Raw genomic sequence first — 56,875 nt, 5'->3', positions numbered from 1 at the left:
ACCCCACCCTTCTGATTGCATACGACGATACGGCGCGTGATCTCGGGGCGGGAGATGTCGGGCGCGGGGTTGCTGTCGAGCCACAACTGGACGGACTGGGCGAGTCCCTGGATGAGGGAGACCCGTCGATCGGTGGCGATCTGCCGGAAGTCCTCCCACTGCCCCGGGGGCAGAAAGGTGGAGAAGGAGTCGGCGCCGGAGGTGTCAACGGCCGTGGTGGCAGAGGCCAGGTTGCACCAGTCCCTGATGCCCTGTTCGACCGCGGCCTGGATCTCGACGCCATGCTGGGCGGCTCGGATCTTCAGATTCTGCCGGAGCCATCCGGGCAGCTTGCTGACGACCTTTTCTCGGTCGTTGGTTACTGGTGAGCTCATACTGGACACCATACTAACGTCGATGATCCTTAGAAGGATCGACACGTTAGTTATGGATAGAGCATGACCAACCAGTCGCTCCTCCACGGTATCGGGGGAGTGATTACGGCGTAATCACCCCGCCCGTTACCCCCACGTGCGTGTCACGCCAGCTGTCGCCGCGGCCGCGGCCACGAGGGATTGACGGGCCATCACATCTGCTCCGCCAGAAAGGCCACCGCGGCGGCGAGCGCGAGGCGGGCCTCATCCGTGGTCGTGACCGGCAGGGCGGTGCGCTGCTCCCGTTTGCTCAACGCGCGAACCACGGCACTCAGATAGCGGCTGAGGCTCATCATCTGAGTCGCAGTGGTGCAGTTGGGCAGCACCTCGGCCACCTCGTCCAGCCAGTACTCGACATCCTCATCCAGGACCAGTCCGTCACGGTGGTCCAGAAGCCGCTGCGCCACCGGAACCAGAACATGGTGGCGCCGCCTGACCGCGTCCTGGGCTCGTTGCTCGGCTTGCTTCTGACGGGCGATCCGGTTCTCGGCCGCGATGACGGCCTCGGGGGTGCGGCGTAGCGGCTCGGCGTCGCATGGCGCCTCATCGGCAAGGGCCGCCGCCCGCAGTCGCTTGGCCTTGTTGTACGCGGCACTTGGCGCCTTCACGGCGAGCAGGGGAGCCAGCTCCGCCCACTCGGCACCCGTGCCGCGCGCATCCGCCACGGCTCGGGCCTGGTGAACCTCGGCGCGCTCACCCAGATACTCCCAGAGGGCGGCCGCCTTCTGCCGCTCGGGCGGCAGTCTGCGCAGCGCCCCGGCATGCTTCTCGGCAAACAGCAGGGCGCTGTAGATCTCGTCGTCTGCCGGCATACGTTCAACGCTGGGGTCTTCCGCATCCTCATGGAGCTGGCGCAGCTCGCCGATGACGGCTGCCGCGTCCATCGCGCCGATCCGCAGAGACTGCTTGACCAGCGGCGTTGTAGGCAAGGTGGACTTACGGGTGCGACGGGCCATGCGGAACAGTGTGCCTGGAGAGGCGTGATTCACATTCTGTGAATCGCCGCAATGCACTCCCGGCAGGGCAGCGCACCCGGGAAACCACCTGCTCGCGGGCTGCCGACGCCGGGTGATTACGACGTAATCACCCGTCCGCTCCGGCTCGTGTGGTCGGCGCTGACGCCGCCCGCGATCAGGGCATGCACATCGATGGTGTGGCCGCCCTCACGAACCTTGAGACGGCCCCGGCGATCTAGTGATTTAGTTTGCTAGCATGCTTGCCGTGGGAGACGAGGTTGTGAAGCAGTTCAACGTGTACCTGCCGATCGGACTGATCAAGCAGGTCAAGCACCGTGCCATCGAGAAGGAGCTGTCGCTGTCGGCACTGGTTGCCGAAGCGCTGCGTGCCTACCTCGACGACACGCAGGAAGCACAAGAGCGATCGGATGAGGAAGAGGTCTGAGATGACGACCGAAGGTATCGAGGCCGTGTTCATGGAGACCCACAACTGGGGCAAGGCAGCGCGGTTCTTCCAGGCGCTGGGCTATGAGCTGGAATTCGAGACGGACCACAGCTCCGGCCAGCTCCGCAATGGCGACGGTCCCTCGCTGTTCATCGCCGAGGTGCCCGCAGATCGGCAGCCACAGATCCAGTTGGTACTGAAGGTGGCCGACGCGGACGCGTTTCGCCCTGACCCTGCCGTCGAGGTGGTCGCTCCGTTCGAGGACACGCACTTCGGGACCCGGTTGATGACGGTGCGCGACCCGGACGGCCGACTGTGGAGCCTTCAGGCCCCCAAGAACCAGCAGGGGGAGGAGGAAGCGCATGAGTGACGGGCCGACCTCACCGAAGCGCTCGGGGGCAGCGATGGTGAGTAATGCGTCGGTGCCGGGCCACGTCTCGGAGGCGTCCATGCCGCCACGGCGCGGGCTCGGCATGCTCGTAGTGATGATCGGCGTGCTCATCTCGGCGGTAGACAGCACGATCGTGGTCCTTGCACTGCCCGCCATCCAGGAGGACCTGAACATCTCGCTGGCCTCGGTCACTTGGGTGGTCGTGAGCTACCTCCTGGTCGTCACCGTGCTGGCCACTCAGCTGGGCCGGCTCGGCGACATGTTCGGCCGGGTGCGCATGTACGAGGCGGGATTCATCATCTTCGTGCTCGGTTCGGTGCTGTGCGCGCTGGCCTGGAACGCGCCGGCCATCATCGGATTCCGCGTTGTCCAGGGGCTCGGCGCCGCGCTGATCGCCGCCAACAGCGGCGCGATCATCTCCGAGCTCTATCCGCCCGAGGAACGCGGCCGCGCCTACGGCTTCAACGCCCTCGGCTTCTCGCTGGGCTCCGTGCTCGGAGTGCTGCTCGGCGGCGTCATCGTGACCTACGTCTCCTGGCGCTGGATCTTCTGGATCAACCTGCCGATCGGCCTGGCCGCGCTGGTCCTGGCCGCCCGAGTACTGCAAGACCGCAGCGAGCGGATTCGCCGACGATTCGACCCGCTGGGCATGATCACCCTGGGGCTGGGACTGTTCGGCGTGCTGTGGGCCATGACCGGCCTGGCCGCCGTGCCACTGAACGCAACTCACCTGGCTTATCTGGTGGGGGGCCTGGTGCTGCTGGTGGCGTTCGTGTTCATCGAGCTGCGGCACAAGGAACCGACCCTGGACCTGTCGCTGTTCCGCATTCCGAGGGTGTCGCCCTCACTGCTGGCCTCACTCTTGCAGGGCCTGGGAAGCTTCGCGGTGCTCTTCCTGGTGATCATGTATTTGCAGGGTCCACGAGGGCTGAGCCCGATCACCGCGTCCATGCTGATGGTCCCGGGCTATGTGCTCGGCGCGGCCGTGGGCCCGTACGCGGGGCGCGTAGCGGACCGGCTGGGGCCAGTGCTTCCGGCGACCGCCGGGCTGGGCATCTCGGTCATTGCGCTCGTCATCTTCGCCCAGATGACCACGACCAGTTCGCTCTGGCTGCCCGCGATCGGCAACGCGGTCATCATGATCGGTGGCGGCTTCTTCTATGCGGCCAACAGCTCGGTGGTGATGAAGGCGGCCCCACCTGAACGCCTGGGGATCGCTTCTGGCGTGCTCAGGACGTCTGCCAGCATCGGGATGGTGTTCTCCTTCACCACAGCGATCCTGATCGCGGCACACTCCATCCCTCGCAGCACGGCCTTCGCCATCTTCGTCGGCACCACCAGCCTGCACGGGCGGGACGCCGCCGCCTTCACCGACGGTTTGAGTGCGGCCTTCTACGCCATGACAGGCATCATGGCTCTCGCCGGGCTACTGTCCTCCATCCGCGGCCGTGCCGCCACACGCCCGGCAGGCAACACACGCCCGGCAGGCGCCACCCCGACCACGACAGCCCGGCGCTGACTCATCCGGTGGTGGGTGGCAAGGGTGACCGTATGCGGAATCCGCCGGGGCTGCGACCTCCTCCGCCCTGCGCGAGCGTGGCACAGAATCCGCCGTCCCGGCGTGCTCCTGTCCAGGCCCAGGAGGGCGCCCTCTTGCCCTAGCACAGCACAGCACAGCACAGTGTTCGCCAAGTTCCAGTTCTCCTCGGCCTGGAGGCCGCCGTGGCCATATGTGGGGCACGGTGGTGCTGGAGGAGCAGTGGCCGGTGCTGGGCAGGCACGAGCAGGCGGCCGGGTGGTTGCAGGTGTGGAGCGACCTAAGCCGGGCGCCCCGGACCATCGCCGCCTACGCCTGGGCCTGGGCCTGGCCGAGTACCTGGTGATGTGCGAGATACCTGTACTTGACCGACCTGGCCCGGATGGGCTGGGAACTTCACGCCATCGCCACCTTCGCCGGCCACCGCCACACCGACTCCACCCTCACCTACATCCGCCTCTCAAGCCGGGACCTGGCCGACAAGCCCAGCCGTGCATGGAGCAGATCCACCGCTGGCTCGCTGACCTGGCGGTTCTTCGGTCAGGAAGCGGTCGAAGAGACGATCGCACAGGTGGCGGCCACCCTCCAGGGCTGGGGCTACCACCCATCGAACGGTGCCTTGCCTTCGGCCAGTTCCGCACCGTGCTAGTCCAGATCATGCTCATCAATCGCAGCCCGCTCCTGGAGGACATGACCACCGACGCCTCGCAGCGAGCCCGTGAGAGCCCAGAGCTCCTCTCCGGGGCGCGGCGCGGCAATCGTCACGGTGTCCACCGGGCGACAGCCGCGCTCGGCAACGCCGACCCGCCACCCAAACCCGTCCACGCCGTGATGCCCGCCGCACCTACACGTTCTTCGAGCAGTGTCAGCACCCGATGGCATGCGCCCGCGACTTCTACACGCCGAAGGCGTCGTCAAGGGTCAGCTGCGCATCCCGGCGACTGCGACACTTCTATCGATCACCAACATCGTTACTGGCTACTCAAGAGGGGAGCCCGATGGAACATGCTGAAGCCATGGACACCTGTCCGACCTGCGGGGAAGGGTTGGTCGCTGTGACGAAGTCCTGTTCACCGTCGAGGACGACCCTGCACGTTTCGTCCAGGTGCATCTGACATGGCGCCAGGGCCCTGAGACTCCGCCATGGCCCGCGGCGGAAGAACTGTCGCTCCCGCTGGCAGACAGCCTCACCGAGCACCACTGATCGGATGACAGCAACGTGACCCACCCACGCATCACTTGACAGTACAGGCGGCTGCTGCCGATGTTCTTCAACCCGGGCAGCAGCCGGAAGTTGCGCAGCTCGGGGAAGACGACCCGACCACGCCAGCACCGTGACATATCAACGTAGTTCTACTCGATCTCGGGGTCCGCGCACTGACACAAGAGTCCCCGCCACTTCGGTCTCACCGCACTCGCCGGTTGCCACGCCGGCCCGGATGCCTATTGTTCGTACCGATGGCGAACGGCGTGAATGGGTAGACGGCGATCCTGGCGGACGGCGAGATCCGGGCAACCGGGGGAGGGGGGAACATGCTGGCTCGCTTCCCTGGGCAGAATGGTTTCTTCAATCAAGCCAAGCAGGAGACGCCTGCCAGCGGGCGGGGATACGCCAGCCGGGCGGGGGAGTTCGGACAGGCGGGTCGAATCGAGGCGGGGTCTTGTCCGGTGGTCGGTCGCTTGGGTCGCTTCAGTCGCTTGGGTCGCTGGCTTTCGGCGGCTCTGGAGGCACAGCGACTGAAGCTCAGCGACTCAGCGACTGTTCAGTCGCTGCCAAGCGGGAGGGCAAAAGCCCAGGTCAGAGCGGTGTCGTTACGGAGACAGCGACTGAAGCGACTCAAGGTCCCCATATATGAAGAAGTTAGTGTGTGCGCGTGTGCGTGATATATAGAAGCCTTCAGTCGCTTCAGTCGCTGTTTCGGTTGTTGTACCTCGTGTGACCTGCGGTTTTCTCTTAGCGACTGAAGAGCGACTGAAGAGCGTTGAGTCGCTGCCCCCTTCCTTCAGTCGCTGGATCCATCTGCGGGGGCATGTGCTCCGCGCCCTTGGCAGCCTCATTCGCTAGTCTGTGTCCGTCGTTGAGTCGCTTCGGTCGCTGATAGGTCGCTGATAGGGAGGGCAGATGCCAGCTGATCTGCGGTTTTCTCATAGCGACTCAACGCGCGCCGCCACCGGTCCTTCAGTCGCTGAGCTGTCACTGGCCACTGCCCGTTGGTGCGCCCGCCGAGGCTGGCCCGTTCATCCCCTGGCCAAGGGTCGCAAGACCCCGGCCGCGAACTGCCCTGACTGCCGCAGAAATCCCCACCCGCCGACAGGCTGCCCCTGCCTACAGGCAGGCCGCTGGTGCCACGGCTTCCACGCGGCCACCCTCGATCAGGACCGCATCCAGCAGTGGTGGGGAGCCAACCCGGAGTTCGGCATCGGCGTGGCCTGCGGCCTGGCGGGTCTGGTCGTCATCGACGTCGACGCCCACCCCGCCGAACCGCCCACGCGGGACCGGATCCTGCCCGGCATTCCCATCGCCGACCATGTCGACCTCACGGGCCTAGCCAACGGCTTCCACACCCTCGCCGTCCTGGCCGCGCTACGAGGCCGGCCCAGCCCTGCCGACGACGAGACCACGCTGCGCGTCCACACCCCCTCGGGCGGCATGCACATCTGGTACCGGGCGGACGGACCCCGTTGGCAGTCCTCCGTAGGTTCCAGCCCCGGCCGGGCCCTGGCCTGGCAGGTGGACATCCGCGCGCACGGCAGCTACATCATCGCTCCCGGCACCACCACACAGCACGGGACGTACACGCCTGTCGGCGAGGCCCGAGAACCGGCGGCGCTGCCGCTCTGGCTCGCCCAGGAGTTGGAGCGCACCGGCCATCTGCCCGCACCGAACATCCCCGCGCCCAGGCCGGTACCGCCCCGGGCCCGGCAGGCCGTTCTGGCGGCGGGCGGCGGACGTGAGCGAGGGCAGCACACGCTCGACGCGGTGCTCGCTCCGGTGCTGGCCTGCGGGCAGGTCACCGAGGGCGCCGGGTTCTCCGACGCCCTCAACCGCGCCGCCTACACGCTCGGCGGGCTCGTTGCGGCCGGCCGCCTGCCCCAGGACGAGGCTCTGCAGGCTCTCAAGGACGCGGCGATCGCGGCTCGCCCGGGTCAGGAACGGCGTATCGAGCAGATTGTGCACAGCGGTTTGACGGCGGGTCTGAAGCGGCCTCTGTACGGCAGTGGGAGTCGCCCATGACGTCACCCAGGCCGGAAACGCTCTTCGAGTTCGACCCCGAAGCCGTCGCTGCCCAGATCAGGGCCCAGGGAGCCACCGCTGTGCCGCGGCCCGCACAGGCCGACGCCGGCCGTGTCGCCGCTGAGGGCGTGACCGCGAACGGGCTGCTGCCGGATACGCTGTCCGACCGCGGCAACGCCAAGCTGTTTGTACGGCTGTACACCAATGACTACCGGCATGTTCCCGGTATCGGCTGGTACCGATGGGACACCACCCGCTGGCAGATCGACGAGGACGACACCGTGCTGTGGGCGGCCGGGGACCTTGCGGAGAGCATCTCCGGCCATGATCCGCGCGGTGTCTTCACGACCACAGCGCTGCAACAGCACCGCCGCCGGGCATTGTCGACCACCGGTATCAACGCCATGCTCGCCCAGGCCAAGTCTGCCCCCGGCATGGTGCTGAACGCGGTCCTGCTGGACGCCGATCCGTACGCCCTGTGCACGCCCGACGGCATCGTCGATCTGCGCACGGGACTGGTCAAGACCCCCGACCCGAACAAGGATTTCCACTCCCGGTCCACCACCGTCGGGCCGCGGCATGTATCCACCCCACGGTGGGAGAGGTTCCTGACCGACACCTTCGGCGACGACGCCGAAGGCCGGGAGATGATCGACTATCTGCAGTTGCTGCTCGGGTACTCCGTCACCGGTGACGTCGGCGGCCAGATCCTCCCCTTCCTCTTCGGGTCCGGTAAGAACGGCAAGTCGGTTCTGCTGGATGTCCTGATGAAGCTGCTGGGGGACTATGCGGATGCGGCCCCGCCCGGCTTTCTGATGGCGCGGCCTTATGAGGGTCATCCGACGGACCTGGCTGAGTTGCACGGTCGGCGGGTGATCGTGTGCTCGGAGGTTAAACCGGGTGACAAGTTTGACGAGGCCCGGGTCAAGCTGCTGACCGGTGGTGACCGGATCAAGGCCCGTCGGATGCGGCAGGACTTCTTCAGCTTTGAACCCACGCATAAACTGTGGCTGTTGGGCAACCACCGGCCGGAGGTCGGTACGGGCGGCTTCGCGTTCTGGCGCCGCATGCGGCTGATCCCCTTCGAACGAGTCGTCCCCGACCACCGGAAGATCGACAACCTGGCCGACATCCTCGTCACGGAGGAGGGGCCCGGCATCCTCGGCTGGCTCATCGACGGTTCTCGCCGTTACCTCGCCAGCGACCGCGACCTCACCGGTCCCGAACGCGTCCGTATCGCCACCAATGCCTACGCCGAGACCGAGGACCACACCGGCCGGTTCTACGAGGAGTGCTGCGTGCTGGTTTCCGATCTCCGAGCAGAGCAGACGGCCCTCTACGCGGCCTACAAGACGTGGTGTCAGAATGAGGGCGCACCGATCATGTCCTCAAGGGCGTTCGCCGCCCGCACTCGAGAACTCGTGGGACTGGCTTCGCCCAAGGAGATGATCCTGTCCAACCAGCGCAAGCATTACCCGGGTATCGGACTGCTCACCGACCAGGAAAGGGACGCCGAGGCATGAGCTCCCTGATCGCCGAGGACGAGATCAGCCACGAGACGGAGCTGGTGTGGCTGGAGGCCATCGACAGCCTCGACTACGTTCGCCAGAGCCTGGACCGGCTGCCCACCCGCAAGGGCAAGCCGCCCTACCACCGCGACGGCCGCATGGTCGGCTACGCCCTTCTCGGCCCGACCGCGAAGCCGTCGCGCCAGTCGGGAACCTTCCGCCGTCGAGTCTTCTGGCTTCTGCCGCACGACCGCGACAGCCAACCGGACGGGCTCTACGCGAAGAGTGCCCCCGCCGAGGCGGTCGACCCCCACACCCTGGCACCGCGGACCAAGGGCTACAAGACGGAGCGCTCCGAAGGCGGCCCGCCCTCCAGCGCCATGCAGCAGCTCGGTATAACGCTCCCGTTGTGACCGCCGTACGCCCTTGGGGGTCGGCTCCCCGGCCAGGCCCGCCCGCGGACAGGGCAGAGCACGATGCCCGTGACCTGGTCGCGGTTCAGGCGACCGAAGCCGGGGCGCCGTGCGTCGAGTGCACCTGGAACAGCCGTGGCTGCACGTTGGTGGCGATCTTCGCCGCCTGGTCCATGTGGACGCGGGCGTCGGGGTTGGCGAGCATCGTGCGGTAGTGCTCCTCGGACTCCCACTGGGCGTAGTTGATGACACGCTCGCCGTCCTGGGAGGCGTGGAAGTTGGCGCAGATGAAGCCGGGCTGGTGCTTCATCGTCTGCTCGGTGGCGTGGGCGAGCAGCGTGAGCAGCTCGGTCTGGCGGTCGGGCGAGACGGTGAAGACATTGATCAGAGTTGCCACCGGGCGGCTGCTGTCGATGCGTGCGGTAACGGTCATGAACCTCTTTTTCCCCTTACCCAGGGTGCGGGGGACAGGTAAGGGCCGTATTCCCCCCGATCGGACGCGACCTGTACGCGGGCTCAGGAACCGGCGATCGGACGCGGCATGAGGGTGGGTGTCCCCGCACTGCCGCCGGAGTCGGCACCGAATCCGGCGCGCGCCCGGGTGGCCTGCCCGCGCAGGCGCTGGTTCTTGCGCCCGCATCGCCGAACTCCGGGCCGGGGCGGTCGCCGGGGAAGGTCCGGTACCACCGCGTTGTGGACGGGTGCGCCCGGGGCGTGCGACGCCGCCCTCACCACCCTGCGCACCGCACCCCCAACGACCCCTGGACCGAAGAACAGCCTGACCCGAAGACCGCGAGGTTTCCCTCATCGACGCCCTCGGCGTGGTCGACCAGTGCCCCCGGGCCTGTGGCCGTAGCCGTCGGCCCGGCGTGCTGATCAGGCTTCGATGACACAACTCGCGTCCGTCAAGGTTCGAGGGCCCGCGGTCAAACCTCGGTGACAACCGGACAGCGATGTGACCTCTCGCAGCCAAGGTTGAGTATTCTCACCGAACACTGAGCCCGGGCGACGCCGCAGGTCAGAAGCCTGGTCAGCCCTCGACGGGCGTCTCATAAACGACCAGTGCCGTCTCGGAGTTGAGGCCGAGCTGGCACGCGGCGGGACGCCCTCCTCTCCTGCTGCTCGGCGCAACGCTCTGACCTGCGCGCTTAACCATCGGTGAGAAGGAACGCCGGTCACCAGCCTTCGCTGAGAACCGCTCAGCCTTCGTTGCGAGGGGTCACGACGACCGTAAACACGTCGTCGGCGGCGACCCGGCTTCAGCTGCTACCGTACGCGATCCGTACGGTATGAGTACGTGAAACGTACGTTCCGTGGGATGATCGCGGGGTAGGAGGTGGGCCATGTCCGAGCTGTTCGACCGGGTCGACGCGCTGGTCGCGTCCCGGTCCCCGCTGCCGCCCCCGGCGGAGCGCAGACGGCTGCGTCAGGCGCACGGTCTGACGCTGGACGAAGTGGCGGCCGCGCTGAAGGTGCGCCGGGCCACGGTGTCCGGCTGGGAGTCCGTCAAGAAGCCGACCGAGCCGCGCGGCCCGGAGCGGGAGGCGTACGCCCGCCTGCTGGACAAGCTCGCGGAGCTGTACCCCCCTGACGCCAGCACCGCGGTGGCCGCTGAGGACACGGCGGTGCCCGAGACGTTCACGGCCGCGCACGCCCCTGTCGCCCCAGAACTAGAGCCGGAACCAGAGCCGATTCCGGCACCGGCACCGGAATCGGAATCGGCTCCGGTGCCGAAATCGGCACCGCGGACCGTATCCGTGGTCCCGGCATCCGATGCCGCGCCCCTGGCGGCCGGACAGGACCCTCCGCTCCGTCCCGCCGTCCCGGCCACCGCATCGCGGCCGGCGCGCGGCACCAGGCCGCCGTCGACCTCATGGCGGCCGGCGGCGCAGAGGGCCACCCCGGGTCCCGCCGCCGCGGTCGCGAACCCGCGCTTTGAGAACGGCCCGCTCGCCGTGGTCGACGTCGGCGCCGACGGCCAGGTGCTGGCGTACGGTGTCGGCGGTCTGGTCCTGGACGTGCCCGCGAAGTCCCTGTCGGCCCTGGTCGAGTGGACACTGAAGGAGGCGAAGCTCGGGCAGCCGAGGCTGTCCGGGCCGGGCAAGGACGCCGATCCGCTGCTGGTGCTCACCGAGGTCGCGCTGGAGCGCTACGGACTGCCCGTCACCCTCACGGATGAGGAGCGGCTCGCCGGGCGGATCCCGGAGGGTCACAAGGTCATCAAGCAACTGGCCCGCGCCGACTGGAAGTTGACCAAGCGCGGGCTGGGCCCGTGGGCGTGGATCTACCGCCCGGCCCGCGGTTCGGAGCGGATCTGCGTCCAGCTGTGCATCCTGTCCTGGGACGCGCTCGATGCCCGGCACTGGGGCGCTGCCGCCCAGCTTCCGCCGCCGGAACTCGCCCGGCTGCTGGGCGTGTACGCGTCCCGAGTGATGACACCGCGTGGCACCACGGCCGTCACCGGCCTGGAGCTGATGACCGCGCTGCACCCGCCGACCCGTGCCTGCGAGCCCGACGCCGAAGGCCGCCGACACTCCGAGCACAACCCCGGCAGCCTCGGCACGGACCCGGTCGACTGCGCGCCGTGCGAGGCGCCGGACGGACACCCGCTCCTGGCGGACCTGCCGCGCTTCCATGTCCGCGGACCGGCGGAGAAGCTGTTCGAGGAGGCGTACGACTGGGCACGGCCGATGACCGACGCCGAGTGCACCAAGCGGCACTTGGTCGGCATCGACGTCAACATGGCCTTCGCCGCCGGCGCCAACGGCCTCGTCGTCGGCCTCGGTGCGCCCACGCACGTCAAGGCGCCGGTGTTCGACCCGAAACTGCCCGGATCGTGGCTGGTCGACCTGTCCCACGTCGACCTGTCCCGGGTAAAGATCGCCAAGGACACGTGGGCGGACCTGGACGGCGAGATGCTGCCCAGCCCGTTCACACCGAAGGGGGATTGCCCGCAGGGCCCGGCCTGGTACGCGACGCCCACGGTCGCCTACGCCCAGGAGCTGGGCTACGAGGTCGCACCGGTCGAGGCGTACGTACGCTACGACAACGGCCGCTACCTGGATGCCTGGTACAACCGCTTGCGTGACGCCTACCTCGCCACGATGGCCGGCCTCGGCGTCACTGCCGACCTGCCGCCGGCCGGCTTCCTGGCGGCGATGGACGGCTACAAGGAGCGCGATCCGGAACTGGCGATCGTCGTCTCGGCGATCAAGGCGACGGTCAAGGGCGGCCTGGGCAAGCTGCGCGAACGGCCCCGCGGCGAGGGCTGGCGGCCCGGCCGGCCGTGGCGGGCCCTTGCCCGGCCCACCTGGCGGCCGGACATCCGCGCCGCGGTCATCTCCCGCACCCGGATCAACCTGCACCGCAAACTGGTCAAGCACGCGGCGTTCACAGGCCAGTACCCGGTCGCGATCCTCTCCGACTGCGTCGTGTACGCGGCCGATGGGACGTCGCCGCTGGACTTCCTTCCCTACCGGGACGGCAAGCCGCTGCCCGGCGGCTTCAAACTCGGGGTCAACCCGGGCCTGGTCAAGCACGAGGGCACGCAGTCCGTGCTGTGGGGCGAGGAGGTCCGCGAGCGGTTCAACGCGCCGGAGCTCAACCTCGCCCGCTACATCAAGGACGGCACCGTCACCGACGTCGACAGTGGGGAGTAGGCGGGCATGACCATGTTCGGGGACGGCCTGGACGCCGCGGTACAGAAGGCGTTCACCCGCCCGGCGCCCAAGAGCGCGGGCGCGCAGATGCGGTACCTGGTCAAGCAGCTCAAGGGCACCAAGGCGGTCGCCCAGCTCCTGCGCATCTCCCAGCGCACCGTCGAACGGTATGTGAAGGACCAGATCAAGAAACCCCGCCCGGACCTGGCCGCGCGCCTGGAGCGCGAGGTGAAGAAGCGGTGGCAGCCGCGGATTCGCGCCAAGGCCCGCGAGGAGGCCGCGACGACCGGCGGGATCGTGATCGACACCCGCGCCCGCATCGGCTACACCGCCCCGGTCGGTACCACCGACGACGCCCGCCTCCGGCACCTGACCGTCGCGCTGCCGCCCCGCTATGCCGCTCGTCTCTTCGACGCCCAGCAGAGCGGCGCCCACGAACGGCAGTTGCAGGAGATCGCCGCCGAAGGACTCAAGGAGATCTACTTCCAGGACAGCGGCCGCCGCGCCGGCAGCCTGGAGGAGGTCCGCTTCACCGACATCGAGTTCCTGGCGTTCGACCTGTAGGCGTCCCGCACCGGAAGGTCGTTCTCCGTTGCCACCTGCTCTGTTGCCACCAACTCTGTTGTCACGGCGCATGTTTCGCGTGGCGGGTGGACCTCACCTCTTGACGGCCTCTGCGATCTGTAGGGCGGCCTGGGCGGGTGTGAGGTGTGTGGTGTCGACGACCTCGGCCTCGGCGTGCAGCCAGGTGCGGGCCGCCTCGGCGTAGGGCTCAAGGTATTGGAGACGGAACGGGGAGTTGGGGCCAACAACAGTGTCGCCCGCGATACGCCCGCGGAGGGTGTCCTGGTCGGCGTGGAGAACGAAGTGCCGTACCGGGACGGCATGTTGGGCGAGGCCCGTGCTGATCTCGCGCCAGTACTGCTCGACCAGGACAGTCATGGGCATCACCAGAGTGCCGCCGGTGTAGTCGAGTACGCGGCGGGCGGTCTCGACCACGAGCGGCCGCCACGGCGGCCAGTGCTGGAAGTTGTCCGTTCCGGGCAGCCCCGGCGTGATGTCCATGAGTGTCTCGCCGACCTTCTCGGCGTCGAACACCCGTGAATCCGGGATGAGTGGCTGCACGAGTGCACTGGTCGTCGTCTTGCCTGCGCCGTGGGTGCCGTTGAGCCATACGATCATGGGGCCCGATGCTAGCGCTGCGTGGGCCGTGGGAACGGGCGAGCAAGCCAAGAGCGTCGAGGCGATGCCGAGAGGATTGACGCGGTTCCATCTGATGGCGAATTGCTTAATTTTACAATTCGTTAGATGTTGTGCTGGCTGCACGCCGCCGTGCTCTCCCCGCAGGTCACGGTGATCTACGCAACCGGCCCGGGCCGTGTGGCCGTTGCTGTTTACGACCGCCATCCCTACCGACCGGCGCTGACCGGCACCGGAACTGGAACCGGAACTGGGGGACTGGCCACGGTCATGGAACTCATCCTCGGCCTGGACGGCACGGCGGAGGTGCGGGTGGACGCCGACAGAAGAGGCAAGAGCATCTGGGTCACACTGCCCCTGTGAGCCGCCCGGACGCGGTGGCTCAGCCGACGCGGATTCGGCGCTGCCGCTGTGGCAGGCGAGGATGGGCCTCATGCTGTCGATGAGTGGGTGGATGCGATGGACCGATGTCCGGCCGGTGCGGCCGTGCCGCCGGGGCGGGAAGGGGACGGGTCGGTGAGTACGCCGCTGTACCAGCTGAAAGCCGAGTTCTTCAAGACGCTCGGTCACCCGGCGCGGATCCGCGTCCTGGAGCTTTTGAGCGAGCGTGAGCACGCGGTCGCCGAGATGCTGCCCGAGGTGGGTATCGAGCCCGCGCATCTGTCCCAGCAACTCGCCGTGTTGCGCCGGGCGAACCTGGTCAAGACCCGCAAGGAGGGCTCAAACGTGTACTACTCGCTGACCAGCCCGCATGTCGCGGAGTTGCTGCGAGTGGCTCGGACCATTCTGTCCGGCGTACTGGCCGAGCAGGCCGAACTCCTCGCCGGTCTGCGGGCCGCACAAGGAGAGACGAAGCAGTCGTAGCAGCGCGTCCCCGCCTTGGCGGCCGGCTTCCGTGAGCCGGAGCAGAGTGCTCCGTTCACGGTGTGACCCCGGCCTGCGGAGCACCGCCCGGGGGAGCGGGGAGCCCAGATGGTTCCTCACAGCCGTTCGACGTGCGGGGCATCCGGGAGGGTGCCTCGCGTGTCCAGCACGTACCCGCTCTCCGCGGTGATGCGCGCGAGGTCGAACCCGTCGTGCGCGGTGAGCAGCACCACAGCGTCGTAGGCCCGGTACGGCAGCGGGGCGCACAGGGGCTGAGCCTCTGCCGTGCCGCTGGGGTCCACGACGTCGACGAGCGCGCCCTCGCGCTCCAGTTGGGCGACCACCTCGGCGGCGGGCGACCGGTGGGAGCCGACGGCACAGGTCCTGCGGGCGAGTCCGAGCGCCAGCACGCGGGCACCCGTGAGGGTCTTGCCATGCCGCGTGTTGAGGCCGTCCTGGAGGCGGCCGACGACGTAGGCAGGCTGCGCCTCGTTGACGTCCCTGGCCAGTTCGACCAGCCGGAGCGCCTCCTCTTGTCGCGCTCTGCTGTGCTGGCTCAGGTACACCGGGTCGACCGGCAGACAGTGGCGGTCGGCTCCGGGGCCCGGTGTGAGCGTCGTGAGGTCGAACGGCTGCGAGCCGGACAGGGCGAGGGTGCGCCGGGCATCCATGTCCAACGTGTGCGCCAGGCGGCCCAGTTCGTTGACAAGGGCGGCGTTGACATACCGGAAGGCGTTCTCGAACACCTTGGCCAGCTCCGCCTCTTCGAGGCTGTCCGCCGGCACCACGTTCTGTGTGAGGTCGGCGTAGAACGCCGCCACCTGGTCGCGGCACTTCCCGGTGAGCCCGGAGACGATCTTCGGAGTGTTGGTGAACGTCCACCGTTCGTCGCCCTGTTCGCTGCGTGCCGGGCTGAACCCGAGATGGAAACCGATCCCGGCCCGCAGCCATGAAAGCGCCTCCAGAATCGGGCGCACGATCGTGCGGGTGGTACCGGGATGCGCGGCGGTGGACTCAAGGATGACCGTGGCGCCCTTGCTCACATGCCGCCCGAGGGTCTCGGTCGCCTCCCGTACGGCCCCGAGATCCGCTACGCGCTCCTTCGTCGCTGTGGGCACGGCGATGACGGCGATGTCGAAGCCGGCCAGCGACTCCTCCTCGCAGGTCACCCGGTACCGGCCGGACTTCACGGCCGCCTCCAGCGCCTTGCCGGGGACGTCGTCGACCGGGGAGACGCCGCCGCGCACCTGTTCAAGGCGTCGCGCGTCGGGCTCGAAACCGATCACGTGATGGCCGGCCTCGACGGCGGCCAGGGCCAGGGGCAGACCGGCATGGCCCTGTCCCACGACAGCAATGTTCATTGGTCTCCCTTTCCAGCTCTCCAGCTCTCCGGTTCTTCGGTTCCCCGGGATACGTGTCGGTGGTCGCTCATACAGGAAGAGGCTGCGGCGGCGAAGATATGACGATAGATCGCTCATGTGGTGTAGCGATCGTGCGCAGGGGCATACGGCAGGGGTGGTGAGTGACGCAGTTCACGTTTGATCTCCGGTGATGCCGCGTAATACGAGAGGTCTTCGCGGGTCTTAAGGGCACGTCGGCATCCGTCGGCATCGGCCCCAACGTGAAGAAGGACCTATGGACATCACCGTCGAGCAGCCCGCCCGCGCCCGACTGATCACCTCGGAGAGCCAGGAGCTGCCCGTGTCGGCCACGCTGCGGTACACCGCGCAAGCCCCCTTCGCCGTCGACATCGGCTTTCCGCCCGATGCCTCGCTCAGCGGTACCGACGTCACCTGGACCTTCTCGCGTGAACTGCTGCAGGAAGGGCTGGAAGCACCGGCGGGCCACGGCGACGTGCACATCTGGCCGTGTGGCCGCGCCCATACGGTCCTTGAGTTCCATGCGCCGGAGGGCCTGGCGCTGATCCAGTTCGACACGGATGTCCTGCGCCGCTTCCTGAAGCGCACGTTCGCCGCAGTGGCCCTCGGGCAGGAGAACATCGACCGGGCCGTCGACCGAGACCTGGCTGCTCTCGTAGGGGGAGTGTGAGCCGGGGACGGCCGGGGGAGAGGGGCAGCGCCGCGGTCAGCCGTACGACAGGTCGGAACACGGGGCGTCATCGGCGGAGCGGATGCTGCCGACCACCGAGGCGGGACCGGAGGCCGGGGCGTGCACCGCAAAGGACCGGCCCAGGATCACGTTGATACCCAGTGCGCCGATCGACTGGAGCCGGGCCCCGGGGAACAGCCCGGCGACCGTCCGGGCCTGGGACTTGAGGCCCGTGCCGTACTGGATCACGGTGGTGGTGTGGTCCTGGCCGCGGGCGTTCGCGGTGCCGGTGACGGTGAAACCGCGCTCGGTGAGCCTCGCGGCGGCGGCCGCGGCCAGGCCGGAGGTTGCGGTGCCGTTGTAGACGGCGACGCTGATGCCCTCCGCGGAGACGGCGTCGGCGGTGCTCGGCGAGGCGGGACTCGACCCCGTCGCCGTGTTCCTCCCGCCGTCGGAACCCAAGCCGTCGATGGGACGGTCGGCCCTGAGCGCGGCCCACAGCCGGTCGGCCTCCGGCTGGACGATCGCGACGCGTGCCCCCTGGTAACGCCAGGGAACCGTGACGAACTTGGTGTCGTGCAGGCCGATGTCCTTCAGCGACATGGCGAACGAGATCAGCTTGTGCGCGGTGCCGAGGCCCGGATCGACGGTCATCGACCTGGTGACGGCGTCGGCCAGCGGCAGCAGCCTGGCCGGGGTGAGCCCGTCGCTCTTGACCTTCTTGACGAGACCGGCGACGAACGCCTGTTGACGCTTGATCCGTCCCATGTCGGAGCCGTCGCCGACGCCGTGCCGGATGCGGACGTAGTCCAGGGCCCGTTGCCCGGAGACGGTCTGTTCGCCCTTCCTGAACAGCAGCTCGCCCCGGGTGCCGCGATGGGGGTCGAGGTCCTTTGCGTAGACGTCGTCCGGCAGGCACACCCGCACCCCGCCGACCACGTCCGTCACCGCCGCGAAGCCCTTGAAATCGACCACCACAGTGTGGTCGACGCGCAGTCCGGTCAGCTTCTCCACAGTGTTCTGGGTGCAGGCCGGGTTGCCCTTCTCCGTCTGCCCGACCGAGAAAGCGGCGTTGAACATGGCGTTCGTCCGGGTCTTCGTCCAGGCACCGCCGGGCAGTCTGCACGGGGGAATGGTGACCAGTGTGTCCCGGGGGATCGACACCGCGACCGCGTGCCTGCGGTCGGCGTGGATGTGCAGCAGCAGCACGGTGTCGGAACGGCCCGTGTCGTCCCTGTGGCCACCGCCCAGCGCACTGTTGCCGTCATTGCGCGCGTCGGAGCCGATGACCAGCACGTTCTCGCCCATGGAAGAGCTGGCGTCGGGACGGTCCTCGGACAGGCCGTTTCCGTCGAAGGTACGGATGCCGCCGTTCAGCCACAGTTGGATCCAGCCCACGCCGACCGTGCCTAGCACCATCAAGGTCAGCGCGATGAACAGCGCTGACCGCAGCCGGCCGCGCGTGCGCCGCCGTGCCGCTCGCCTGCCGTGGCGGCGTGGTTCGGCCCGGCGCCGGTGGGGGGAGGGCGCAGCCCGGTCAGTGGTGGTCATCCGACCGTCCTCATTCGTCCGGCATTCGTCCGGTATTTGTGCGGTATTGCATCCGGCATTCCGTCCGGTATTGCGTCCGGTTTTCGTCCGATTGGTAGGGAGGGACGGCAGACGCCGCCCCGGGGCCCTGGTCGGACGGCGGTGGCACGCACGGCGCAGGTGCCGGGGCCGGGCGTGCCACACCCCACACGGCCGGGGCGAGGGCCGATGCCCCCGCCCCGGCGGTACTTCCTGCCCCACCGCGCACAGGTGCCCGTGCGAAGCCCTGCACGGGAACTCGTGCTCGGGCAACGACGTCGGGAAGGCGCGGTCGGGCATGCGTGTGACGCGTGCCGCGAGAGGCGGCAGGACGTCTGGACGCGCTGCTGCGCGGTCGTTCTAGAACAGGAACAGGTCCTCCGGGTTCGTACCGGGGTCGGCCGCATCGCCGACCAGACCGCCGGCCACACCATCGATCGCAGGGCCGGCCACCCCATCGGCCACCCCATCGACCGCACCGCCGACCGCGGGGTCGGCCGCGTCGGTGCCCTGCGGCTGGGCCGAGTGCCTGCACCCGTTGTCACTGCCGGACGAAAGGGGCTCAAGTCCGAGGATGCCGATGGTGTTCCCGCACACCGTGACCGGAATGTTCAGCGGCAGCTGGAGCAGGCTGCCGGACAGGGCCGACGTGCCGGTGCCCGAGTCTTCGGGGGCGGCGGGCGCCGCGGCAGCCCCCAGCGCACTGCTCAGGACCAGCGAGGCGGAGGATGCCCCAAGGACGGCAGCCGTCATCATCTTGCGCACGGATTGTCTCCAGATCTGGTTGGACGCTTCCTGGCAGGCTGCGTGTCCGTACTCGCCCAGGAAGGCATGCGGAGCACCCTGGGCCGTGGCACGGCCTTCGGCAGCCTGTAGTGAAAGAGGCCCCGGGAGAAGGGTTATGACGCGGGGCGGCAATGCAGGTTGACGTCTTTCCGGTCCACTGCCGTGCCGGCCGGAATGCCGGGGCTCACCACCCGTTCGGTGTACGTGCGTTTCCTGTGAAGGCCATCGGCGTTGTGTCGGGAGAACCGTGGGGTCCCCTGCCATGGCGCGGCAGGGGACCCCACAACGTGAAAGTTCCTCAACTTCCCCATGGGCACCGACAATTGGTTCCCGCGGGGAGATCAGAGCCGTTGCTTTTCATACGGTCGGGTAAATTCAGCGACGGCTCGACCGTGTGTCGCACGCCTCCGGAGAAAGGGTATTCTGGGCGCCTCTTGGGGAGTGTGGCGGAACTGGAAGACGCGCCGGATTCAAGTCCCGGTGTCCTGTGGCGTGAGGGTTCGAATCCCTCCACTCCCACCTTGGCGGATTCCCGCCGGCCTGTATGTGCATACGCCCGCGAAGCCGGGGCTGCGTAGTTGCGTTGCTGGTGGCCGTGGGGCGCTCTTGGCGCCGGCCTTCCGTTGGGTGATCTGAGAACGGCCTTCATATCGGCCCTTTTTGCCCTCGTGGTGATACATCACATGCTGTGCATGAGGGTGCGATCGTCGGCAACGGCCGGAAGATTGAGTTCCGTTCAGTATGGCGGCGCGAGGCGGCCGTTGCATATGTCTTCGGCGGAAGCATCTGAATCCCGATCACGGCCACATACTCCCGCCGGTTCGGGGAACGCTCACGACGACCGTACGGCCAGGCCAAAAGATTCAATGGTCAAGATCAAGTGCTGCGGGGATATGCGGCAGCACACTTGTCTGATTTTGACGGAAAGAGATCGGCGTTGTGTTGGTGAGTAAATCACTCGGGAGGGTGTATTACCCGATACGGTGAACTTGGCGTGGAACCCCCTGGGTCCGGACCGTGGCCGCCCATCTGCGCGGTAGGTTGATGGCTGCTCAATTTTCCACGCCGACTTGAGGGGGACGCCTTGGGGAGCCCATCGCACCGGGGTCCTGACCGACGCCCAGGTCTCACATCCGGGGAAATCGCCCGGATGTCAGGTACGGTCACGCGGCCCACGGTCGCTTCGGTGGCGACAACCGCCGGGGTGCCAGGGCATGGAGTCCGCAGAGGGATCTCCGAGGAGAACGGCCGACGCATGGCGGCCGCGATGTCCGTCGGCCTGCTGACCGAACGTTCCGCGCGATACATCGCCGAGGACCCGCAAGCGGTCATCAGAGCGGCACAGGAGCTTCAGGCCCTGGTGTGGGAGATCATGCGCGCCAGATTCGAGGAAGAGAGCACTGACACAACGGCAATTGCCTAGGTAGGAAGACACCGGCCCGCCGCACCTCAGCCAAAGAAGCATCGGGCCGGTGTCAACAGATAGTTCACCCACCGGTCCCATGTTCGGTCATGGAACCCAAAGGTGACGAACCACTGCTAGGAGAAAGAGAATACCCATGTCTGCGGCAATTCGGGGGAGCGGACAGCCAAGTCTCCTCAACATCACTTTCACGGCAACTCCGCACCAGGGCGAAGGAACTGGGCCCGCCATGACGGCCGTTCCCGGCTGTCATGGCTGGTGGTACGCCATTCCGACGGAGCGTCAGGAGGGCGGCGTCTGGAACCGATCCGAAGGGCGGACGGCACAAGTCCTCACCTGGTGCCCGGAAGTACTCGCCAGGCTCGTGGCATTGGACGCCGACGGCACGTGCCACAGGCAACACTTTGTGGTCCGGGTAAACCGACAACTGGCCCTGCTCTGCGACCGGGACCTCCCGGACGGAAAAGGCTGGGAGCAGTTCACGGCCGTCGACATCTGGGAGAGCCTCGCCCTCAAGGACCTGCTGGCCGACATCGTCCAGGATCAGGCCCGGCAACTTCCCCGGATCGTCTTCCGGGAGGAGGACCGATGACGGTCGAGACCTTCGCCGGCGGCCTGTCCGTGGCACCGTACGACGGCTACGCGCGGGACAGGGAGGCGGAGGACCTCGCGCACCGCGGCCGGGATCACCTCTCCCCGGTCCGAGAAGGAGCGGGGGACCCCGGCGACGGCCCTCCGGGCCGTCCGGTCATCGGATCCGCCGGCTGGTACTACGAGGCCCATGAGGACTACGGCACGGTCTGGAAGGCCAACCGCGGCAAGGAAGGAGGCTGGGATGTCGTCCTGGACTGGGCGCCCTACGTCTCCGAACGCCTGGTGCTGATCGGCGAGGACGGCAAGTCCGCCGGTCGCTACTACACGATCACCATCGGAGCGGACACCCTCACCAAGAGCCTCTCGGACCTGCGCACCGCCGACGGCTGGAACGACTTCAGCGACGACAGCGGCGCCGCTTCGCGCGCCATCCGTGAAGTCCTCATCAACATCATCACCGACCAGGGCAAACGCCTGCCCCGTACCCCCGTGGTGGCCCACACCGGATGGCACCGTCTGCCGACCGTCGGCCTGACCTATGTGTACGCGGACGGCCGCAGCCACCCCTGCGGCGGCTCCGTCCGCGTCATCGGCGCCCCTGAACCCCTGCGACAGGCTGCCGCCCCCCTTGAGCGCACCGCCACCGACGAAGAGTGCCGCCAGGCGGTCGACGACATCGCGGGCCACGGCTGGGCCTCCCTGATGGCGCTGGCGGTCGGGGCCCGTTCCCTCGCCTACTCGCTGCGCCCGGTCTCGGCGGCGTTCGTTCTCGACGCCGCACCCAACTCGGGCAAGACATCGGCCGCCAACACCGCTCGCAGTCTTCTGCTCACCTCCCGGCCCCACGCCTGGCCCCCCGTACCGACCAAGGGCATGAGCAGCACCGCCACGGACATCGAGTGCGCACTCGATTTCGAAGGGGACATGCCGACCCTGCTCGACGACATCCCGCTCACCCGGGCATCGTCCGCTGCACAGATGCGCGAGATGGAGAAGAAGCTCGAACTCGTGATCCGTGCCGCAGGGAACGCGACAGAGATCAAGGGGCGGCGCAACCGCGATCTGACGGCCCGGCCGGCCAACCGGATCCGTTCCATTCCCGTCATCGCCGCCCAGATGCTGCCCCCCACCATGCAGGAATCGCTGTACCGGCGCTCGGTGGTCATCTATCTCTCGCGAGACGGCGGCGAAGTCGACTGGCGCTGGTACAAATCCGGCGGCGGACAGAGCCTCACCGTTCCCCTTCGCACCCTCGGCGACAGGATCATCGCCCATCTCCACGCCCTCCCGGACGCCGACGGCCATCTCGCGGAGCTGGAGAAACAGGCCCTCGAACAGCTCAGCCCCCATGTGGACGCGGTGCTGCCGGAGCCGGGCGACACGATGGACGGCGTCATCACCGCCGCGGCCGCCATGCTGTCGGGCCTCGGCCTGGTCGCGGCGGTCACCGACACCAACATGTCCGACCTGGTCGATGTCGTGGCCGCTCCGCTCGCCGCCTCACTGGCCCGGCAGGCCGCCTGCATGGACGCGCAGAGCACCGCCCAGGACGGAGTGGCCACGGCCGTCGGCGAAGTCCTGCGCCGGGCCTTCTCGCGGGGTCGGCTGCACATCCGGGACGACAAGGGCGTCGTAGGCCCCGCGGTTTCCGGACAGGTGGAACAGGACCAGGGCCTGGTCCAGAAGCGGGACGGCAGCGGCTGGGAAGGCAAGGGGCCCGCCGCCTACTGGCTCCCCCAGCGCGGCCCCGCCCTGGGCATCACCACCAAGAACCTCAACATGCTGCTCAAGGCCAGCGGGGACTCCCGGGTGAACTGCTACGTCGACCGTTCCCTGCCCGACGCCCTGCTCCAGGCCGACGCGATCCTGCGCAACAACAGCCAGAAGGACCGGATTGCCTCCCACCGCGTGCGAGTTGGCGCGGAAAACCTGCGACTTCTGCTTCTGAAACCGGACTTGATCTGGGACTTCTAGTGCCCCGGCAGGTGACGTTTGCCCGTCAAGGAGCGGCGTCCGGTGCGTTCTCTCGGCGTGCCGGGTGTAGGCCCTCGTAACTGGACGTACTTGGGCCTGCGCCCGGTGCGGCGAGTGGGGGTGCCCCCTGCTCGAAGAGCTCGGGGGAGCGTGCCGGGCGTCGCGACGGGGCGAACGTTGCCTGTTGGGGCACTAGCCAGGAACCAGCCAGGAAGGAGATCGTGACCTCCCGCTGCGGCCGCCGACCCGGCAGCAGGAGGTCATGGAACAGGAGAGGACGAACCATCTTCGTCCCCGTCCGCCAGGTACCAGGGCCGGCCGGCCCGTCCGCACCACCTGCGGCTACATGTGCTGGTCGTGGTGGTCTCCCTGTTCGACGGCGAGGAGACGTGCCCGGCCGTGCCGGTGCACGCTGCGGTGGTCCCCCGGGGTCCTCAGCGTCAGATCCTGCGCAAGACTGTGGGCGAGGTCATGGGGTCCGGTAAGCGGTGCGATGACTTCGGTGTACTCCAACAAGTCCATCAAGGCGTGCAGTTCACTGTTCCGGATGGGCAGGAAGAGGACCCGGTCGTCTCCGGAGGTCAGCGCCTTCAGGACGCGGTCGCGGTACGCGGCGCCCTGCGCCTCCACGAAGCGGTATTCATGGTTCACATGGGCGAGCGGGGTGTGCTGCGTTCCGGGTGCAAACCTTCTGAAACCGGCCGCAAGCTCGTGCAGTTGATCGCAGGAGGTCCGATAGTAAGGACGCTCACTGCTTCCCGCGGTGTCCGGATCGACGCGAACGGCGGAGACAAAAGCGGCCACCCGGTCGGGAGAGGGCAGCAACCCCGCGCTGAGCCAGCGGGCATGCTCGGAAAGGGAGCCGACGCACGGCCCATGGTGGATGGTGCGATAGCACCAGCCCGACGTACCGACCCAGTGCAGGAAGGACTCCGCCGACCCGTTGAGACTGACCTGGAAGGCTTTGTTGAAGTGAATGCTCCCCTCGATATCGTTGTCATCGATTACCCGCTCGTCGTAAGCGGCAAAAGCATAAAGGGATGTGACCGGCAGTCCGTCGGTGAGGAGGCGCTCCGCCACGGCGGCCATGTAGTGGCCGATACCGGCTTCCAGTTTTCCCTTGAGGCATGGCCACCTCGAATCCTTCGTGGACTCTCTCATGCGGTTCCTCCCGGTGCGCGTGCGGTTGATCGATGAGGGCTGTCTGACGCCGGAGCAGGGGCGATACCCGGCAGGGGTCTCCGGCCAGGGTGCGGTTCGTTGATGGTGGAGTGCGGCTCGGCGCTCTGTGGAGCCTCGCCTGGAAAACCCTCATGGACAGATCAACGCGCTACCGACACGGCAGTTACGAGTGAACTTTTTAACTTTTCTTCAACCAGCAAAAAGGTCATGAATATGACATCGCTATCGACAGGATGTCAATAGTGCGCGGCGTGCCTGGTGCTGCTTCTCGGCCGTCGGACAAGCGCGCTGCCTGCACCGATGGTCTCCGGAACAGGAGCAGTGCAATGGAGAGGGGGCGGTGTTCCGCCCATGTCCGGCGGTCGGAGAGAAAGCTCCCATGCTTCGATCCGACCGCCTCGGACACGGGTTCCTTCCGCCCCCGAAATAGGTTACCCGCGCACGATCAGCAGGCCGTTTTACCGCTCTCCTCGCCGGTGCTCCGCCGGCGGCGGAGGATGACGGTCGCGAGGGCGCTCACACCCGCGGCGGTGGCCGCGCCCACGGCCGGGTCGATGAGCGGGACATCGACCACCTCGGTGGTCGTGTCGGAGGTGTTGTTCTCGGGCTTGGGGTCGGGGTCGTTGCCGCGGACGGTGACGGTGTTGTCCAGCGTGACACCGCCGGGAACGGGCGCCGTGCCGGTGACGGTGATGGCGGCGCTCTCGCCCACGGGCAGGGCCCCGCCGGTGCAGGACAGCTGCGAGCCGTCGATGGTGCAGCCCGGGGTGGCGGTGGTCGGGTTCCGGAGCCCGGTCGGCAGCGTGTCGTTGACGGTCCAACCCGAGGACTCGGCCGGGCCGTTGTTCGTCACCATGATCTGGTAGGTGACCGGATCACCGGCGTTGACCTGAAGCGGCCCGACCTTGACCACCTGGAGGTCGGCCCGCGCCACGAAGCACGCGGCCGCATCGACAGCGCCGGCCGCGGTCGCCTCCTGCGAGGACACCAGTGTGAACGTGGGTGCCGCATTGGCCGGGTTCTTCACGGCGACACGGTAGAGGGTGCCGCCGTTGTCGAAGAACCCCAGATCGTTGTTGCCGTAGGTGAAGGCGCCGCCGTATCCCTGCTTGGTGGCCGGCACCATGCCGGAGAAGGTGTCGACCTTGCCCGTCGTGGGGTTGATGCGCTGGATGCCGCCGTCGATCGTCGCGCTCCAGAAGAAGCCCGCCGAGTAGGTGATGTCGCCGACGCCCCCGCCCAGCGGAGAACTCAGGGCCGTCTTGGAGACGACCACTCGCTTGTTCGTGTCGACCTTGTACAGGGGGGTCTTGTTGCCGGCGATGTAGAAGTCGCCCGCCTTGTCGAATCCACCGATGTAGTAGTTCGCGGTGGACGGCAGGCCGGCGATCGCGCCGAGATCCTTCACCGAGCCGGTCCTGTTGATCTGCAGGAGGTGGTTGTTGTCGCGGCGCATCGCGAAGATGTACTGCGTGTCGGGGTCCACCCCGATGGCGTTGTAGCCCGGACCGTTCGGCCCGAGCGGGGAGAACGACACGGTGCCCGGCCCGACCGTACCCGTGTAGAGCTTGACGGCGCTGGTGGAACCGGCCGACTGGAAGATCTGACCGTCGCATGCGAAACCGTCCGCGGCCGGTGCCGCGACAGCCTGCGGCGCGCCCAGTAGCCCGAGAGAGCCTCCGGTCACACCACTTGCCGTGAGCGCGATCGCAAGTAGCCGGCTTGAAAGACGCCTGTTCATCTGCCTCACGTGCCTTCCGTCTTCGGAGGGGGACATGCAGGTAAGACGCCGGTGCTCCGGTCAGCGTGACGAACAGGTGATCTGAACAGGTGACGCCCCGCACCGAGTGAACGGCACCCGTGTCATGGCTTGTCAGCTCCCGTTCGACGTGATGGCGACGGCTTGTCGGCCCCCGTTCGACGTGATGGCGACGGTGCGGTGGTGGCGACGGTGCACCAGACCCAGTGGTCGTCATCGACACCCCAGGCGTCCGCGAGCGCGTCGATGAGCAGCAAACCTCGTCCGTCCTCGTCGAGCAGGCCGGGAGTGCGGGCCGTCAAGGTGCGCACCGGACCACTGCGCACTTCGATCCGCACCTGTCCCGGGGTATGCGAGAGGCGCACGCCGATCCGGCTGCCGGAGCCGTGCGAGATCGCGTTGGTGACCAGCTCACTCAGCAGCAGTCGTACGGAGTCGTCGAACCGCTCCAGTCCCCAAGTCCGCAGCCGCACACCGCAGATCCGCCGGATCTCGCCGACCCGCACCAGGTCCCCGGCTACCGGCTGCTCAGCCACGCCGACCGGCGTGCGCGGAAAACTGAAGGCGATACGTGTACAGAACGGCCGATCCATTTGGGGCAGCGGAGCATGCTCGATCCGTCCGGCCACGGCGGGAGGCGTCATCTTGCGCCTCCTGCCCGGGAGTTCGGCACCGCGCACCGCCGATCACCCACCGCCACCTCGCTGTCCATGCCGCGGAGGGCACTACGGTGACCGTCCGGCGACGACGCACGTACCGGGTGAATGCCTGACATCTGGGGCTCCCACGAGCAGGACGAAGAAGGACACTCAATGTACGCGGCCCCTCCGCCCGGCGGCATGTGTGTCCGGGACGCGGCGGCAAAGTATCAGTGGCGGCATTTTGATTCCAGCGAACTGGTGTTCTCGGTTCGGCGGCACATATCGAAAATAGGAACCCTCTGTTCGCGCGGGTGAAGTTGTGTGAATCTGTGAGTCGGTGACCGGTGGGCATGCCTTTCGAGGTCTCGCCCCGAGTTCCCGAACAACCGTCCACTCACTGCCGCCGGTGGGTGATCTTCACCATCCATGTGACGTGGCCGAGCGACGGTTCCCGGCTCTCTGTCGCCGTCGGCCGGACAGACGGCGACCGGGGGAAGGCGACCGTCAGACCGGCTCGGTCACGCCACGGAGCGGATGGAACGCGCAGGTCATGAGGGTGGCCGGGCATTCGGCAGTGACTGAAGCGACTGTGAATTCGGTAGCTGAACACAGTCGCGTGCACGCGTGTTTCCCCTGCGCGAGGCTCTGGTCGCCGCACTCGCCGCCGGGGCCCGAAAAGCCCCTGTCATCTGGGGTTTCTCGTTCCTATTCAAGAGGCGGTCGCCGAGCGACCCGCGGTCCCGTCCGTTGCATTCGACAGCCGTAGACATCTGCCGCGGATCATATGATCGGCATGGCTGCTCCGTTTGCATCCGAGTCCGCGTCATCGCACCGCGGCTTCGCTAATCTGCGTCCGACGTTGAGTCGCTTCAGTCACTGATAGAGGGACTACATGCCTGCTGAGTTGCCTTTTTCTCATTGCGGCTCACGACAGGAGTTCCCGCATGCCCTGGCGGCTCCCCGGCAGTCACTGCTGATCGCCAGATGGTGCGCCTACCGAGGCTGGCCCGTGCACCCCCTCGCACCCGGCGGCGACACACCGGCCCCCGACTGCATCAGCTGCCGTAGGCCGGGACACACCGCGGCGCGGTGCGCCTGCCCGGCCGCCGGCCGCTGGTGCCACGGCCCACACGCCGCCACCCGCGACCTCCAGCGCATCGAGGACTGGTGGGGTGCCCACCCCGGGTTCGGCGTCGGTGTGGCCTGCGGCCCCGCCGGCCTGGTGGTCATCGACATCGACGCTCACCCCGCGCACCATCCGGCCCCCGACCGGCTCCTGCCCGGAATCCAGATCGGCAGCCAGGTCGACCTCACCGGACTGCGCAACGGATTCCACACGTTGGCCGTCCTGGCCGCCCTGCGCAACCAGCCCAGTCCGGCCGATGACACCGGCACCCTCCGTGTGCGCACCCCGTCCGGTGGCCTGCACGTCTGGTACCGCGTCGCCGACAACCGCCGCTGGCAGTGCTCCGCCGACACCGCTGCCCGGCACGCCCTGGCCTGGCAGGTCGACGTGCGCGCACACGGCAGATACACCGTCGCGCCCGGCACCATCACCGGCCACGGCACCTACACCCTGCTGGAAGGCGCCTGCGCACCCGCCCCTCTTCCGTCCTGGCTCGCGCACGAGCTCGAACGCACCGGCCATGTACGCGGCTCCCGTAGCGGTACGCCCCGCGGGGGCCCCGTCCGCCAGGTCTTCGCCGGTGGGGGGCGGGCACGCGTGCGGGGCACGCTCAGGTCCGTACTCGACGAAGTCGCCGTACTCGACGATGTCGCCGTGCGCGGCCGGGCCGGCGGTGGCCCGGCCGCCGCGGCGCAGCGACCCCTGCACCCCGGGAGCCGCTCGTGACGGTCCCCGGCAACGAGAACGTCCTGTTCGACTTCGACCCCCAGGCCGTCGCCGCCCAGATCCTCGCCCAAAAGCCAACTCCCCTGAATTTCTTGCCGGTTGCCGACCACGGGGCACGCGCCGAGCGGGCGGGCGGGCACGGCCTGCTGCCCGACACGCTCAGTGATCGCGGCATGGCGAAGCTGTTCGTCAAGCTGTACGCCGGCGACTACCAGTACGTGCCCGGCCTCGGCTGGTACCGCTGGGACGGCACCCGCTGGCAGATCGACGAGGACGACACCGTCCTGTGGGCCGCCGGCGACCTCGCCGAAAGCATCGCCGTCACCGATGCCAGGGGCCTGCACAGCGCCGAAGCCCTGCGGCGGCACCGCCGCCGCGCCCTGTCCACCTCCGGCATCAACTCCATGCTCGTACAGGCCAGGTCCGCCCCCGGCATGGTGCTGAACGCTGCCCTGCTGGACGCCGATCCCTACGCCCTGTGCACGCCCGACGGCATCGTCGACCTGCGCACCGGCAGACTGAAGAGACCCGATCCGGCCAAGGACTTCCACTCCCGCTCCACCATGGTCGGCCCCCGGCAGGTGTGCACCCCACGCTGGCGGCGTTTCCTGGCCGACACCTTCGGCGACGGCGACGAAGGCCAGGAGATGATCCGCTTCCTGCAACTGCTGCTCGGCTATTCCATCACCGGCGATGTCGGCGGCCAGGTCATGCCCTTCCTGTTCGGTGCGGGCAAGAACGGCAAGTCCGTCCTGCTGGAGGTCCTGATGAAGCTGCTCGGGGACTACGCCGACGCGGCCCCACCCGGCTTCCTCATGGCCCGGCCCTACGAAGGCCACCCCACCGATCTCGCCGAGTTGCACGGTCGCCGCGTCATCGTGTGTTCCGAGGTCAAGCTGGGGGACAGGTTCGACGAGGCCCGGGTCAAGCTGCTGACCGGCGGTGACCGGATCAAGGCCCGTCGGATGCGGCAGGACTTCTTCAGCTTCGAACCCACGCACAAGCTCTGGCTGTTGGGCAACCACCGGCCGGAGGTCGGTACGGGCGGCTTCGCGTTCTGGCGCCGCATGCGGCTGATCCCTTTCGAACGGGTCGTCTCCGACGACCGGAAGATCGACAACCTGGCCGACATCCTCGTCACGGAGGAGGGGCCCGGCATCCTCGGCTGGCTCGCCGACGGCGCTCGTCGCTACCTCGGCGGGGACCGGGATCTCACCGGTCCCGAACGGGTGCGCATCGCCACCACGGCGTACGCGGAGACCGAGGACCACACGGGGCGTTTCTTCGACGAGTGCTGCGGCCACGGCCCTGACTGCCGGGTCGAGCAGGCCGGTCTCTACGCGGCGTACCGAGCGTGGTGCGAACAAGAAGGAGCCACGGCCATGTCCTCCCGGGCCTTCGCCCAACGAGCGCGAGAGCTGGCCGGTCTTGCCTCACCCAGGGAGATGATCCTCTCCAACTCGCGCAAGTACTACCCGGGTATCGGATTGCTCTGCGACGAGGCGACGGTATCCGTGCCCTGACCACCGGAGCGTTCGGAGGGCGTGAACCCGCACAGCTGCGTCGGCATGAGCGATGCCGACCCCTGACCTCCGACCCCCGAGCCCCGACCCCGAGCCCGACGGCTGTACGGGCCAGGTGCGGGGGCGGGTTGCCAAGGGCACCCAGGCGCCGGACAACGGAACGGGTTCTTCGCCACGCGATGTCAGGCCGGCCCCGCCCGAGAACGCATCGGGGGGATCTCCAGCACCTCCACGGTGTTCGGGCCGGCGGTGTAGTAGGCCCGGAGCACTCCCGCCTGTGCGAGCTTGTCGACACAGCGGGCGCAGGGCCGCGCCAGTATCGGCACGCACGCGGCGTTGACCCGGGCCACGAACACCATGCTCACCGGAGCCCCGCGGGCGCGCCGGAGCGCGGCGTCCTCCGCGTGGAAGGTGCTGTTGAGGTGATCGATGAGCGGCGAGTTCCGGTACTTGTTGGAACTGGCCACGACCACGCGGCTGCCTGCTGCCAGCACGGCTCCCACCCGGTGGCGGCACTGTGACCGGATGGCCTGCCGGATCGCCAGGCGGATCAAGTTCATCGAATTCCTTGCAGCCTGAAAACGCCCAGCGTACGGCTTGGGCGGTGCGGTGAAGAGATCTCGTGCACACGAGACTCGTGCACGCGAGATGCGGGTCGGGATGATGCGCTCAGACCGGCAGGAGATGATTCAGTTCATTGATCTCCCGGTAGAGACCGGCGCACGGATCGCAGCCGCCCAGGTGTGACATCACCTCTTCTGATCCGCATGCGCCGAGCCGGCCGCGGGCGTATGCGGGCAGGCGCCCCACATAGTAGGAGCACCGGCCGGAGTGGCCCTTCTGGTCCAGGTGAACGGACAGGTATGCCTGTCGTAAGCCTTCTTTGGCCCGGTAGGCCAAAGCGGCGACACTGTTCGGGCTGATTCCCATCGTGTCGGCGATCGAGGCGGGCTGCTGGGACTGGACGATGGTGCACCACAAGATGGTTCTCCATCTGTCCGACAGGGAAGAAAGCGCCTCCCACACCAATCCGTGCTCATAGTTCCTGATGGCTTCGTTCCCGGCGGACGCCGCGTATTCCACCTCGTAGACGCTTACGTCCGGCACGGGCATCTGTCGTCCCGAGCTCCGTCCCGACTCGGTCACCAGATTGCGCAGGACTCGCAGCAGGTAGCTCCGGAACGAGGTGGAGGGGCCGCCACCCGATTTGAGTGCCTGTAACACGCGGAAGAACGCCTCGGCGACCACATCCTGTGCCGTGTACGCGTCACTGATGTGCAGGGAAGCCAGCCGGGTGGCGGCAGCACGGTGACGATGGAAGAGCTCGGCGAAGGCTTCGGTGTCGCCGCTTCGAACTAATTGAGTCAACTCCTGGTCGTCGAATGCGGCTGTCGTGGGATTGGCACTCTGCTGGCCCGGCTGGCCGGCGGACGGTGTGTGGTGTCCGGCCGAGGAATACAAGGCGGCTCCTGGATGAGGGATCATCGCGCATCGGGCACGGCTGGCGAACAACTGTTGCGTGTACCGCCAGGGCGCCGTCCGGGCCTGAAGGAAGGGCACGGTGACTCAAGGGCCTCAGCGCAAGAACTCCCGTGATCGCGTGAAGGATTGTCACCCCTTTATAGAGCCTTCAGATCATCCCAGAGCCAGCCACACCACGCGTTCGAGGGAAGATTCGCCTTTGAGGGCAGAAATGATCTGATCAGCCAATCGGGTGTGATGCCTGCTGCCCTTGTGGATCGAGGCGGCGCATCCCGTGCCGCAGAACGGGTGATTGGTCGGAATTAGTCGAGTATTGCCCGGGTTCCGGGTGTCTTCACGTGAACAGTGAGTCCCCATGGACCACTTCGACGACATGGATCACTTCGACGGCATGAACTACTTCGACGGCATGAACTACTTCGACGGCATGGATCACCGGATCCTTTCCGTGTTTCGTGCCCGCGGTGCCGATCCGCGCATCGCGTCCGCCGCGCGGGGCTTGTCCCTGGCCGGTGAACACGCCGCGTTATGGCTTGCCGCGGGGCTTGCCGGGGCTGCCGTGGACGGCACGCGACGCGGCTCGTGGGTGCGCGGGACAGTGCTGGTCACGGGCGCGCATCTGGCGAGCATGGGGGTGAAGCGGGTGGTGCGCCGTGCGCGTCCCGCGCATGTGGAGCCGTTGGTGCGCACCGTAGGGCGGCACTCCTTTCCGAGCGCGCATGCCGCCTCCGCGACGGCTGCCGCCGTGGCTTTCGGGGCGTTGGGGGTGCCCGGGTGGGCACCGTTGGCGGCTGCGATGTGTCTGTCCCGGCTGGTCGTGGGGGTCCACTACCCCTCCGACGTCGCCGCGGGCGCGGTCCTGGGCGCGCTCACGGCGCGCCTCGGATCGCGCTGGATGACGGGGAGAAACCAGTGACCGACACGGCGCGGCTTGAGCAACGCGCGCACAGTCCGCGCCTTGAGCGCCCCGCAAGGCGCGGTCTCTTACGCGGGCTCCTGCGGACCGCGCGCCCCAAACAGTGGGTCAAGAACGTCCTGGTGGTCGCCGCACCGGCCGCGGCGGGCCGACTCCTGTCGACGCATGCCCTGACCCAACTGGCCCTCGTCTTCGTACTGTTCACCGCCTGCGCGGCGGCGGTCTATCTGGTCAACGACGCGCGTGACGCCGAGGCCGACCGTGCGCATCCGACCAAGTGCCGCCGCCCGGTCGCGGCCGGGCAGGTACCGGTGCCGGTGGCCTACGCGGTGGGGGGCGCCCTGGCGGTTCTGGCACCGCTTGCCGCGGCCTGGCTGACCTCACCGGCCGTCTCGGCGTTGCTGACGGCATATCTCGGTATGCAAATGGCGTACTGCGTCAGTCTCAAGCATGTGCTGATCGTCGATCTGTTGATCGTGACGACGGGCTTCTTGATGCGCGCGGTGATCGGCGGGATCGCACTGGGCATTCCGCTGTCACGCTGGTTCCTGATCACCACGGGATTCGGGGCGTTGTTCATGGTGTCGGCGAAGCGCTACTCCGAGGCGCTGCAGATGGCCGGAAAGGCGGGCGCCACACGGGCGTTGCTGGACGAGTACACGACGGGTTATCTGCGCTTTGTGTGGCAGTTGGCCGCCTCGGTCGCCGTTCTCGGTTACTGCATGTGGACCCTGGAGGGCGGTACGGCGTACGCGAGCGTGCTGCCGTGGCGCCACTTGTCGATGATCGCCTTCATCCTCGCGGTGTTGCGATACGCCGTGTTCGCTGACCGCGGTACCGCGGGCGAGCCCGAGGACGTCGTCCTGCGCGATCGGGCCATGGCCCTGATCGGGCTGGTGTGGCTGGCGATGTACGGGCTGGCGGTGGCCCAGTGGTGAGCCGGCGCGAGCTGCTCGGTTTTGCCGGTGCCGGTCTCCTTGCGTACGCCGTCGACCTGGGCCTCTTCCTCTGGCTGCGCGGCCCCGCCGGCCTCGGCCCGCTGACCGCGAAGGCCCTGTCCTTCGTGGCGGGCTGCACGGTCGCCTACGTCGGCAACGCGCTCGGCACCTACCGGCACAGACGGACCAAGGGCCTGCGCCCGTACGCCGTCTTCCTCGCCGTGCACGTGGTCGGCGCGCTCGTCCAACTGCTCTGTCTCGCCGTCAGCCACTATGGCCTGGGCCTGACCTCGCAGCGTGCCGACACCGTCTCCGGCGCCGGAATCGGCATGGCGCTGGCGACCGTTCTGCGGTTCTGGGGCGCTCGGACACTGGTCTTCGGCAGGGGCGCGGCCGATGAGATCCCCTCCTCCACCAGGGGATCGTCCGAGACCGTTCTGGCGGGACGAGCATCCACAGAATGACCGTTCCGTGTCGGTAGCCCGGAGGTGGCCCCATGCCTCCGGGCTACCGGCTTTGCGTCGTTCCTGGCCTGGTGCGTGCCGTCCGTCCGCACGGCGGCAGGGGGGGGCAGACAGTCTGCCTCCGGCAGAGGGAACACTGGAACAACGGGAACGCGCCAGGTCAGGTCATACAGGGTCGGGGCGTTTGGGGTTATCGCGCGCCGTGACGAGGGGAACGTCGGGCCCAAGGGTCGGACCCGACCGGGCGGATGGCCCCGTGGGGTTGCCGTTGCCGCCGTCAGACCCCGTCCAGCAGAGCGGCCAGACGCTCCTCCAGGGCCGGTTCGACGTCTTCGCCGCCACGGTCGACCACCGTGTACGAGCGCAACAGGAAACGACGGAGGACAGACGTGTCGAACTTGGCCACGGCCCGGCCGTCGAGGCCCCGGAACTCGATGATCGTGTGAGCGGGGGCACAGGGCCAGATGTACACATCGCCGATGCCCGCGGGGTGGTGCAGGCCCTCGGTCAGCAACTCGCGGGCGAACGACCACGTCATGTCCTCGCCGTCGGGGGACACCAGGGACGGGAAGTCGATGTGCACCGCCAGCGGATCGGCACGGCAGTAGCGCAGGGCCACGGGGATCAGGATCTGCTGGTCGGTCGCGCCGATCAGCCGAGCAGCAGCAGCCTGCCTGAGCATGCCGTCCGTCATCGGCTGCCGCGTCAAGTCCGGGGAGAGCAAGCGCCGTCCCGCTTCCGTGGCCCGCCGGTGCGCCCGTTCCTTACGCATGAATCTGAACATGAAGGTGAGATGTGTGTCTTTCTGTGTGTACCGCGTCACCGGGCGGGTGCGGCGTGCGCGGCGGAAGAATCGATGAGCCGAGTGGCTGTTCCCCTTCGTCGCCGCGAGCGCGGATCTGGGGTGTCCCGGCCGCACAGGGGCTGACCTGGTGTGTTCCCGTTGTTCCGCTGTTCCCCTTGAATGAGCCTGGCGCCTGCGCACACCCTGTCCATCAAGGCCGGACAGGGCCCCGTTTCGTGCTGCGCATGGCGTGCTGAGGGCGATACCGCGGTGAGAACTGACTGACGAGTTCCTGGAAACAGGCCAGAGCGGTGAGGGGCGGGATTCCGGCGACGGCTGTCATGAGGATGGATTTCGAGGAGTTACCGACGCAGAGCGCGACCGACCCGACGGAAGCGGTCACGATGACGGTCCAGGACCAACGGGCGGTCCGACGCTGCAGGGAAGCGCGCATGATGGACAGGCCCGCCGCGAGCCACGGTCCGTAGAGCATCCACGGCCACCAGCGCGCCAGTCTCTGCGGCATGAACAAGGAGGCGACGGTGCGCAGTTGCTCGTACGAATAGGAGATGGACCAGCCCAGCATGGCCAGGGTGCACACGACGATGGTCGTGAGCAGGATGGCGGTCGGTCTGACCCTGGGCCCGCCGGCGTGGCTGCGGTTTCTCGGTCCGGCGGGCGGCTGGACGACCGGATCCCGGTACGGGTCGTGCCCGGACGGGGTGGAGCGGGCCGGACCCCCGGTGGATTCCATGGTCAGCATGTGGGCCAATTCCGCGTCGAGATCCCATCCGCCTCCGGTCATCGCCCTCTCAGGGGTGTGTCGGCAGTAACCCGCCTGAAGTGTGTTGCACTGCTCGCAGTACGGATCTGACGGAGCGCCGTATGGGGGGTCCTGCGGGAACTGACCGCCGTAGGGATCGGACCTGTCCCGGATCTCATCCATGGGCGTCCGCATTCAGATAGTCCTGCTCCGCCCTGCGTGTCCTGTCCAGCAGATCCTCCAGCAGCATCGAGCAGCGCCTCAGATGGGCTTGCGCTTCGGCCGGCTCCAGCCAAGGGCGGCCGTTACCGGGGGAGTTCGGACCGACCGATGCGAGGGGTGACCTTTCCCGACTCGCGGACACCGTTTCATTCCACGTCACGGTCACCTAACGAGCGCCGTGAGCATCAAGACATCCAGCGTTCGGGGGACATGTTCCCGTGTTATTACCGTGTCGGAAGATCAGATGTGGTCGCGCGCCTTCGGTGGCGTGCGCGTGCCGAGACGTACGAGAGCGGTTCAGCCGAGGAACCGGTCCACCGCGGCCACCACGGGCCGCCGCTTCAGCGTCGGCGCCGGACCGACGTTGACGCAGTGCCTGATCGAGACACTGACCGGGCCGATGCCATATGTGCCGTGCTCCTCCAACCGCTGCCGCGCCTCGGCGGGTACGCAGTCCAGACCCAGCTCGGCGGCGGCCACGCTCAGGGCTCCCATCGCGATGACGAGGGCCTCCTTCGCCCTGGGGCCGCCCAACAGGACCGTCGTCCCGCCTCCGTCGCGCCCGACCTCCACACGGTAGGTAGCGATCGCGTCGTGCAGATACTCCTCGGCGTCCAGGCCCACGGACTCCACGACCCGCGCGACGATCCAGTAGACACCCTCGGCCGCCGCCCGCAGATCCAACTTGGCGCCCAGCTGATGCGCCTTGAGCCACGGAGCGGACTTCAGGGACAGGGCCGTCGACTGGTAGACGCCCCACCCCTGGATGTTGACCTCCAGCCGATGGGCGTCGGGGCCGTCCGAGGCGAGCCACACGTCGGTGACCCCGAGAGCGCCGAAAACATTGTGGGTGCTCATGAACTCGACCAGCCGGGTCGCCGTCATGAGGTCCTCGTTGGACGCGGGTACCAAAGCCTCGATCAGCTCACGAACAGCATGCTCGTGGAACCTCACTGCTCCTCCCAACTCGTCACGTGTCAAAGACCCGTTCGGGCCCGGACGGCCGGTGGCGAGGCCGTGGCACAAGCGGCGGCGCCCCTCCCACGTCCTCGCGACGGCATGCCCCTATACAGATGCGGCCGGGCGTCGGGGATGACGTCACCCGGTTCGGTCAACCGGTTCGGTCACCCGGTGTGGACGAGGCGACGATCGCACCGGCCGACCGCGTGATGCGGAGCGGACGGTCCGTCGGCTACCTCGCCGGGGCGACGGGCGGGCCGGCGTGCACCTGACCGCCGTACAAGAACGGAGGAGAGGAGGCGGCCACCGGGATGCCTCCGCGAGCGCCCCGGCCGGCCAACTGCCGGGGCACCGTTGCGTGGTGGCCCTGCTCCAGGGACCGCGACGCGGGGTCGACGGGGGTGCTGCTTTGGAAGGAGGGCGCGGACCAGACGTCCTCCGGTCCTCGCTCACCGGGGACGGAACGGAAATCCGCGCGCCATTGCACACAGAGGGCGTCGTAGATCGGGGTACGGGTGTCCGGCAGGGGATTCATGGTCGGTCAACGCAGAAGACGGCGACCGCGATGTCTGCCGTACGGGTGCTTTCCCGCGGTTACGGCGGTGAAGCCACCGCTGCGGCGGCCGGACGCCCGGAAACCGAGCCGCACAGCCATCCGGGTGCACACCCATCCGACTGCACAGTCACACCACTGCACAGCCATCCGACCGCGCCGTCACCACGGTCCGTGTCGAACACGTACCCACCCGTCCCCTCACCGCCGACTACCCGAGGATCCGTTGGCCGAGGTGATGCAGCAGCCCGCCGAGCTGTGCCGTGGCACGGGTGAGGACGGAGGGGGATCGGGGAGCCGGTGTGTGCGGTGCGTCGGGGCCCGTCTCGGGCGACGGATGCCCCGTACGGTCCGGCCGGGGGCCGGAAGCCGGAGCGCCGGCCGGTGGCACCGCCTGGCCGGGAACACCGCCCCCGGACGGCGGGAGCTGCTGTGGAGCGGCCGCCTGCCCCACGGCGGTCGACGGCTTCGCCGCTCCTGCTCCTGCTCCCGGCACCACGCCCGCTCCTGCTCCCGCTCCTGCGTTCTGCGCCGACGCCGAAGCCGACGGCTGGAGTTGGAGCTGCGGGGCGCCCTTCGAGCCTCCGGCCGGACCGAAGACCCGCACACCCGGGCCCGTGCGCCGGGGGAGAGAGGCAGTGACCACCTGACCTGCCGACGCCGACGGTGCGGGCCGTCCGTTCACGGGAACGCCGGGGCCGGACCCGGTGCTGTCGACGGCGGGCACGGCCGCGGCCGTAGTCGAATGCCCGGTGGCGTACGCGGAGTTCCACGCCAGCACATCTCGCAGATAGGTCTCGGAGGGGTTGTAGCTGAGGACGGCCCGGTTCAGCTGCCGCGGATCGTTGAGATCGCGATGGTCGGCACACAGATACGCGGCCGCCGTCGTGGTGGCGTCGAAGATGTTGTTCGGATCGGCGTCGAGAGTGGGGCGGGTGGTGGTTCCCCAGCGCTTCCATGTGGAGGGGATGAACTGCATGGGCCCCACCGCTCGGTCCCAGGCGGTGTCGCCGTCGAATCTCCCCTGGTCGGAGTCGCGCAGCGCGGCAAACGGTCCGCCGTTCAGCACCGGCCCCAGAATCGGGGACGTCGTGAAACCCTCACTGGTGAGGGCTCCGTTCCGCGCATGGTGGGACTCGACCTGGCCGATGGCGGCGAGGAGCGTCCACGGCAGATGACAGCCAGGTGTCCGGATCGCCTGCTCGTCAGCGGCGCGCTGATAGGCATCGAGCGCCAGAGCCGGCAGGTCCGAGTGCGCGGCGTCAGCCGGAGCGGTGACCGAAACCGCGCCCACGCGACGCGTTGTGCGTTCCGCGTCGTCATCGGCGGCGGGCTTTTCGGGCGCGGGCCCCGGGGCGCTGGTGGCCGGGCCCGACGGGGCGGGGGCGGCGCTGTCGGGATGCGCCCCTGCCGCGGGAGGGTACGCCGAAACCGTTCTGGGCGGCGCGAATGATGTGGAAATGGCCCCCGCCGCGCATGCCACCGCCGTTCCGATCAGGATGATGCGCCGGGCCCGGCGGCCACGCCCCTTCGATGCCTCCGATGCCTCCGATGCCTCCGATGCCATCGATGCCATCGAGGCCGATGCCTGCGATGCTGCAGGCTCACCAGAAGACGAACCGGTGTCGGACATGACGAAATCCCTCCGCTCGTACGGTGTTTCCGGCGATCCACTCACCGCGCGATGTCCTCGCTGTTCTGCCTAGAGCGAAGGAACGTGCAGATATGACTCGAAGAGCCCGATATCGGGGCAAAACCTCACCCGGTCGGACTGCCCATGGCCACAGGGGATTTGGGGTGCACAGCAAGGCGCACGGCAAGGTGCACGGCAACGAGGGCCGGGGCGGAGGAACACATACCTGGCGGGGTCGGCCACGCGGCGTCGCAACCAGCCCCGGCGACACCCCATGCCATCGTCCGGCCCTTACCCGCAGACCCGGAACGACGCCCTCCCAAGCCGTCACGCCCCCGAGACCGGCCCCGCGCCGGGCGTCAACTTTCACGCGTCATGTCCGCGTAGACGGAGCCTCTGTCTTGTAGGGGGCGCCACGGCGGCAGGGATCGTGCACCCGCCGTGGCGCCCGTGGAGCAGGTCACATCAGAAGGGAGGCGGCGGCCATGTACGGAGGCCCCGGCATCGGCAGGGGCGTCGGAGGCGCGGTCGGGGGAGGTGGGGCACTCGCCGCGACCGGCCTGGGACAGACGGAGATCTTCGTCCTGCTGGCCGTCGCACTGCTCGTCGTCGGCGCCCTGCTGCTGCGGTCCTCGTCGTTGAAGCACCGCAACAGACGCCCCTGAACGCGGAGAGCCGGGTGGGTATCGGCCCTGGCCGATGCCCACCCGGCAGCCGCGTCGTCACCCGGCCTGCGGCCGCTCGGGCGCCAGCGCGTGCTCCCTTCGGTACAGCAGCCAGAAGCAGAGCGCGGCCAGCGGCATACACAGGGCCGTCAGAAAGTCCGTACCGATCATGTGCTTATGAAGGTCGGAGGCTCCCTCGGTCAGCACCACCATCCAGAACTGCAGCAGCAGGGTGACCACCACACAGACCGTCAACCGGCCCACGGCGCGGGCCGATTGCCGAGCCCAGGTCCGGCTGGCGAGTACGGCCCCGAGCACGATCGTGCCGAGCCACAGCAACGGAATCAGCGCCGGTACCGCCCTAAAGCCCTCGAAGACCTTGGTCACCACCGCGATCCGCCGCTCCTTGGCAAAGGGCGGATGACCGGAGTCGGACGGATAGGAACCGATGTGGTGGAGGGTCAGCTGGGTCATGCCCTGCACTCCGCGTGCCCCCATGGCGACCAACCGACTGGGGTTCTTCAGGAAGTGCATCATGACTTTGGCAGGCGTGACGTTCTGTTTGTAATCGTCCCAGTACGGCGTCCTGGCGGCTGAGTTGGCATCGAAGATCCGGCTGTTCATGGCGGTGACCAGCCGGGGATCGGCGCCCAGGGCCTTCAAGTCGTCCACCGGATCCGGGCTGTGCGGCAGCATCTCCGCGAACACGGCGTCGTACCAGACGATTTGATTGAGCCGCTTGGGCTGTGTCGCGGTGAATCCGACGGCCACCCCGCACAGCAGGACACACGCGATCAGGGCGGGCCAGCGCACTGCCAGCCACCGCTTGAAGGGCCGGCGGGGGTTGCCGTCCTCGGCGGCCGACTTCTCGCCGCCCTTGCGCCGCACGCTCGGCAACCAGAGCAGCGCCAGCATGGCCACGGGCAGCACCGAGATCATCTGGGTCTTGGCCGTCATGGTGAAGAGCGCGGCGGCTGTGGTCAGCACAATGCCGCTCAGCGGTGCGGTCGGGCGCCGCCACAGCAGAAGCAGTGCCGGGCAGAGCAGCAGAAAGCCCACCAGCCCGGCCACCTCGCTGTAGGGCGCGATGAAGAAACTCGCGAAGGCCGAATCGCACATGACCAGGCCGAAGCCGGCCGTGGCCACCAGCCGCAACCACAGGGGGCCCGGCAGTAGCGCGACCAGCAGGGCGATGATGGCGCCGAAGGCCAGCGCGAGCAGGATGCCGGCCGCACGCAGATCGAGCGCGCCGGGCAGACCGAGCAACGGCGTCAGCGTCTTGGCGAGCCCCAGCACCAACAGCTGTGACGAGTAATACGGTTCGCCCGACTCCTTCACACCGCACGCCTCACCGTAATAGGTGTGAGGCACCCAGGTCGGATAGACATGGGCCGACGGCTCGGCGTTCCAGGGGTGGTTGCTCACCACGCCGAACAGGCAGAGCAGCCGGTCGCCGTTCCCGTCGTCCCCCAGTCCGACCACCCCGCCCAGCAGCAGGCGCAGCAGCATCACGGTCGTCCAGACAACCCCTGCGGCCGCGGCCGCTGTTCGCACCGTCCGGCGGCCGGGTTCACCGACCAGATGAAGGCGTACTGCGGCCGTTGCCACCGCCGCGCGTGCCTCAGACGTGGTCATACCCGTCCCCTCGCCCACCCGCTGAGGGTGCCGACGACGGTCGTGTTCGGATCGGCCGGGCCGACACCGCACTTCACCGCCCGCACACCCTTCATCCATTCGTCCTTGCCCGGCGTATGGGCCTTGATCATGAGATCTGGTCTGCTGGTCAGCTTGGCCTGGAGGAACTCCTCCACGACCGGCTTGCACACGTTCGCGGCAACCGTCTGGGCGTCCTCGGGACGCACCGCCCCATCGAGGTCCTGCCAGGTGGCGACCTCCTCGCGGTCATGCGGATGATCACAGGTGACGACCGCGCCGCCGTGCTCACAGGTGCGCACGGCCGAGGATTCGGGTTGCTCCAGCACCTCGCGGAACGAGAAGGCCACGAGTGGCCCGTGCCTGGCCTCCTGGACCGGAGGCACCAGGTCGCAGCGCAGAGTGCGTACGCCCATGGCCCATTCCGCCCGGGTCGGCAGCCTCGGCCAGACCGAGAAGGACACGGTGTCCCGCGGTCCGGCTCCCAGGTACCTTCTGATCGCGTCGGCGTCGTAGCAGCGTCCCTGCGCATATGCCGAGATCTGCTCCGGGTCGGGCCGCTCCTTGTAGGTGGCGAACTGGCCGTCGACGGAGGTCACCTGGAAGGTCTCGCTGCGGTGTGGCCGATCGCAGGGCACCGGAGGCGCGATGTCGCTCGGCTGGATCATCTCCTGCTGGGTGCGGAAGGTGTGACAGGTGCCCACCGCCTGCATGACGGTCGGCACCGCCGCCGTACCCGAGTTGCCCGGCCCGCACCCCGTCAGCAGCAGAAACCCGGCGGCACACAGCAGGGCTGGGCGTTTTCGCATGTCCCTCATGTCGTGTTGTCTCGCAGTCGTACTTGGTGACGGTTCGTCAGACCTCTTTGGCGATCGGTCCGACGACGATGACCTCGGCGTTGCGGCGGGTCTTTGCCCAGCCGGCGCGCCCGCTCAGCAGCCGCCCGAACGCGCGCCAGGCGATGGCGTAGAAGAGATAGATCATCGAGGCGTAGGCGATGCCCCAGCCGATGCACCGGAGCAGTCCCTGTGCGGGCTCGCAGCGCCGGTGGTACAGGTAGCCCCAGACCGCGAACTGCGCGAGGCCGAAGAGCAGGTACAGCATGAACAGGACGGCCCCGCCCGCCCCCAGGAAGCGCATGGTCTTCTCGGGGTACAGCACCAGGTTGTTCAGGAAGATCAGGATCGGCAGCGGGTAGATGACCGTTCCCACGAGCCACAGCCAGGGCTGGATCAGGTAGTACGAGATCTCGATGACACCGGCGTTGGAGAGGTACGGCGAGCGCCATGTCTTGGACAGGTAGCGCATGCACTGCATGGTTCCCTGGCACCAACGGGTCCGCTGTGTCACAAAGCGGGGCAGGTTGTGCAGGGCCTCCTGGTCCACCCATGCCTCGGTGGCGTAGCCGGTGCGGTGGCCGGCCAGCATGACATGCAGGCCGAGTTCGAAGTCCTCCAGCAGCGAACCGCGCCAGGGCGCCCGCTCGCCGCCCGCGAGTTCGTCCAGCGCGCTCATCCGGCTGAACTGGCCGTTCCCGCCCATGCATACGCTCTTGGTGGTCCGCCGGGACGTCTGGATGGCGGAGATGGCCGCCCGGAACTCGATGTCCTGCAACCGGACGAGCGTACGGCCGAACCAGTTCTGTAGCCGGGTCCCGTCCGGCAGCGGTTCACGTACGTCCCTGTTGACCATGCGGACCTCGATCTGCACCGCGCCCATCTGCGGATCGCCGAACAGGCTCGGCCCCGCGCACACATCGAGCACATTGGCCGACGGGCGGGCGTCCGCGTCGAAGACGGCCACGACCACCGAGGAGCGGTCCGTGTCGGCCGGCAGCCAGTCGTCGAGTGCCCGGTAGGCGGCGTTCAGCGCATGGCTCTTGCCCGTACGGGCCTCCGGGCGGCGCCGCTGCACCAGGTGCACGAACGGCGAACGCCCCGCATGGTCGCGGACGATGCTCGCCGTCGCGTCGTCGGAATCGTCGTCGATGACCCACAGGTGCACGGTGGGGTAGTGCTCGCGCAGATAGCGGAGGGTGTCGCCGACGACGCTCTCCTCGTCTCGGCATGGGATGAAGAAGTGCCAGGCGAAGTCCTGGGCGCGGCCCGGCCGTTGGGGCTCGGCCCGTAGGAAGGCGATGACCAGCAGGATGACATAGAGGGTGAAGACCCCGTTGATGATGAGCGCGAGGGCCATCGCCAGACCGACGAAGCCGCTCTCCTGGAACTGGGTCACCGAGGCGCTCCGTTCAACCGGGGAAGCGGTTCTCGGCGCCGCATCGCCACCAGCAGCAGGACCGTCACCGAGACGGCCACACCCACCAGGCTGACGAGGGAGCCGACCACGGTGTGCGCCCAACCGAATCCCTCGTAACCCCACTTCTGGGAGAACGAGGCGATCAGGCCGAACCGCAGCTGGTTGGTCAGGACGAGCAGGGCGGCACCGACGGCCGTTCCGGCCAGAATGCGTGCGACGGTGGAGCGACGGCTGAGCATGAAACCGGCACCGACCAGGAGAAGCGGGATGATCAGCATCGCTGAGCTGCAGCCCGCCGTGATCCTCAGCCCCATCGCGTGCTGGGTGCCGAGACCGAAGTAGGTCACCGCCTGGTCCCAGTCCAGACTGGTGGTCCCGGTGGTGGTCAGTCCGACGACGTACTCGCCCAGCGCGGCCTCGACCGAGCGGAACCACTCGTTGAAGGTGAAGAGCGCGCCGGCGGTGAAGAGCAGGGCCGCAGCCAGCGCGAACCGGAGGTAGGGAGCCTGTGCGGGCCTTGCCGCTCCGAGACCGATGGTCTGCGCCGATGGCCGCTTTCCCAGGGCAAGCACGCTCACCCGGGGTCCGGAGCGACGCGATGTCGGATTCGGGTGCACAGTCGGGCCTTTCTGACACGGCGACGCCCACTGCCCGGACGCCTCTCACGCACGAAAGGAGGTCCGGGAGGGCGAAGGATGACGCCGTGGCGGCGTCTTCGGTTCACCCACGCGGGCGGGATCCAGGCCCGTGTTCCCGCTGGATGCGCGTGGACCGGGCGGTCGACCCAGTCACCGGCACCCCTTGTCATCTGCGGTGTTCCCGTTGTTCCGGTGTTCCCGGTCGGCATCGACAGGAATGTTCACGGGGCGCTTTACGGGACGCTTCACGCGGCGCTTCACCGGGGCCCGCGCTCGGGGCCCCGAAGGACGGCGTCCTGACGGTGTGGACGCCTACCGGAGGAAGAGCCGATGAGCCCTGCGGGCAGCGGGAAAGACATTGTGCATGAATTCCCCTTCGATGTTTCCCCGGTTCTCGAACTCGACAGTGATATACGTCTCGTACTTTCCCGGCGCTCCGCCGACGGCCCGCGCGGCACCGATGAGGGCACTCCGTCTCCATACCAATTGAGTGAAGTGGCCTGCTCGCGGATTGAAACCCGGATTGTCGAAATCGTATTCCGGCGCCTCTGTGTACCATCGGTCAACGGCCTCGCGGGCATCGGCGACCCCCGAGCGTCGCCGAGTGCTGCTGCCCCAGTAGAGCACTTCGCTCGTCCTCACCGGGTGGAATCCCTTGTGGCCTCCACCCGGTCCGCTGCCCCGCGAAATGTCCCGCACTCTCGATTTCGCGTAGCGGGTGAGCCCATCGTGCAGCCGCACAGGAGGCGCATGATGCCTGGCCCGCACCGAATTGACGGCGCGCAGTATCCCTCTGAGGAAGGTGGCGGTCGTTGAATCATGGAAATCCTCGTGCGGAGGAACAGTGGTCACGGTTCCCTCGATCGTGGACCCGGGTGAACAGGTGAGCGTCGGCAGGTGCATCGGCTGCTTTTCGGTTCAGGTGCGAACGCGTATAGGTGTACCGCGTGGCGCCACGGAACGGGCGCCGTGCGCAGGAAGATTCCCTCGCACGAGTGGTGTGCCGGGCAGAATGACGCTGTGCTGCCCCTCTGGTGCCGGATCCGTTCCGCGAGGGGGTAACCTCGCTCAGGTCCGTTCCCACCCGCAGTCGTGCGGGAGGCGGCGGACGTCATACGGAGACGTCAGCACATTGCTCAGGGTCTGCTAATGTCTCCTCGGCCGATTACCCGGAGATCGGCTACTGGCCTTTTGTCACGAGTACGGAACTGCTTACGTGCGAGCAGCATCCGTGGTCGTTTCGAAGAATATGGCCATCATCGATGAGGTGACTCTAGGAGAGTCGGCTCGTCGCAGTGCAAACCCTTGGCGCGACGATTGTTTTTCGACGCGCTCATGGGTTTGCAGCCAGGTGCCCCTCGCCCGCCTCCCTTCCGGGCGAGGGGCACCTCCTCTGTTCGACGGGGGGAGTTGAGCGGGCGCAGTACCGTGTCGGCAGGGATCTCCGGAGTAGGGGAACGGATCTGCTTCGTCAACGAGGTCACCTGGCGAGTCTGCGGTAGCGGACGAGGATTGCGGTGATGCCGACGAGGGCTCTGCGGCCACGCTCGGCCAAGGACCGCCGCGGCGAACACATACGAGGGGATGAGCGGTTCGGCCGCAGCAGGTCGGCTGATGCTCGGCTGGCGAGCCTCGGCCGTGGCGTGCCATTCCTCCGCGTGTGGGCGCAGCCCCGAGCGCGAAGACGAGCGGAAAGACGCGAAGGCGTGTCCGCCATATGTTCGCCTAGGACGACGACCTGGTACCGCCATGCCCATGACCGTCGGGCCGTCGTCGTGCGGAAGACCTCCACCGGCGGGCACGGAAGACTTCGGCCGACGGGCGGTCACCTGTCCGGATTGCCGACCGTCATGGGGGAGGAGCCCGACGATCTTATACGTATACCCCTGCCAAGAACGGAAGGGGTTCTTCAACCCGATAGGTGAGTAAGGCACATGAAGAAGTACTCAAGACGGATGCTCGCCGTCATGCTCACGGTGGGCGGTGCCGCAGGCGCACTCGGGCTGCTGGCCGCCCCGCAAGCCGCGGCGGCCGACGCGTCCGCCGATCTGTCCATCGCCAAGGCCGGCCCGGCGCTGGGGAACGCGGGAGACCCGATCACCTACCAGATCGTCGTCACCAACTACGGCCCCGACGCCTCCTCCGGGTGGGTCGTCACCGATCAGATCCCGACCGGGCTGCTCAACCCGAGCGTCACCACCTCCGCCGCCAACTGCACACAGAACAACGGCACCATCTCCTGCCAGGGCGGCGCCCTGGCCGTGGGGTCCAGTGCCGTCATCTCCGTCACCGGCACCGCCGGACCCAACGGCTTCCGGCTGACCAACACGGTGACCGTCGACGGTGCCGACGCCGACCCCGACACCGATAACAACGTCTCGTCCGCCAACACGAACATCCTGGCGGTCCCCCTGATCGACCCGGCGGTCGGAGCGGGAGCCGCCGCTGCCGTGGCCATGGTCGGCTTCGCCCACTACCGCCGTCGTCGCGGCGCTGCGACGCCCGCGCTGTAACACCCCGGCCATCGCCACTTCTTCACCGGGGACTTCGGGCTCCCGGGCACAAGGGACCAGCAGCACTGCCGCTCCCCGACCGCCCTGGAGCCCGACACCGATCACCCTGCGGGTGTGACGTCATGTCTCACTGCGGGACGTGCCGCGTTGCCGGGGGACGAGCACGGCACCGCGGTGCGAAGGGGAGAGGGGAGGGCGGGGCACCTCCGGCGAGGGCCGCGGCTGCGGCATGACCCGCTGACCTTCCATATGCCTTCGTCTTCGCCTGGTCGCGGCAACATGGACAAGGCAGAAGTATGCACAGAAGGTGTTCAGGGAGATCAACCAGAAGAGCAAGATGGCCATGGTGACAGATTTCATGATCTTTGGCTGTGCCTTGTCGTGGTAGCGGAAAAGCACTGCTGGTCGACGCTCGGATGAGGGCGGGGGAACTCCCGAGGACAGTACGGGGACATCCCCCGGCCTCCTCTCATATGCACCGTCGGAGCCGCCTTGAGCCAGGTGGCGACGGAGTTCCGGTACCCCTCGTCCATCCGCACCCGGTGCAGCTCATGGGGGCTGAACAAACCGAACCGCCGGTAATGGTCGCTCGGTGCGGGAGCGGTATGGGGGGTCAGCACAGGGCATCCGTAGGTGACGGTGAGAATGCTTCGGTCAGGCTCCGGTTCATGCGACCACACGTCCAGCAGAGGGCCGGCCATCGTCTGCCATCCCGACTCCTCGGCAATCTCCCGGACAACGCACTGCTCTGGTGTTTCACCACGTTCGAGGCGCCCTCCAGGGAGTTCCCACTCATTGCGCTCGTTCAGTAGGAGAAGGACACGAAGATCGAGACTCATAGTCACTCCCCTGACGTGCACGGAGTAGGCAGGCCGTGCGTGGGTCATCGTAGTCCTCCCGTGTCGTACCCGAGGCTTGCGGCAGTGATTTAAAGCTGGAATTGATGAATCTTCAGATGATAGCTTCTGACGATCGGGTGGGGTGTCAAAGAGTGACGCCGTGCTCACGCAACCAGGCGACCGGATCCACCGCCGATCCGAACTCCGGGGTGACGCGGACCTCGAAATGAAGATGCGGCCCCGAGGAATTGCCGGTATTGCCGGAAAGTGCAATCTGCTGGCCGGGTCTGACGTATTGTCCCGCGCTCACCAGGAGAACCGACAGATGGGCATAGTGCGTGTAGTACCCGTTCTCATGCCGGATGACGATGTTGTTGCCGAAGGCGCCGGCACAATCCGACTCGACGACCACTCCGGCACCCACGGCATGGACGGGGCTGCCCACCGGGACGGCAAAGTCCTGGCCGGTGTGCCGGTGCGCCCAGTGCGAGCCCCCCGCTCCAAAACCCGCCGAGAGCACATAGCGGTGAACCGGCGCAGTCCATGGGCGCCGCGAATGATCCATGAGGACCGAGGAGGGCAGATCGCGGTGGGCCGGAGTGGATCCGTGCCGGCAGGGGGAGGCCGCGCGCACCGTTTGCGTCTCCTGCAGTGCGCGGGCCCGAAGCAGAGCTTTGCGAATGTCCCGTTTGGCTTCCGCCTGCTTCTGTTGGAGTTTGTGGAGTAGACGGAGGCCGGCCAATGCCTTCCTCCGTGCCTGGGCGAGTTCCACCGTGGTCCTTTGCACGCGCTGCAAGGAGGCCGCCAGACCATGGTGGGCGCTGTGTACGAGGCTCAGGTTCCGCAACGGGTCGTGGTGAGCGGACGCCGTCAGCGCCCGGAGGGTGTCGGGGAGCAGGCCGCCACGGTACTGAATCCGGGCCAACGCGCCGACTTCGTTTCTGAGTCCCCGAAGATTGCGCTGCTGACGTGTGAGATCCGCCCGGAGCAGTTGGGCCGCCTCGGCCTGGGCGTCGGCGCTTCGCCGGTACTGCTCGTGCCGTCGCGCGGCAAGTGACGCCTCCTCATACAGGTGTTGCACGGGGAGTTGTGCGCTGATCGCCGGGGCATTCACCGGGCCTTCTCCGTCATCGGCCCGAGCGGTCGAGCAGGGCAGCGAGGACAGACCGAGGACCAACACCGAGAAGAGGAGGAATCCGCGGGAACGCCTGGTCAGCGTGGACCGCACAGGGGCCCCGATGCTCTGGTGAGCCGCCGTTGCCAAGGACGGGCTCAGCGGGATCGCCGAGGTGTGCGGACCGTGGTGTCCGTTACGGCGACCGATCATCTGCGGGTGACGGGGTACGTCGGAGTCGCGGGCCAAGGGTTCCCCTTGCATATCGGCAGGTGTGCGTTTCGGCGGCAACGCGTGGCGGATTCGGCAGGGCGTCGGGCGAGCGGTGGATGCCGGACATCAGGCGTCTCGCTCACCTGGAAACCCCGGGCCATGACCTTCGACGCGCAGGATGTCCGGCGATCCGCCCGGTGGGACGCCTTTCATATCGAGGAGCTCGGGGCCGTCGCATGACGGCGTGAGAACGAGGCGCCACGGGGATCCGGGGGAGGTCGGGCAACTTTCTCCCGAGGCAGTACACCGGTGACGGGCCATCAACCGCTCATGGAGAGCGCACGGTCGGGAAGGTAAATCCCGTGCTGTTCGAGTGATGCGGCATAACGCCGCCGCAGCCGAGACTTCCACGCGACGACTTTTATGGGATGGTCCGATCTTTCTTGACCAGAAGGTAGCATCTTCCGCTGGACGCACGGCGTGGATTCGCCCCGAGAAGAAGCGAAGGCCCTATAAAGGGGTGGCAATCCTCCGTAGCGATCATGAGGACCGGTATGTCACCACGCCGTCCGCCGTACCCGAGTTGAGGACCTGCTCTGCGTATCGAGCCTCGGCGACTCTCAAGAATTTCGACGGGATCCAGCGTGCGACCGTGAACGCCCTCGGCGAGTCCTCATCCAGGAGCCGTCCTTTTGTCATACTCAACCAGACACCGTAGGCCGCCGGTCGGCTGCTCAGACCGCCGGGGCGATGATCCTGCCGCAGCCGCGTCAAGCGACCAAGAGCCAAGCGAACAAGGCGACCAAGAGCCAAGCGACCAAGAGCCAAGCGAACAAGGCGGCCAAGAGCCAAGCGAACAAGGCGACCAAGAGCCAAGCGACCAAGAGCCAAGTGAGCAAGGCGACCAAGCGTCGAGCGACCAAGAACTGGCTCAATCAGTACGCGATGGCGATGTTGAGGCATTCGCCGAACTCTTCGCCCGTCACCGCAGAGCCGCCGCCCGGTTCGCGGCGATGCATATCGAGGACGCCCATACGGCACAGGACGTCGTGGCCGAGGCGTTCTCCCGTGTCCTACAGGCACTGAAATCCGGCGGGGGCCCTACGACCTCCTTCCGAGGCTACTTACTGAGGGTCCTGCGCAATGTGGTGGCCGAATGGGGCAGGAACGCGGGCCGACAGATGTATGTGCCCGACGTCGGCCTCTATTCAGTGGAGTGCGCGGACTCCGCGGGGTACGAAGCCCTCAAGAACTATGAGCACCGGCTGGCCATAGAGGCGCTCGCATCCCTCTCGGAACGCTGGAGAACCATCCTTTGGCGGACCATCGTGCAGTCCCAGCAGCCCGCTGTGATCGCGAGCAGCATGGGTATCAGCCCGAACAGCGTCGCGGCTCTGGCCTACCGGGCGAAGGAAGGTCTGCGACAGGCGTATCTCACGGTTCATCTGGACCGGCGGAGATACCACATCCAGTGCTCCAGCTATGTGAGACGGCTTGCCGCTTATTCCCGCGGACGTCTCAGTGAGTGTGCCTCCGAAGAGATGACACTACATGTCGAAGAATGTGCGACATGCGGTCGTCTCTATCAGGAGATCGGCGAACTCAACAGTCTCTTCCGTGCCTAGAAGCGCCCCGCTTCGCATGCGGCATGCCAACCATCCCGGTCTGCATTGGAGCCAATGACCCATGAACGAGAAAAACGACATCGCGGTGGTTCTGGGCACGCGTCCCGAGATCATCAAGTTGGCCGGAGTGATTCGCAGCCTAGGACCACGTGCCTCGATTCTCTACACCGGCCAGCACTACGACAAGGAACTCTCCGACAGCTTCTTCCACGCCTTTCGGCTCCCGCAGCCGCATATGCGTCTCTCCGGCGTCAGCGCGGCCCATCGCAGCATTCAGATCGCGCGCGCCACCCAACAACTCGCGGAGCACTTTCGGCGGGTGACCCCGAAGCTGGTCATCGTGCAGGGTGACACCAACGCGACATCCGCCGGTGCACAGGCCGCAAACTATTGCGGAATCCCGGTCCTGCATGTGGAGGCGGGCCTTCGTTCCAACGACCGGGCCATGCCGGAGGAAATCAACAGACGTATGGTGTCCGTCCTGGCCGACGTGCACTGCGCCCCCACCTCGTGGAACGCCGCGAACCTGGTCTCCGAGGGAATCCCGCTGCATAGAATCAGGGTGACAGGCAACACCATCGTCGAAGCCACTCGCGAGTCGATGCCGGGACCCCTGGAATCCCGTGAATTACTTGACACCTACGGGCTCAGGCCGAACGAGTTCATTGTCGCGACGATTCATCGTCCGGAGAACACGGATGCTCCGGAGCGGCTGTCCGAGATCATCGATGCGCTCGCGGAAGCGCCGATCCCCGTCGTGTTTCCGATTCACCCGAGGACGGTCAGCAGCGCTCAAGGGTTCGGTCTGAGCGAACCGTTGTCGCGACTTCGCTGCGTTCCCCCGCTCGATCATTCGGATTTCCTTTCGCTGGCCAGCAACGCGCGCTTGCTGATCTCCGACTCGGGCGGGATCCAGGAGGAGTGCACGATCATCAAGAAACCCCTGATCGTGGTCAGGAAGAATACGGAGCGACCCGAAACGATCGCGGCCGGCTTCGCCGTGCGCGTGCGCCACAAGCACGAGATCTCCGAGGAGATCGCCCGCATCCTGGCCAACCCGGACCTGGTGAACGCGCTGGCCGGCCGGCCGTGCCCCTTCGGGGACGGAAAGGCCAGCGAGCGGATCGCGGACATCGCCCTGGCCATGGCCGGCCGAGCGGCCCTTCCGTACAGCGAGGCGAGCGACGAGTTCTCCTACACCCCTGATCCGCTCGGGCCCCTGGGAGGTGCCACGGGAAGGGCGCTGCGTCGTTCCCCCGTCCAACGGGGCTCCCTCGGCCAGCAGTAACGTGCGCGGCCACCCAGGACAGGGCACCTGGCCGACGGGCGTCCGGTGAGCGTTCGCGGCCGCATCCGCACTGCTCCACCGGCCGCTGGGCCCGCGCGAAGGTCCGCGCGGGCCCAGCAGTATGCCGGTCACGACGACATCGGCCCGGGGCGTCTTGCTCGCGTCCCTCAGGTCGCGAAGGCCCGGGCGTCCCCTCCACGCCCGGCACCGCGGGCGAGAGCTCCCGGGCGCCGGGGGAAGCCGTGCGGCTTCGCTCCGGTGCCCGAGAGCCCTGGTCTACTCGGATGCCTTGGTCAGGCCGTTGCTAGACCGGAGTCACCCCGGTGCTGGCGCGACGGCGGCGGATCAGCAGGAGGCCGCCGAGGGCGGCCGCGGCAGTCGCGCCGCCGATGGCCGGGTTGATGACCGGGACCGCGGGGACCTCGGTCTGGACGCAGGAATCGTTGTTCTCGGGGTTGGGGTCGGGCTCCGTGCCGGTGACCTTGACGCAGTTGTCCAGCACCACGGTCTGCTGCGGGACCGGCGCGTTGGCCCGGACGGTGATGGTGTGGCTCTCCCCGGCCTCCAGCGGACCACCGGAGCAGGTCAGGATCCCGGCCCGGATCCCGCAGTCCGCGTTGGACGTACGGGCGTTGGTGATCCCGTCGGGCAGCGGGTCCGTGACCGTCCAGCGCGTGGCACGGTTCGGCCCGTTGTTGGTGACGATGATCTGGTACTCCACCTCTTCGCCCGGACCCACCTTGGCCGGACCGACCTTGATCACGGACAGGTCCGCCTGCGGGTTGGTGAACCCGAAGTCGGCACCGTGGTCGTTCTGCCCGGCACCCTTCGGGGTCACCTCGACGGCCGGGAACGGGTTGCCGGACGTCTCACCGCTGGAGTCGGTCTGGTCGTTGCCGCCCTGGTTCGCCCGGGCCGGCTTCCAGCCGTCCAGCACACCACCGGCCTGGTAGTCGTCCGGGTTGTCCATCCTGATCGTGTACGTCCTGCCGTACTGCAGGTCCTCCGGCCTGACGTTCTTCGTCACGGTCGAGTCGAAGTAGTACTCACCCCGCTCATTGGTGACCGCCGTACCGATCTTCTTGCCACCGGCGTCGTACAGGTTGACCGTGGCACCCACCACCGGCTGCTCACCGGGGTCCTGGATGCCGTCCTCGTCGGCGTCCTGCCAGACCCGGTTGCCGAACTGGAGCGGCGCCTGGTCGCACAGCATTTCCAGGTCACCGATGCCACGCGCCTTGCCGAAGTCGTTGTTCAGGTAGATGCCACCGGTGTTGTCGCCGGCCACCCGGGTGCCGTCGGCGCGGTTCAGCCACGCCAGGCCGTGCCCGGTGATCGGGTCCTGGATGGGGTCCTCCGCGATGTAGGGCATGGTGGTCTCCACCTTGGAGATGGCCACCGACCCCTCGGCGGTCTCCGCGTGCCATCCGGCCCCGCCCGCCGCGTAGTCGCCCGGGTAGAACTCCCGGACGTTCAGGTCCTGGAGTCCGCCGTTGGTGGCCGCGGTGGCGTTGTTCGCGCAGCCGCCGTTGCCGTCCAGGACGAACATGTGGTTGCCGCCGCGGCAGGCCCGGTTGATGTCACCGCCGTTGGTCGCGGTGGTGGCGACCCAGCCGGTGCCGGGGAATGCGGGCAGTGCCCAGCCGGCCCGGTCGGCGAAGCGGTCGGCGAAGCTGACGACCATGTCGCCGTTGGTCTCGAAGTCGATGTCGGAGAGCTCCGCCTCCGGGTTCATGATCACGCCGGGCGCGCAGGTCAGGCCGTCCTGGGTCGCGGGCCGGGTGTTGGTCCACGGGTACCAGCCGCGGCCGGGGCAGCTCGGCGCGTCCGGGCCCGCCCAGCCGCCGCGGGGGTAGTTCAGCGGCTGGTCCATGACGGTGCCGGTGAACTGGCCCGTGACCGGGTCGAAGCTCTGCACGACCGCCCGCATGTCGTCCTTGTCGCCGGTGGACTGCGCCGAGCAGACACCGCCGACATACACCTTGCCGTCCTGAATGCCCAGGCCGAAGGGGCGCCAGTCACCGTTCGTGGCGCAGCCCGGGTCCTTGATGGCGTACGACGCCTTCGGCGCGGCGGCCGTGGGCTGGGTGGCGTCGTAGCGGTAGAGCCTGCGGTCGTGCAGGTTGACGACGTACAGGTCCTTGCCGTCCGCGCTGACGTCCAGGTCGCCCAGCGATTCCTTGCCCACCACCGGACCGAACGCCAGGTCCATGTTGACGTCCGGCTGGTGAGCGGTGGTGCCGGGGCTCGGGACCTTGGTGAACAGCGTGGTCTGCTTGGTGGCCGGGTCGGTCCGGTAGATCGCGCCCGGACCGCCGGGACCGTACTTGGTGCCCCGCTTGGCATACGCGGCGGTGAAGAGCTGCTTGGTCACCCTGTTGTAGCCGGAGCCCCACAGGGTGCCGGTGGTGGCCTCGTTCGCCAGGTCGGTGACCAGGCCCGGGTTGGCGACGGCGTCACCCCGCGTGTTGAACGGGAACGACGACAGCGTGCGCTTGCCCGGTGGCGTCGGGTTCGGCGGCGGAATCGTGGGGTTCTGGCAGACGGCGACCAGGGTGACGTTCTTCTGGCAGTAGTCCTCCGGGCTCCAGAACGAGGTCGTGATCTCCACGTTCTTGCCGCCGGACAGGTCCACGAACTCCACGTTGGACGACAGCGCCGTCGGATCGATCAGGTTGTTCCTGGCCGAAGCGAACCCGGGGTAGAGCACTCCCTGATCGGGGTTCTTCACCTCGATCCGGTACCTGCCGCCGCCCAGACTGCTGCCCGGCGTCAGCTTCACCGTGCCGTCCGGCCGGGTGGTACCGGTGATCGACCGCCCCGCGTCATCGGTCAGCACCACCGTGACCCCGGACAGGCCGGGCTCAAGCGCCTTGTCCCACTTGCCGTTCGCGTTCACCTCACGCACCACGCGAACCGTCGCGTCACCGTCCCCGGCATCAGCCGCCGCCGGGCCCACCGCCGAGATCACCCCCGTCGCCGCGAGCGACGCCGATAACGCGGTCGACAAAGCCAAAGACATCCCGCCGGCCCAACGCCGGCGCTGCCGCTGCTCCACTACCGATTCCTTTCTCCGTCCATGGGCGTGCGTCCGGGGCGAGCCTGCGAGCGAACCGAGCCTGCCCGCCGACCGAGCCTGCTCGCGAACCGGGACGCGTTGGTAAAGATCGTCACGGCACTCTCACCTGACGAGCGGATAAGCCGAACGAGCGACTTCCTGACCCGGTGAGGCCGGCGAGGTGCCGGAGCCGCGGAGGCACCGGGTCGGTCGGTGGTGATCCGGCAGTCGATGGTGATCCGGCTGTCGGCGGTGATCCGGCAGTCGATGGCGATCCGGCAGTCAGTGGTGATCCGGCAGTCGGCGGTGATCCGGCAGTCGATGGCGATCCGGCAGTCAGTGGTGATCGGGCAGTCGGCGGTGGTCTGGGACCGGGCCCGGATCGCGGAGCGTTCGCCCTCGTCCCCCCGTGGGGAGTCGCCGACGGCCGATTCGGGTCCAGACCGTGCGCGAAGACCCGCACAGGCCACCGATGCTGTGCTACGGTCCCGGTGTTGCAGTTGTGGTACCCATGAACCTATGTGCGCCTGACGGGAACGATTCCTTCAGGCGCATTATTCGTTTTTCCGGCATCTCCGGATGGGGCCTCTGCCTACAGAAGGAGAAGGACATGGCACAGGGAACCGTGAAGTGGTTCAACGCCGAAAAGGGTTTCGGGTTCATCGAGCAGGACGGCGGCGGCCCCGACGTCTTCGCCCACTACTCGAACATCGCGACCCAGGGCTTCCGTGAGCTCCAGGAGGGCCAGCGGGTGTCCTTCGACGTCACGCAGGGCCAGAAGGGCCCGCAGGCGGAGAACATCGTCCCCGCCTGATCGCCGGACGCATTTCCGCCGACCGGGGTCCGCACCGACTTGGTGCAGACCCCGGTTTGCGCTGTTTCCAGGAAGGCACATCACCGCATGCCCCGCAGACCCCAGAAGCCGAACCGGCGCGCCTCGTCGCCCTCACCGTCCGCGTCGTCGCCAAGGGAATTCCGGCTGCCGGAAAGCACGACACCCGCACTTCCCGCCGTCGAGGACTTCGCCGGTCTGGACATGCCCGCGGAGCTGCTGAAGACCCTCACCGCGCAGGACGTGATCACCCCCTTCCCCATTCAGGCCGCCACCCTGCCCAACTCGCTCGCCGGCCGTGATGTGCTGGCACGGGGGCGCACCGGCTCCGGCAAGACCCTCGCGTTCGGGCTGGCGCTGCTGGCCCGCACGGCGGGACTGCGCGCGGAGCCCAAGGCGCCCCTCGCCCTGGTGCTGGTGCCCACCCGTGAACTCGCCCAGCAGGTGACGGACGCGCTGACCCCCTACGCGTCAGCGGTGAACCTCCGGCTGGCCACCGTGGTCGGCGGGCTGTCCATCACGAAGCAGGCCGGTGCGCTGCGGCGCGGCGCCGAGGTGGTCGTGGCGAGTCCCGGCAGGCTCAACGACCTCGTGGAACGCGGGGACTGCGTGCTCGACAGCGTACGCATCACGGTGCTGGACGAAGCCGACCAGATGACCGACATGGGTTTCCTGCCGCAGATCACCAGGCTGATCCAGCAGGTACGGCCCGACGGACAGCGCATGCTCTTCTCGGCCACCCTCGACCGCAACATCGACCGCCTGGTGCAGCGGTTCCTGACCGACCCCGTGGTGCACTCCGTGGACCCGTCCGCAGGAGCGGTGGCCACCATGGAGCACCATGTGCTCCACATCCAGGACGAGACCGACAAGAAGGCGGTCACCACGCGCATCGCGGCCCGTGACGGCCGGGTCATCCTCTTCCTCGACACCAAGAGGTCGGCCGACCGGCTCGCCAAGCGCCTCCTGGCCGTCGGGGTCCGCGCGGCGGCACTGCACGGGGGCCGCTCCCAGCCGCAGCGGAACCGCACCCTGGAACAGTTCAAGAACGGCCAGGTCACCGCGCTGGTGGCGACGAACGTCGCGGCCCGGGGCATACACATCGACGACCTCGACCTCGTCGTGAACGTCGATCCCCCGGCCGACCACAAGGACTATCTCCACCGGGGCGGCCGCACGGCCCGCGCCGGCGGCTCCGGCAGCGTGGTCACGCTGGTCCTGCCCGACCAGAAACGGGACGTCACCCGGCTCATGTCGGACGCGGGCGTTAGGCCCCGTACGGCCCGCATCACATCGAGCGACGCGGAACTGGCCACCATCACCGGTGCCCGCGAGCCGTCCGGCGTGGCCGTCACCATCGAGGTCCCCCGGCCCACGACACCGACGGCGCCCCGACCGGACCGGAAGACCGGCACCGAGCCCGGCGGGCGGTCCGGCCGCCGACGCCGAAACGGCGGCGGGTCCAAGGCGGCGGCAGGGGCTGCCACCGGGGC

52 protein-coding genes, 1 tRNA gene and 1 pseudogene (1 of these 54 cut by a window edge) are annotated in these 56,875 nt (G+C 67.9%); 29 read left to right on the top strand and 25 right to left on the bottom strand.

The window, feature by feature from the left end:
- A protein-coding gene (locus ACWEKM_RS22935; protein ID WP_451623050.1) for a ParA family protein crosses the window boundary here: on the bottom strand, positions 1-374 show its 5' portion. The gene continues 889 nt to the left of window position 1, outside the view; the window shows 374 of its 1,263 coding nt (coding positions 1-374); its start codon is at positions 372-374; the stop codon falls past the left edge of the window.
- A 191-nt stretch (positions 375-565) separates the two neighbouring features.
- On the bottom strand, positions 566-1,369 hold the full coding sequence (locus ACWEKM_RS22930; protein WP_451623049.1) for a hypothetical protein: 804 nt from the start codon (positions 1,367-1,369) through the stop codon (positions 566-568).
- A gap of 265 nt (positions 1,370-1,634) precedes the next feature.
- Here ACWEKM_RS22930 and ACWEKM_RS22925 point away from each other — a divergent pair, with 265 nt between their 5' ends.
- From ACWEKM_RS22925 to ACWEKM_RS22890, 8 genes are all read left to right on the top strand, one after another.
- Positions 1,635-1,814: a CopG family transcriptional regulator gene (locus ACWEKM_RS22925; protein WP_451623048.1), complete on the top strand. Its 180-nt coding sequence runs from the start codon at positions 1,635-1,637 to the stop codon at positions 1,812-1,814.
- A gap of 1 nt (position 1,815) precedes the next feature.
- Positions 1,816-2,184: a VOC family protein gene (locus tag ACWEKM_RS22920; protein ID WP_451623047.1), complete on the top strand. Its 369-nt coding sequence runs from the start codon at positions 1,816-1,818 to the stop codon at positions 2,182-2,184.
- Positions 2,185-2,299: 115 nt separating this feature from the next.
- Positions 2,300-3,724, top strand: coding sequence for an MFS transporter (locus ACWEKM_RS22915; protein ID WP_451623046.1), 1,425 nt, complete (start codon positions 2,300-2,302; stop codon positions 3,722-3,724).
- A 211-nt stretch (positions 3,725-3,935) separates the two neighbouring features.
- Positions 3,936-4,088, top strand: coding sequence for a hypothetical protein (locus ACWEKM_RS22910; protein WP_451623045.1), 153 nt, complete (start codon positions 3,936-3,938; stop codon positions 4,086-4,088).
- 18 nt (positions 4,089-4,106) lie between these two features.
- Positions 4,107-4,391: a hypothetical protein gene (locus tag ACWEKM_RS22905; RefSeq protein ID WP_451623044.1), complete on the top strand. Its 285-nt coding sequence runs from the start codon at positions 4,107-4,109 to the stop codon at positions 4,389-4,391.
- Positions 4,392-5,864: 1,473 nt separating this feature from the next.
- Complete coding sequence (locus tag ACWEKM_RS22900) at positions 5,865-6,977, top strand: bifunctional DNA primase/polymerase (RefSeq protein ID WP_451623043.1); 1,113 nt, start codon at positions 5,865-5,867, stop codon at positions 6,975-6,977.
- Positions 6,974-8,500: a DNA primase family protein gene (locus tag ACWEKM_RS22895; RefSeq protein ID WP_451623042.1), complete on the top strand. Its 1,527-nt coding sequence runs from the start codon at positions 6,974-6,976 to the stop codon at positions 8,498-8,500. The genes ACWEKM_RS22900 and ACWEKM_RS22895 overlap by 4 nt, the downstream gene beginning before the upstream one ends.
- Complete coding sequence (locus ACWEKM_RS22890) at positions 8,497-8,898, top strand: DUF6009 family protein (RefSeq protein WP_451623041.1); 402 nt, start codon at positions 8,497-8,499, stop codon at positions 8,896-8,898. The genes ACWEKM_RS22895 and ACWEKM_RS22890 overlap by 4 nt, the downstream gene beginning before the upstream one ends.
- 85 nt (positions 8,899-8,983) lie before the next feature.
- On the opposite strand, the gene ACWEKM_RS22885 is transcribed toward ACWEKM_RS22890, so the two are convergent.
- On the bottom strand, positions 8,984-9,331 hold the full coding sequence (locus tag ACWEKM_RS22885; protein WP_451623040.1) for an antibiotic biosynthesis monooxygenase family protein: 348 nt from the start codon (positions 9,329-9,331) through the stop codon (positions 8,984-8,986).
- A 910-nt stretch (positions 9,332-10,241) separates the two neighbouring features.
- Here ACWEKM_RS22885 and tap point away from each other — a divergent pair.
- Entirely contained in the window at positions 10,242-12,557 is a 2,316-nt protein-coding gene (gene tap, locus ACWEKM_RS22880; RefSeq protein ID WP_451623039.1) for a telomere-associated protein Tap, read from the top strand.
- 6 nt (positions 12,558-12,563) lie between these two features.
- A complete protein-coding gene (tpg, locus tag ACWEKM_RS22875; RefSeq protein ID WP_451623038.1) occupies positions 12,564-13,121 on the top strand; it encodes a telomere-protecting terminal protein Tpg in 558 nt (185 codons plus the stop codon).
- 93 nt (positions 13,122-13,214) lie between these two features.
- Here tpg and ACWEKM_RS22870 read toward each other — a convergent pair whose 3' ends face one another.
- Positions 13,215-13,739, bottom strand: coding sequence for an ATP-binding protein (locus ACWEKM_RS22870; protein WP_451623037.1), 525 nt, complete (start codon positions 13,737-13,739; stop codon positions 13,215-13,217).
- Between the two features lie 141 nt (positions 13,740-13,880).
- Here ACWEKM_RS22870 and ACWEKM_RS22865 point away from each other — a divergent pair.
- Positions 13,881-14,120, top strand: a pseudogene (locus tag ACWEKM_RS22865) (ATP-binding protein); the annotation flags it as partial.
- A 153-nt stretch (positions 14,121-14,273) separates the two neighbouring features.
- Entirely contained in the window at positions 14,274-14,621 is a 348-nt protein-coding gene (locus tag ACWEKM_RS22860; protein ID WP_451623036.1) for an ArsR/SmtB family transcription factor, read from the top strand.
- A 116-nt stretch (positions 14,622-14,737) separates the two neighbouring features.
- On the opposite strand, the gene ACWEKM_RS22855 is transcribed toward ACWEKM_RS22860, so the two are convergent.
- The gene (locus tag ACWEKM_RS22855) at positions 14,738-15,982 is read right to left on the bottom strand and encodes a nucleotide sugar dehydrogenase (RefSeq protein WP_451623035.1); all 1,245 of its coding nucleotides are present in this window, start codon (positions 15,980-15,982) and stop codon (positions 14,738-14,740) included.
- Between the two features lie 274 nt (positions 15,983-16,256).
- Here ACWEKM_RS22855 and ACWEKM_RS22850 point away from each other — a divergent pair, with 274 nt between their 5' ends.
- The gene (locus tag ACWEKM_RS22850) at positions 16,257-16,670 is read left to right on the top strand and encodes an SsgA family sporulation/cell division regulator (protein WP_451623034.1); all 414 of its coding nucleotides are present in this window, start codon (positions 16,257-16,259) and stop codon (positions 16,668-16,670) included.
- A 36-nt stretch (positions 16,671-16,706) separates the two neighbouring features.
- On the opposite strand, the gene ACWEKM_RS22845 is transcribed toward ACWEKM_RS22850, so the two are convergent.
- Both ACWEKM_RS22845 and ACWEKM_RS22840 read right to left on the bottom strand, forming a co-directional pair.
- A complete protein-coding gene (locus ACWEKM_RS22845) occupies positions 16,707-18,221 on the bottom strand; it encodes an LCP family protein (RefSeq protein WP_451623033.1) in 1,515 nt (504 codons plus the stop codon).
- Positions 18,222-18,599: 378 nt separating this feature from the next.
- Complete coding sequence (locus ACWEKM_RS22840; RefSeq protein ID WP_451623054.1) at positions 18,600-18,995, bottom strand: chaplin family protein; 396 nt, start codon at positions 18,993-18,995, stop codon at positions 18,600-18,602.
- Between the two features lie 467 nt (positions 18,996-19,462).
- Between ACWEKM_RS22840 and ACWEKM_RS22835 the strand changes: the two genes are divergently transcribed.
- From ACWEKM_RS22835 to ACWEKM_RS22820, 4 genes are all read left to right on the top strand, one after another.
- Positions 19,463-19,544: transfer RNA gene (locus tag ACWEKM_RS22835), tRNA-Leu, on the top strand.
- 736 nt (positions 19,545-20,280) lie between these two features.
- Complete coding sequence (locus ACWEKM_RS22830) at positions 20,281-20,448, top strand: hypothetical protein (RefSeq protein ID WP_451623032.1); 168 nt, start codon at positions 20,281-20,283, stop codon at positions 20,446-20,448.
- Between the two features lie 229 nt (positions 20,449-20,677).
- Complete coding sequence (locus ACWEKM_RS22825; RefSeq protein WP_451623031.1) at positions 20,678-21,040, top strand: hypothetical protein; 363 nt, start codon at positions 20,678-20,680, stop codon at positions 21,038-21,040.
- Positions 21,037-23,016 (top strand): hypothetical protein, encoded by a 1,980-nt coding sequence (locus tag ACWEKM_RS22820; RefSeq protein ID WP_451623030.1) that lies wholly within the window; start codon positions 21,037-21,039, stop codon positions 23,014-23,016. Before ACWEKM_RS22825 ends, ACWEKM_RS22820 begins: the two co-directional genes overlap by 4 nt.
- 342 nt (positions 23,017-23,358) lie before the next feature.
- On the opposite strand, the gene ACWEKM_RS22815 is transcribed toward ACWEKM_RS22820, so the two are convergent.
- From ACWEKM_RS22815 to ACWEKM_RS22805, 3 genes are all read right to left on the bottom strand, one after another.
- A complete protein-coding gene (locus ACWEKM_RS22815; protein WP_451623029.1) occupies positions 23,359-24,177 on the bottom strand; it encodes a hypothetical protein in 819 nt (272 codons plus the stop codon).
- A gap of 466 nt (positions 24,178-24,643) precedes the next feature.
- A complete protein-coding gene (locus ACWEKM_RS22810; protein ID WP_451623028.1) occupies positions 24,644-25,885 on the bottom strand; it encodes a DUF6923 family protein in 1,242 nt (413 codons plus the stop codon).
- 176 nt (positions 25,886-26,061) lie between these two features.
- Positions 26,062-26,586, bottom strand: coding sequence for an ATP-binding protein (locus ACWEKM_RS22805; RefSeq protein ID WP_451623027.1), 525 nt, complete (start codon positions 26,584-26,586; stop codon positions 26,062-26,064).
- Positions 26,587-27,490: 904 nt separating this feature from the next.
- Between ACWEKM_RS22805 and ACWEKM_RS22800 the strand changes: the two genes are divergently transcribed.
- Positions 27,491-28,450: a bifunctional DNA primase/polymerase gene (locus ACWEKM_RS22800; protein WP_451623026.1), complete on the top strand. Its 960-nt coding sequence runs from the start codon at positions 27,491-27,493 to the stop codon at positions 28,448-28,450.
- Positions 28,447-29,973, top strand: coding sequence for a DNA primase family protein (locus ACWEKM_RS22795; RefSeq protein ID WP_451623025.1), 1,527 nt, complete (start codon positions 28,447-28,449; stop codon positions 29,971-29,973). The genes ACWEKM_RS22800 and ACWEKM_RS22795 overlap by 4 nt, the downstream gene beginning before the upstream one ends.
- A 182-nt stretch (positions 29,974-30,155) precedes the next feature.
- On the opposite strand, the gene ACWEKM_RS22790 is transcribed toward ACWEKM_RS22795, so the two are convergent.
- Together ACWEKM_RS22790 and ACWEKM_RS22785 are read right to left on the bottom strand one after the other, a co-directional pair.
- Positions 30,156-30,533, bottom strand: a complete 378-nt coding sequence (locus tag ACWEKM_RS22790) for a hypothetical protein (protein ID WP_451623024.1) — start codon at positions 30,531-30,533, stop codon at positions 30,156-30,158.
- 109 nt (positions 30,534-30,642) lie between these two features.
- Entirely contained in the window at positions 30,643-31,434 is a 792-nt protein-coding gene (locus ACWEKM_RS22785) for an RNA polymerase sigma factor (protein WP_451623023.1), read from the bottom strand.
- Between the two features lie 430 nt (positions 31,435-31,864).
- Between ACWEKM_RS22785 and ACWEKM_RS22780 the strand changes: the two genes are divergently transcribed.
- Genes ACWEKM_RS22780 through ACWEKM_RS22770 form a run of 3 tightly spaced genes read left to right on the top strand, consistent with a single transcriptional unit; the run spans position 31,865 to position 33,773 of the window.
- Positions 31,865-32,371 carry a phosphatase PAP2 family protein gene (locus ACWEKM_RS22780; protein ID WP_451623053.1) on the top strand — a complete coding sequence of 169 codons (507 nt, stop codon included), beginning with the start codon at positions 31,865-31,867 and terminating at the stop codon, positions 32,369-32,371.
- Positions 32,368-33,309 (top strand): decaprenyl-phosphate phosphoribosyltransferase, encoded by a 942-nt coding sequence (locus ACWEKM_RS22775; protein ID WP_451623022.1) that lies wholly within the window; start codon positions 32,368-32,370, stop codon positions 33,307-33,309. Before ACWEKM_RS22780 ends, ACWEKM_RS22775 begins: the two co-directional genes overlap by 4 nt.
- Positions 33,270-33,773, top strand: coding sequence for a GtrA family protein (locus ACWEKM_RS22770; RefSeq protein WP_451623021.1), 504 nt, complete (start codon positions 33,270-33,272; stop codon positions 33,771-33,773). Before ACWEKM_RS22775 ends, ACWEKM_RS22770 begins: the two co-directional genes overlap by 40 nt.
- A 277-nt stretch (positions 33,774-34,050) precedes the next feature.
- Here ACWEKM_RS22770 and ACWEKM_RS22765 read toward each other — a convergent pair whose 3' ends face one another.
- The 5 genes from ACWEKM_RS22765 to ACWEKM_RS22745 all read right to left on the bottom strand — a co-directional run bounded on the left by ACWEKM_RS22765 (position 34,051) and on the right by ACWEKM_RS22745 (position 38,349).
- Positions 34,051-34,545, bottom strand: coding sequence for an SsgA family sporulation/cell division regulator (locus tag ACWEKM_RS22765; RefSeq protein ID WP_451623020.1), 495 nt, complete (start codon positions 34,543-34,545; stop codon positions 34,051-34,053).
- Positions 34,546-34,768: 223 nt separating this feature from the next.
- Positions 34,769-35,320, bottom strand: coding sequence for a DUF2637 domain-containing protein (locus ACWEKM_RS22760; protein ID WP_451623019.1), 552 nt, complete (start codon positions 35,318-35,320; stop codon positions 34,769-34,771).
- Between the two features lie 519 nt (positions 35,321-35,839).
- Entirely contained in the window at positions 35,840-36,496 is a 657-nt protein-coding gene (locus ACWEKM_RS22755) for a hypothetical protein (RefSeq protein WP_451623018.1), read from the bottom strand.
- 238 nt (positions 36,497-36,734) lie between these two features.
- Positions 36,735-37,037, bottom strand: coding sequence for a hypothetical protein (locus ACWEKM_RS22750; RefSeq protein ID WP_451623017.1), 303 nt, complete (start codon positions 37,035-37,037; stop codon positions 36,735-36,737).
- Between the two features lie 229 nt (positions 37,038-37,266).
- Positions 37,267-38,349: a transglycosylase SLT domain-containing protein gene (locus ACWEKM_RS22745; RefSeq protein ID WP_451623016.1), complete on the bottom strand. Its 1,083-nt coding sequence runs from the start codon at positions 38,347-38,349 to the stop codon at positions 37,267-37,269.
- On the opposite strand from ACWEKM_RS22745, the gene ACWEKM_RS22740 reads away from it, so the two are divergent.
- Together ACWEKM_RS22740 and ACWEKM_RS22735 are read left to right on the top strand one after the other, a co-directional pair.
- Positions 38,330-38,761, top strand: a complete 432-nt coding sequence (locus ACWEKM_RS22740) for a hypothetical protein (protein ID WP_451623015.1) — start codon at positions 38,330-38,332, stop codon at positions 38,759-38,761. The two genes, ACWEKM_RS22745 and ACWEKM_RS22740, sit on opposite strands and share 20 nt — an antisense overlap.
- A 412-nt stretch (positions 38,762-39,173) precedes the next feature.
- Positions 39,174-39,353, top strand: coding sequence for a hypothetical protein (locus ACWEKM_RS22735; RefSeq protein ID WP_451623014.1), 180 nt, complete (start codon positions 39,174-39,176; stop codon positions 39,351-39,353).
- 57 nt (positions 39,354-39,410) lie between these two features.
- Here the strand turns inward: ACWEKM_RS22735 and wsfD are convergent, their stop codons facing one another.
- The 5 genes from wsfD to ACWEKM_RS22710 form a co-directional block, all read right to left on the bottom strand.
- Complete coding sequence (gene wsfD, locus ACWEKM_RS22730; RefSeq protein ID WP_451623013.1) at positions 39,411-40,988, bottom strand: glycan biosynthesis hexose transferase WsfD; 1,578 nt, start codon at positions 40,986-40,988, stop codon at positions 39,411-39,413.
- Positions 40,985-41,815: a septum formation family protein gene (locus ACWEKM_RS22725; RefSeq protein WP_451623012.1), complete on the bottom strand. Its 831-nt coding sequence runs from the start codon at positions 41,813-41,815 to the stop codon at positions 40,985-40,987. The genes wsfD and ACWEKM_RS22725 overlap by 4 nt, the downstream gene beginning before the upstream one ends.
- A 46-nt stretch (positions 41,816-41,861) precedes the next feature.
- The gene (locus tag ACWEKM_RS22720) at positions 41,862-43,241 is read right to left on the bottom strand and encodes a glycosyltransferase family 2 protein (RefSeq protein WP_451623011.1); all 1,380 of its coding nucleotides are present in this window, start codon (positions 43,239-43,241) and stop codon (positions 41,862-41,864) included.
- A complete protein-coding gene (locus tag ACWEKM_RS22715; protein WP_451623010.1) occupies positions 43,238-43,840 on the bottom strand; it encodes an archaeosortase/exosortase family protein in 603 nt (200 codons plus the stop codon). The genes ACWEKM_RS22720 and ACWEKM_RS22715 overlap by 4 nt, the downstream gene beginning before the upstream one ends.
- Positions 43,841-44,212: 372 nt before the next feature.
- On the bottom strand, positions 44,213-44,752 hold the full coding sequence (locus ACWEKM_RS22710) for a CAP domain-containing protein (protein ID WP_451623009.1): 540 nt from the start codon (positions 44,750-44,752) through the stop codon (positions 44,213-44,215).
- Positions 44,753-45,834: 1,082 nt separating this feature from the next.
- On the opposite strand from ACWEKM_RS22710, the gene ACWEKM_RS22705 reads away from it, so the two are divergent.
- Positions 45,835-46,413 carry a DUF11 domain-containing protein gene (locus ACWEKM_RS22705; RefSeq protein WP_451623008.1) on the top strand — a complete coding sequence of 193 codons (579 nt, stop codon included), beginning with the start codon at positions 45,835-45,837 and terminating at the stop codon, positions 46,411-46,413.
- A gap of 356 nt (positions 46,414-46,769) precedes the next feature.
- On the opposite strand, the gene ACWEKM_RS22700 is transcribed toward ACWEKM_RS22705, so the two are convergent.
- Together ACWEKM_RS22700 and ACWEKM_RS22695 are read right to left on the bottom strand one after the other, a co-directional pair.
- Positions 46,770-47,252 (bottom strand): NUDIX domain-containing protein, encoded by a 483-nt coding sequence (locus ACWEKM_RS22700; protein ID WP_451623007.1) that lies wholly within the window; start codon positions 47,250-47,252, stop codon positions 46,770-46,772.
- A gap of 145 nt (positions 47,253-47,397) precedes the next feature.
- The gene (locus ACWEKM_RS22695; protein ID WP_451623006.1) at positions 47,398-48,366 is read right to left on the bottom strand and encodes a peptidoglycan DD-metalloendopeptidase family protein; all 969 of its coding nucleotides are present in this window, start codon (positions 48,364-48,366) and stop codon (positions 47,398-47,400) included.
- Between the two features lie 1,226 nt (positions 48,367-49,592).
- Between ACWEKM_RS22695 and ACWEKM_RS22690 the strand changes: the two genes are divergently transcribed.
- Both ACWEKM_RS22690 and wecB read left to right on the top strand, forming a co-directional pair.
- On the top strand, positions 49,593-50,204 hold the full coding sequence (locus tag ACWEKM_RS22690; RefSeq protein ID WP_451623005.1) for an RNA polymerase sigma factor: 612 nt from the start codon (positions 49,593-49,595) through the stop codon (positions 50,202-50,204).
- A 61-nt stretch (positions 50,205-50,265) separates the two neighbouring features.
- On the top strand, positions 50,266-51,492 hold the full coding sequence (gene wecB / locus ACWEKM_RS22685) for a non-hydrolyzing UDP-N-acetylglucosamine 2-epimerase (RefSeq protein ID WP_451623004.1): 1,227 nt from the start codon (positions 50,266-50,268) through the stop codon (positions 51,490-51,492).
- Positions 51,493-51,796: 304 nt separating this feature from the next.
- Here the strand turns inward: wecB and ACWEKM_RS22680 are convergent, their stop codons facing one another.
- On the bottom strand, positions 51,797-54,400 hold the full coding sequence (locus ACWEKM_RS22680; protein WP_451623003.1) for an SdrD B-like domain-containing protein: 2,604 nt from the start codon (positions 54,398-54,400) through the stop codon (positions 51,797-51,799).
- Between the two features lie 760 nt (positions 54,401-55,160).
- Between ACWEKM_RS22680 and ACWEKM_RS22675 the strand changes: the two genes are divergently transcribed.
- Both ACWEKM_RS22675 and ACWEKM_RS22670 read left to right on the top strand, forming a co-directional pair.
- Complete coding sequence (locus ACWEKM_RS22675) at positions 55,161-55,364, top strand: cold-shock protein (RefSeq protein ID WP_030069301.1); 204 nt, start codon at positions 55,161-55,163, stop codon at positions 55,362-55,364.
- Between the two features lie 87 nt (positions 55,365-55,451).
- Positions 55,452-56,875 (top strand): DEAD/DEAH box helicase (locus ACWEKM_RS22670; protein WP_451623002.1); only part of this gene is annotated, 1,424 nt, incomplete at its 3' end.

The sequence above is a fragment of the Streptomyces sp. NPDC004752 genome (genome assembly GCF_053601275.1).
Note: the sequence above shows the minus strand (reverse complement) of the source record. Positions and strands in the feature narration are given on the sequence as shown.

What these genes read in the sequence shown, in the direction of transcription:
- ACWEKM_RS22930 (WP_451623049.1), bottom strand. Translation starts at nt 1,369, where the DNA reads ATGGCCCGTCGCACCCGTAAGTCCACCTTGCCTACAACGCCGCTGGTC.
- ACWEKM_RS22920 (WP_451623047.1), top strand. Translation starts at nt 1,816, where the DNA reads ATGACGACCGAAGGTATCGAGGCCGTGTTCATGGAGACCCACAACTGG.
- ACWEKM_RS22915 (WP_451623046.1), top strand. Translation starts at nt 2,300, where the DNA reads ATGATCGGCGTGCTCATCTCGGCGGTAGACAGCACGATCGTGGTCCTT.
- ACWEKM_RS22910 (WP_451623045.1), top strand. Translation starts at nt 3,936, where the DNA reads ATGTGGGGCACGGTGGTGCTGGAGGAGCAGTGGCCGGTGCTGGGCAGG.
- ACWEKM_RS22900 (WP_451623043.1), top strand. Translation starts at nt 5,865, where the DNA reads ATGCCAGCTGATCTGCGGTTTTCTCATAGCGACTCAACGCGCGCCGCC.
- ACWEKM_RS22895 (WP_451623042.1), top strand. Translation starts at nt 6,974, where the DNA reads ATGACGTCACCCAGGCCGGAAACGCTCTTCGAGTTCGACCCCGAAGCC.
- ACWEKM_RS22890 (WP_451623041.1), top strand. Translation starts at nt 8,497, where the DNA reads ATGAGCTCCCTGATCGCCGAGGACGAGATCAGCCACGAGACGGAGCTG.
- ACWEKM_RS22885 (WP_451623040.1), bottom strand. Translation starts at nt 9,331, where the DNA reads ATGACCGTTACCGCACGCATCGACAGCAGCCGCCCGGTGGCAACTCTG.
- tap (WP_451623039.1), top strand. Translation starts at nt 10,242, where the DNA reads ATGTCCGAGCTGTTCGACCGGGTCGACGCGCTGGTCGCGTCCCGGTCC.
- tpg (WP_451623038.1), top strand. Translation starts at nt 12,564, where the DNA reads ATGACCATGTTCGGGGACGGCCTGGACGCCGCGGTACAGAAGGCGTTC.
- ACWEKM_RS22870 (WP_451623037.1), bottom strand. Translation starts at nt 13,739, where the DNA reads ATGATCGTATGGCTCAACGGCACCCACGGCGCAGGCAAGACGACGACC.
- ACWEKM_RS22855 (WP_451623035.1), bottom strand. Translation starts at nt 15,982, where the DNA reads ATGAACATTGCTGTCGTGGGACAGGGCCATGCCGGTCTGCCCCTGGCC.
- ACWEKM_RS22850 (WP_451623034.1), top strand. Translation starts at nt 16,257, where the DNA reads ATGGACATCACCGTCGAGCAGCCCGCCCGCGCCCGACTGATCACCTCG.
- ACWEKM_RS22845 (WP_451623033.1), bottom strand. Translation starts at nt 18,221, where the DNA reads ATGACCACCACTGACCGGGCTGCGCCCTCCCCCCACCGGCGCCGGGCC.
- ACWEKM_RS22840 (WP_451623054.1), bottom strand. Translation starts at nt 18,995, where the DNA reads ATGATGACGGCTGCCGTCCTTGGGGCATCCTCCGCCTCGCTGGTCCTG.
- ACWEKM_RS22830 (WP_451623032.1), top strand. Translation starts at nt 20,281, where the DNA reads ATGGCGGCCGCGATGTCCGTCGGCCTGCTGACCGAACGTTCCGCGCGA.
- ACWEKM_RS22825 (WP_451623031.1), top strand. Translation starts at nt 20,678, where the DNA reads ATGACGGCCGTTCCCGGCTGTCATGGCTGGTGGTACGCCATTCCGACG.
- ACWEKM_RS22820 (WP_451623030.1), top strand. Translation starts at nt 21,037, where the DNA reads ATGACGGTCGAGACCTTCGCCGGCGGCCTGTCCGTGGCACCGTACGAC.
- ACWEKM_RS22815 (WP_451623029.1), bottom strand. Translation starts at nt 24,177, where the DNA reads ATGAGAGAGTCCACGAAGGATTCGAGGTGGCCATGCCTCAAGGGAAAA.
- ACWEKM_RS22800 (WP_451623026.1), top strand. Translation starts at nt 27,491, where the DNA reads ATGCCTGCTGAGTTGCCTTTTTCTCATTGCGGCTCACGACAGGAGTTC.
- ACWEKM_RS22790 (WP_451623024.1), bottom strand. Translation starts at nt 30,533, where the DNA reads ATGAACTTGATCCGCCTGGCGATCCGGCAGGCCATCCGGTCACAGTGC.
- ACWEKM_RS22780 (WP_451623053.1), top strand. Translation starts at nt 31,865, where the DNA reads ATGAACTACTTCGACGGCATGGATCACCGGATCCTTTCCGTGTTTCGT.
- ACWEKM_RS22765 (WP_451623020.1), bottom strand. Translation starts at nt 34,545, where the DNA reads ATGCGTAAGGAACGGGCGCACCGGCGGGCCACGGAAGCGGGACGGCGC.
- ACWEKM_RS22760 (WP_451623019.1), bottom strand. Translation starts at nt 35,320, where the DNA reads ATGCTGACCATGGAATCCACCGGGGGTCCGGCCCGCTCCACCCCGTCC.
- ACWEKM_RS22750 (WP_451623017.1), bottom strand. Translation starts at nt 37,037, where the DNA reads ATGAATCCCCTGCCGGACACCCGTACCCCGATCTACGACGCCCTCTGT.
- ACWEKM_RS22735 (WP_451623014.1), top strand. Translation starts at nt 39,174, where the DNA reads ATGTACGGAGGCCCCGGCATCGGCAGGGGCGTCGGAGGCGCGGTCGGG.
- wsfD (WP_451623013.1), bottom strand. Translation starts at nt 40,988, where the DNA reads ATGACCACGTCTGAGGCACGCGCGGCGGTGGCAACGGCCGCAGTACGC.
- ACWEKM_RS22725 (WP_451623012.1), bottom strand. Translation starts at nt 41,815, where the DNA reads ATGCGAAAACGCCCAGCCCTGCTGTGTGCCGCCGGGTTTCTGCTGCTG.
- ACWEKM_RS22705 (WP_451623008.1), top strand. Translation starts at nt 45,835, where the DNA reads ATGAAGAAGTACTCAAGACGGATGCTCGCCGTCATGCTCACGGTGGGC.
- ACWEKM_RS22700 (WP_451623007.1), bottom strand. Translation starts at nt 47,252, where the DNA reads ATGAGTCTCGATCTTCGTGTCCTTCTCCTACTGAACGAGCGCAATGAG.
- ACWEKM_RS22690 (WP_451623005.1), top strand. Translation starts at nt 49,593, where the DNA reads ATGCATATCGAGGACGCCCATACGGCACAGGACGTCGTGGCCGAGGCG.
- wecB (WP_451623004.1), top strand. Translation starts at nt 50,266, where the DNA reads ATGAACGAGAAAAACGACATCGCGGTGGTTCTGGGCACGCGTCCCGAG.
- ACWEKM_RS22675 (WP_030069301.1), top strand. Translation starts at nt 55,161, where the DNA reads ATGGCACAGGGAACCGTGAAGTGGTTCAACGCCGAAAAGGGTTTCGGG.